This window comes from Planococcus lenghuensis (assembly GCF_001999905.1).
GTDB lineage: Bacteria > Bacillota > Bacilli > Bacillales_A > Planococcaceae > Indiicoccus > Indiicoccus lenghuensis.
Map to the genome: position 1 here is coordinate 918,005 of NZ_CP019640.1, position 57,521 is coordinate 975,525.

At 47.8% G+C, this 57,521-nt stretch carries 59 protein-coding genes and 1 riboswitch (2 of these 60 running past the window's edge); of the genes, 44 read left to right on the forward strand and 15 right to left on the reverse strand.

Translation table 11 applies throughout. From position 1 onward, the window contains the following. From B0X71_RS04590 to B0X71_RS04615, 6 genes are all read left to right on the forward strand, one after another. Positions 1-268, forward strand: the 3' end of a protein-coding gene (locus tag B0X71_RS04590) for a LuxR C-terminal-related transcriptional regulator (RefSeq protein WP_332309463.1). It extends 1,787 nt beyond the left edge of the window; 268 of the gene's 2,055 nt are visible here — the last part of the coding sequence; its start codon lies off the left edge, out of view; its stop codon occupies positions 266-268. 486 nt (positions 269-754) lie between these two features. Then, positions 755-2,236 (forward strand): processed acidic surface protein, encoded by a 1,482-nt coding sequence (locus B0X71_RS04595; protein ID WP_077588344.1) that lies wholly within the window; start codon positions 755-757, stop codon positions 2,234-2,236. Next, positions 2,236-2,913: a class D sortase gene (locus B0X71_RS04600; protein ID WP_077588345.1), complete on the forward strand. Its 678-nt coding sequence runs from the start codon at positions 2,236-2,238 to the stop codon at positions 2,911-2,913. The genes B0X71_RS04595 and B0X71_RS04600 overlap by 1 nt, the downstream gene beginning before the upstream one ends. A gap of 178 nt (positions 2,914-3,091) precedes the next feature. Then, a complete protein-coding gene (locus B0X71_RS04605) occupies positions 3,092-3,868 on the forward strand; it encodes an ion channel (RefSeq protein WP_077588346.1) in 777 nt (258 codons plus the stop codon). A gap of 248 nt (positions 3,869-4,116) precedes the next feature. After that, the gene (locus tag B0X71_RS04610) at positions 4,117-5,490 is read left to right on the forward strand and encodes a LysM peptidoglycan-binding domain-containing protein (protein WP_156889792.1); all 1,374 of its coding nucleotides are present in this window, start codon (positions 4,117-4,119) and stop codon (positions 5,488-5,490) included. Positions 5,491-5,590: 100 nt separating this feature from the next. Next, on the forward strand, positions 5,591-6,877 hold the full coding sequence (locus B0X71_RS04615) for an ATP-binding protein (RefSeq protein ID WP_232336785.1): 1,287 nt from the start codon (positions 5,591-5,593) through the stop codon (positions 6,875-6,877). Positions 6,878-6,903: 26 nt separating this feature from the next. On the opposite strand, the gene uvsE is transcribed toward B0X71_RS04615, so the two are convergent. Then, the gene (uvsE, locus tag B0X71_RS04620) at positions 6,904-7,776 is read right to left on the reverse strand and encodes a UV DNA damage repair endonuclease UvsE (protein ID WP_077588347.1); all 873 of its coding nucleotides are present in this window, start codon (positions 7,774-7,776) and stop codon (positions 6,904-6,906) included. 102 nt (positions 7,777-7,878) lie between these two features. Here uvsE and fbpA point away from each other — a divergent pair, with 102 nt between their 5' ends. The 4 genes from fbpA to cuyB are packed head-to-tail and all read left to right on the forward strand — an operon-like array spanning position 7,879 to position 11,566. Then, entirely contained in the window at positions 7,879-8,061 is a 183-nt protein-coding gene (fbpA, locus tag B0X71_RS04625) for a Fur-regulated basic protein FbpA (protein WP_077588348.1), read from the forward strand. A gap of 43 nt (positions 8,062-8,104) precedes the next feature. Then, on the forward strand, positions 8,105-9,574 hold the full coding sequence (locus B0X71_RS04630) for an amidase family protein (protein WP_077588349.1): 1,470 nt from the start codon (positions 8,105-8,107) through the stop codon (positions 9,572-9,574). 58 nt (positions 9,575-9,632) lie between these two features. Continuing rightward, the gene (locus tag B0X71_RS04635) at positions 9,633-10,850 is read left to right on the forward strand and encodes a carboxylate--amine ligase (RefSeq protein WP_156889793.1); all 1,218 of its coding nucleotides are present in this window, start codon (positions 9,633-9,635) and stop codon (positions 10,848-10,850) included. Beyond that, the gene (gene cuyB, locus B0X71_RS04640) at positions 10,847-11,566 is read left to right on the forward strand and encodes a cysteate racemase (RefSeq protein WP_077588351.1); all 720 of its coding nucleotides are present in this window, start codon (positions 10,847-10,849) and stop codon (positions 11,564-11,566) included. The genes B0X71_RS04635 and cuyB overlap by 4 nt, the downstream gene beginning before the upstream one ends. Before the next feature lie 24 nt (positions 11,567-11,590). On the opposite strand, the gene B0X71_RS04645 is transcribed toward cuyB, so the two are convergent. Further along, on the reverse strand, positions 11,591-12,427 hold the full coding sequence (locus B0X71_RS04645) for a TetR/AcrR family transcriptional regulator (RefSeq protein WP_198038686.1): 837 nt from the start codon (positions 12,425-12,427) through the stop codon (positions 11,591-11,593). Between the two features lie 183 nt (positions 12,428-12,610). Here B0X71_RS04645 and B0X71_RS04650 point away from each other — a divergent pair, with 183 nt between their 5' ends. The 4 genes from B0X71_RS04650 to B0X71_RS04665 all read left to right on the forward strand — a co-directional run bounded on the left by B0X71_RS04650 (position 12,611) and on the right by B0X71_RS04665 (position 17,475). After that, a complete protein-coding gene (locus B0X71_RS04650) occupies positions 12,611-14,089 on the forward strand; it encodes a DHA2 family efflux MFS transporter permease subunit (protein WP_077588353.1) in 1,479 nt (492 codons plus the stop codon). 90 nt (positions 14,090-14,179) lie between these two features. Next, positions 14,180-15,340: a DEAD/DEAH box helicase gene (locus tag B0X71_RS04655; RefSeq protein ID WP_077588354.1), complete on the forward strand. Its 1,161-nt coding sequence runs from the start codon at positions 14,180-14,182 to the stop codon at positions 15,338-15,340. Beyond that, positions 15,337-16,566, forward strand: a complete 1,230-nt coding sequence (locus B0X71_RS04660; protein WP_077588355.1) for an aminopeptidase — start codon at positions 15,337-15,339, stop codon at positions 16,564-16,566. Before B0X71_RS04655 ends, B0X71_RS04660 begins: the two co-directional genes overlap by 4 nt. Positions 16,567-16,578: 12 nt before the next feature. Further along, the gene (locus tag B0X71_RS04665; RefSeq protein ID WP_077588356.1) at positions 16,579-17,475 is read left to right on the forward strand and encodes an SGNH/GDSL hydrolase family protein; all 897 of its coding nucleotides are present in this window, start codon (positions 16,579-16,581) and stop codon (positions 17,473-17,475) included. Positions 17,476-17,832: 357 nt separating this feature from the next. On the opposite strand, the gene B0X71_RS04670 is transcribed toward B0X71_RS04665, so the two are convergent. After that, positions 17,833-18,909 (reverse strand): M20 family metallopeptidase, encoded by a 1,077-nt coding sequence (locus tag B0X71_RS04670; RefSeq protein WP_077588357.1) that lies wholly within the window; start codon positions 18,907-18,909, stop codon positions 17,833-17,835. Positions 18,910-19,027: 118 nt separating this feature from the next. Further along, positions 19,028-19,127, forward strand: a riboswitch (TPP riboswitch). Positions 19,128-19,215: 88 nt separating this feature from the next. Between B0X71_RS04670 and thiT the strand changes: the two genes are divergently transcribed. The 4 genes from thiT to B0X71_RS04690 all read left to right on the forward strand — a co-directional run bounded on the left by thiT (position 19,216) and on the right by B0X71_RS04690 (position 22,393). After that, positions 19,216-19,788 (forward strand): energy-coupled thiamine transporter ThiT, encoded by a 573-nt coding sequence (gene thiT, locus B0X71_RS04675; protein WP_077588358.1) that lies wholly within the window; start codon positions 19,216-19,218, stop codon positions 19,786-19,788. 58 nt (positions 19,789-19,846) lie between these two features. Then, complete coding sequence (gene map / locus B0X71_RS04680) at positions 19,847-20,599, forward strand: type I methionyl aminopeptidase (RefSeq protein WP_077588359.1); 753 nt, start codon at positions 19,847-19,849, stop codon at positions 20,597-20,599. Positions 20,600-20,737: 138 nt separating this feature from the next. Next, positions 20,738-21,391 (forward strand): GntR family transcriptional regulator, encoded by a 654-nt coding sequence (locus tag B0X71_RS04685; protein ID WP_077590897.1) that lies wholly within the window; start codon positions 20,738-20,740, stop codon positions 21,389-21,391. Between the two features lie 18 nt (positions 21,392-21,409). Then, the gene (locus B0X71_RS04690) at positions 21,410-22,393 is read left to right on the forward strand and encodes a DMT family transporter (RefSeq protein ID WP_077588360.1); all 984 of its coding nucleotides are present in this window, start codon (positions 21,410-21,412) and stop codon (positions 22,391-22,393) included. 181 nt (positions 22,394-22,574) lie between these two features. Here the strand turns inward: B0X71_RS04690 and B0X71_RS04695 are convergent, their stop codons facing one another. After that, complete coding sequence (locus B0X71_RS04695) at positions 22,575-23,291, reverse strand: TspO/MBR family protein (RefSeq protein WP_332309474.1); 717 nt, start codon at positions 23,289-23,291, stop codon at positions 22,575-22,577. A gap of 116 nt (positions 23,292-23,407) precedes the next feature. Between B0X71_RS04695 and B0X71_RS04700 the strand changes: the two genes are divergently transcribed. From B0X71_RS04700 to B0X71_RS04710, 3 genes are read left to right on the forward strand one after another with little or no spacing between them, the layout of a single operon-like run. Then, a complete protein-coding gene (locus B0X71_RS04700) occupies positions 23,408-24,187 on the forward strand; it encodes a polyphosphate kinase 2 family protein (protein WP_077588362.1) in 780 nt (259 codons plus the stop codon). A gap of 57 nt (positions 24,188-24,244) precedes the next feature. Further along, on the forward strand, positions 24,245-26,041 hold the full coding sequence (locus tag B0X71_RS04705) for a M3 family oligoendopeptidase (protein ID WP_198038687.1): 1,797 nt from the start codon (positions 24,245-24,247) through the stop codon (positions 26,039-26,041). Positions 26,042-26,043: 2 nt separating this feature from the next. Continuing rightward, on the forward strand, positions 26,044-26,592 hold the full coding sequence (locus B0X71_RS04710) for a GNAT family N-acetyltransferase (RefSeq protein ID WP_077588364.1): 549 nt from the start codon (positions 26,044-26,046) through the stop codon (positions 26,590-26,592). A gap of 92 nt (positions 26,593-26,684) precedes the next feature. Here the strand turns inward: B0X71_RS04710 and B0X71_RS04715 are convergent, their stop codons facing one another. From B0X71_RS04715 to B0X71_RS04720, 3 genes are all read right to left on the reverse strand, one after another. Beyond that, positions 26,685-27,251, reverse strand: coding sequence for a beta-class carbonic anhydrase (locus B0X71_RS04715; RefSeq protein WP_077588365.1), 567 nt, complete (start codon positions 27,249-27,251; stop codon positions 26,685-26,687). A gap of 74 nt (positions 27,252-27,325) precedes the next feature. Beyond that, positions 27,326-27,466: a hypothetical protein gene (locus tag B0X71_RS20820; RefSeq protein ID WP_156889794.1), complete on the reverse strand. Its 141-nt coding sequence runs from the start codon at positions 27,464-27,466 to the stop codon at positions 27,326-27,328. Between the two features lie 85 nt (positions 27,467-27,551). Then, positions 27,552-28,784, reverse strand: coding sequence for an aminopeptidase (locus B0X71_RS04720; protein ID WP_077588366.1), 1,233 nt, complete (start codon positions 28,782-28,784; stop codon positions 27,552-27,554). Between the two features lie 146 nt (positions 28,785-28,930). Between B0X71_RS04720 and B0X71_RS04725 the strand changes: the two genes are divergently transcribed. From B0X71_RS04725 to B0X71_RS04740, 5 genes are all read left to right on the forward strand, one after another. After that, the gene (locus B0X71_RS04725) at positions 28,931-30,025 is read left to right on the forward strand and encodes a carbohydrate kinase (protein WP_077588367.1); all 1,095 of its coding nucleotides are present in this window, start codon (positions 28,931-28,933) and stop codon (positions 30,023-30,025) included. Continuing rightward, a complete protein-coding gene (locus B0X71_RS21350; protein WP_232336786.1) occupies positions 30,022-30,141 on the forward strand; it encodes a pseudouridine-5'-phosphate glycosidase in 120 nt (39 codons plus the stop codon). The genes B0X71_RS04725 and B0X71_RS21350 overlap by 4 nt, the downstream gene beginning before the upstream one ends. 13 nt (positions 30,142-30,154) lie before the next feature. After that, complete coding sequence (locus B0X71_RS04730; protein WP_232336787.1) at positions 30,155-30,505, forward strand: pseudouridine-5'-phosphate glycosidase; 351 nt, start codon at positions 30,155-30,157, stop codon at positions 30,503-30,505. Positions 30,506-30,638: 133 nt separating this feature from the next. Continuing rightward, a complete protein-coding gene (locus B0X71_RS04735) occupies positions 30,639-31,946 on the forward strand; it encodes an FAD-dependent oxidoreductase (RefSeq protein ID WP_077588368.1) in 1,308 nt (435 codons plus the stop codon). Continuing rightward, complete coding sequence (locus B0X71_RS04740) at positions 31,943-32,938, forward strand: class I SAM-dependent methyltransferase (RefSeq protein ID WP_077588369.1); 996 nt, start codon at positions 31,943-31,945, stop codon at positions 32,936-32,938. The genes B0X71_RS04735 and B0X71_RS04740 overlap by 4 nt, the downstream gene beginning before the upstream one ends. Positions 32,939-32,969: 31 nt before the next feature. On the opposite strand, the gene B0X71_RS04745 is transcribed toward B0X71_RS04740, so the two are convergent. Further along, positions 32,970-33,191: a DUF1128 domain-containing protein gene (locus B0X71_RS04745; protein ID WP_077588370.1), complete on the reverse strand. Its 222-nt coding sequence runs from the start codon at positions 33,189-33,191 to the stop codon at positions 32,970-32,972. 207 nt (positions 33,192-33,398) lie between these two features. Then, entirely contained in the window at positions 33,399-34,775 is a 1,377-nt protein-coding gene (locus tag B0X71_RS04750) for an alanine/glycine:cation symporter family protein (RefSeq protein WP_077588371.1), read from the reverse strand. 171 nt (positions 34,776-34,946) lie between these two features. Between B0X71_RS04750 and B0X71_RS04755 the strand changes: the two genes are divergently transcribed. Further along, entirely contained in the window at positions 34,947-35,420 is a 474-nt protein-coding gene (locus B0X71_RS04755; RefSeq protein ID WP_077588372.1) for a YtxH domain-containing protein, read from the forward strand. A 54-nt stretch (positions 35,421-35,474) separates the two neighbouring features. Here the strand turns inward: B0X71_RS04755 and B0X71_RS04760 are convergent, their stop codons facing one another. Beyond that, positions 35,475-35,675, reverse strand: coding sequence for an SE1561 family protein (locus B0X71_RS04760; protein ID WP_077588373.1), 201 nt, complete (start codon positions 35,673-35,675; stop codon positions 35,475-35,477). Positions 35,676-36,152: 477 nt separating this feature from the next. On the opposite strand from B0X71_RS04760, the gene B0X71_RS04765 reads away from it, so the two are divergent. After that, complete coding sequence (locus tag B0X71_RS04765; protein ID WP_077588374.1) at positions 36,153-37,337, forward strand: MFS transporter; 1,185 nt, start codon at positions 36,153-36,155, stop codon at positions 37,335-37,337. 152 nt (positions 37,338-37,489) lie between these two features. Here B0X71_RS04765 and rlmD read toward each other — a convergent pair whose 3' ends face one another. Further along, on the reverse strand, positions 37,490-38,860 hold the full coding sequence (gene rlmD / locus B0X71_RS04770) for a 23S rRNA (uracil(1939)-C(5))-methyltransferase RlmD (RefSeq protein WP_077588375.1): 1,371 nt from the start codon (positions 38,858-38,860) through the stop codon (positions 37,490-37,492). A 52-nt stretch (positions 38,861-38,912) separates the two neighbouring features. Beyond that, on the reverse strand, positions 38,913-39,800 hold the full coding sequence (locus tag B0X71_RS04775; RefSeq protein WP_077588376.1) for a TIGR01777 family oxidoreductase: 888 nt from the start codon (positions 39,798-39,800) through the stop codon (positions 38,913-38,915). Between the two features lie 92 nt (positions 39,801-39,892). On the opposite strand from B0X71_RS04775, the gene recX reads away from it, so the two are divergent. From recX to B0X71_RS04790, 3 genes are read left to right on the forward strand one after another with little or no spacing between them, the layout of a single operon-like run. Next, positions 39,893-40,699, forward strand: a complete 807-nt coding sequence (gene recX / locus B0X71_RS04780) for a recombination regulator RecX (RefSeq protein WP_077588377.1) — start codon at positions 39,893-39,895, stop codon at positions 40,697-40,699. Next, positions 40,692-41,027 (forward strand): YfhH family protein, encoded by a 336-nt coding sequence (locus B0X71_RS04785; RefSeq protein WP_077588378.1) that lies wholly within the window; start codon positions 40,692-40,694, stop codon positions 41,025-41,027. Before recX ends, B0X71_RS04785 begins: the two co-directional genes overlap by 8 nt. Positions 41,028-41,032: 5 nt before the next feature. Further along, complete coding sequence (locus B0X71_RS04790) at positions 41,033-41,293, forward strand: YfhJ family protein (RefSeq protein WP_077590898.1); 261 nt, start codon at positions 41,033-41,035, stop codon at positions 41,291-41,293. A gap of 30 nt (positions 41,294-41,323) precedes the next feature. Here the strand turns inward: B0X71_RS04790 and B0X71_RS04795 are convergent, their stop codons facing one another. After that, positions 41,324-42,304: a metal-dependent hydrolase gene (locus B0X71_RS04795; RefSeq protein ID WP_077588379.1), complete on the reverse strand. Its 981-nt coding sequence runs from the start codon at positions 42,302-42,304 to the stop codon at positions 41,324-41,326. 95 nt (positions 42,305-42,399) lie between these two features. Between B0X71_RS04795 and mutY the strand changes: the two genes are divergently transcribed. The 9 genes from mutY to nikC all read left to right on the forward strand — a co-directional run bounded on the left by mutY (position 42,400) and on the right by nikC (position 52,475). Continuing rightward, a complete protein-coding gene (mutY, locus tag B0X71_RS04800) occupies positions 42,400-43,461 on the forward strand; it encodes an A/G-specific adenine glycosylase (RefSeq protein ID WP_077588380.1) in 1,062 nt (353 codons plus the stop codon). Continuing rightward, positions 43,458-44,204: an enoyl-[acyl-carrier-protein] reductase FabL gene (gene fabL, locus B0X71_RS04805; RefSeq protein WP_077588381.1), complete on the forward strand. Its 747-nt coding sequence runs from the start codon at positions 43,458-43,460 to the stop codon at positions 44,202-44,204. The genes mutY and fabL overlap by 4 nt, the downstream gene beginning before the upstream one ends. A 129-nt stretch (positions 44,205-44,333) precedes the next feature. Beyond that, positions 44,334-44,879, forward strand: coding sequence for a nucleoside tri-diphosphate phosphatase (gene ntdP, locus B0X71_RS04810; protein WP_077590899.1), 546 nt, complete (start codon positions 44,334-44,336; stop codon positions 44,877-44,879). Positions 44,880-44,939: 60 nt separating this feature from the next. Beyond that, entirely contained in the window at positions 44,940-46,691 is a 1,752-nt protein-coding gene (locus B0X71_RS04815; protein ID WP_077588382.1) for an ABC transporter ATP-binding protein, read from the forward strand. Between the two features lie 151 nt (positions 46,692-46,842). Then, positions 46,843-47,862, forward strand: a complete 1,020-nt coding sequence (locus tag B0X71_RS04820) for an ABC transporter ATP-binding protein (RefSeq protein ID WP_077588383.1) — start codon at positions 46,843-46,845, stop codon at positions 47,860-47,862. Continuing rightward, entirely contained in the window at positions 47,837-48,820 is a 984-nt protein-coding gene (locus B0X71_RS04825) for an ABC transporter ATP-binding protein (RefSeq protein WP_077588384.1), read from the forward strand. The genes B0X71_RS04820 and B0X71_RS04825 overlap by 26 nt, the downstream gene beginning before the upstream one ends. Before the next feature lie 65 nt (positions 48,821-48,885). Continuing rightward, complete coding sequence (locus B0X71_RS04830; protein WP_408634135.1) at positions 48,886-50,481, forward strand: ABC transporter substrate-binding protein; 1,596 nt, start codon at positions 48,886-48,888, stop codon at positions 50,479-50,481. Between the two features lie 88 nt (positions 50,482-50,569). After that, the gene (locus B0X71_RS04835) at positions 50,570-51,574 is read left to right on the forward strand and encodes an ABC transporter permease (protein WP_077588386.1); all 1,005 of its coding nucleotides are present in this window, start codon (positions 50,570-50,572) and stop codon (positions 51,572-51,574) included. A 16-nt stretch (positions 51,575-51,590) separates the two neighbouring features. Further along, positions 51,591-52,475: a nickel transporter permease gene (nikC, locus tag B0X71_RS04840; protein ID WP_077588387.1), complete on the forward strand. Its 885-nt coding sequence runs from the start codon at positions 51,591-51,593 to the stop codon at positions 52,473-52,475. A 263-nt stretch (positions 52,476-52,738) separates the two neighbouring features. Here the strand turns inward: nikC and B0X71_RS04845 are convergent, their stop codons facing one another. Both B0X71_RS04845 and B0X71_RS04850 read right to left on the reverse strand, forming a co-directional pair. Further along, positions 52,739-53,821, reverse strand: coding sequence for an FUSC family protein (locus B0X71_RS04845; protein ID WP_077588388.1), 1,083 nt, complete (start codon positions 53,819-53,821; stop codon positions 52,739-52,741). A 25-nt stretch (positions 53,822-53,846) separates the two neighbouring features. After that, positions 53,847-55,139 (reverse strand): glutamate-1-semialdehyde 2,1-aminomutase, encoded by a 1,293-nt coding sequence (locus B0X71_RS04850; protein ID WP_077588389.1) that lies wholly within the window; start codon positions 55,137-55,139, stop codon positions 53,847-53,849. A gap of 150 nt (positions 55,140-55,289) precedes the next feature. Here B0X71_RS04850 and bcp point away from each other — a divergent pair, with 150 nt between their 5' ends. The 4 genes from bcp to perR all read left to right on the forward strand — a co-directional run. Further along, entirely contained in the window at positions 55,290-55,766 is a 477-nt protein-coding gene (gene bcp / locus B0X71_RS04855) for a thioredoxin-dependent thiol peroxidase (protein ID WP_077588390.1), read from the forward strand. Continuing rightward, positions 55,763-56,722, forward strand: coding sequence for a D-2-hydroxyacid dehydrogenase (locus tag B0X71_RS04860; protein ID WP_077588391.1), 960 nt, complete (start codon positions 55,763-55,765; stop codon positions 56,720-56,722). Before bcp ends, B0X71_RS04860 begins: the two co-directional genes overlap by 4 nt. Position 56,723: 1 nt before the next feature. Further along, positions 56,724-57,272, forward strand: coding sequence for a cob(I)yrinic acid a,c-diamide adenosyltransferase (locus B0X71_RS04865; RefSeq protein ID WP_077588392.1), 549 nt, complete (start codon positions 56,724-56,726; stop codon positions 57,270-57,272). Between the two features lie 84 nt (positions 57,273-57,356). Further along, positions 57,357-57,521: the 5' end (the start) of a peroxide-responsive transcriptional repressor PerR gene (perR, locus tag B0X71_RS04870; RefSeq protein ID WP_077588393.1), read on the forward strand. The gene runs 300 nt beyond the window's last position; only the first 165 of its 465 coding nucleotides appear in the window; the start codon lies at positions 57,357-57,359; the stop codon falls past the right edge of the window.

Genomic DNA, 57,521 nt, shown 5'->3' on the forward strand with positions numbered 1-57,521 from the left:
CGCAGATTATTTAAGAAGGCTACTTGAGCCGGTGACAAAAAAACCTGAGCTATCTGCAGCGACGTTATTCAAGTTCACAGAACGGGAACAGGCAATCGTCGAGTTGGTTCTTCAAGGCTATCAAAATGGTGAAATTGCGAAAAATTTGTATGTAACTGAAGTGACAGTGAAAAAGCATATGACCCGTATTTTGAAAAAGGTGCAAGTTCGGAACCGGACGCAGCTCGTTAGAAAAATGATGGAGATGAATGCATTGCCATTTCAGTGAACTTTAAACGTATAATAATCAAGTTCCGGAACCGGATGGTTTCGGTTTTTTATTTTAATGCTCTTCTATAAAAAAAGTGTTTGTTTTTTTACTTTCCAGATGATGGAGCTTTTTTGCGAAAGTCCGACAGAATTATTTAACGCAGCCTTTACTCTCCCACTTTCCTTCAGGGATCCGGCCAGAGCCGACCGGATGCGGAAATGCTTGTTTCAAAAAACAAGCAATCTATAAGGGAAGGGAGGGCGGTGTTCTTCTACTGAATACAGACTTACTGAAATTCTAGAATAAATCAGTTCATAGTAATATTGACTTTAACTTGTTTAAGCATAAGGGGAGGAGCTCAAAAAAGGTTTTTGCTAAATAATTAAATAAATTTAAAAAAATCCTTGCAAAAATTACATGTTTACGTTAGGGGGATAACGTCTATACAAGTAATATGACAGACATGATATAAAAATAACAATTAATTAAGGAGCTGAATACAAAATGAGTAAGCGAACAAACAAAATTCTACCGACAGCTTTAGCGACGACGCTGGCATTTGGAGCAGCTCCATTTGCTGTAAATGCTGAAGTAGACCTTGAAACGATTGGGGAAACATACCCGGCAACGGTGGACTGGACCGAAGATGACTGGAACACTTACCTGGGAGAGAATTTCGGAACGGACCTCAGTGAATATGAATCGAACGACGAATTGCTCGGTGAGTTGGGTGCACCGGTTGATATCAACGCATGGATTTCCGACCAGTCCGACGCCAATGTTCTGGAAGCGATGGAACGCTATGGCGTAACCGGCGATGAACTGGCTGCGATCCTTGAGGAAAACGACAGCCTGGAAGATATCCATTTCGTCGGTGACCTGGAAAATGTCCTGGAAGATGAAGGCTACACCGATGCAACAGCGGATGAAGAAGTTGTGGAAGAGGAAGCCGTAGTAGATGAAGAAACGGCTATCGACGATGAAGTCGCCGACGCGGAAGTGTACGATGACGATGTGGTCGAAAGCGAAGGCGAAGATGAAATCGTCGACGATGAAGAAGCCGCCGCTGCTGGCGAAGAAACCGGATTCGATTACGGGGAAGTCGACCAGGCGCAGCTTGAAGAGGTTTACCTGACGCCGCTCGGCATGACCGCTGAGGAGTTCGACGGCTACCTGATGGACAATTACGGCATGGGCATTGCGGACTTTGAAAGCTTTGACGTGCTCGAGACGACCGTCGGCCCGTTCATCGATGTCAATGAACTGATCACCGATGTGGAAGACGGCACGGTTGACGATGCAGGCGTAGTCGGCCTGATGGACGAATACGGACTGGATGCCGCGGAGACGGAAGAATTCCTGACCGGCATTGAAGATCCGGACGCCATCAACTTCTATGCGGACCTGGAAGCTGAGCTCATTGCCGCCGGTTACAGTGACAGCACAGGCGAAGACGATGAAACCGGTACGGATGAAGACGTCGTGGATGAAGAAGAAACCGCCACAGACGAAGAAGAAACAACCAAAGATGGTGAAGTGATCGAAACAGGTCTCGACATGACACTCGTGGAAGAGACGTACCTGACACCGTACGGCTGGGCCGAAGATGACTTCAATACGTACCTGATGGACAATTACGACATGGAACTGACGGACTTCAATGACTTTGCGGAACTGGAAGCCACCGTTGGCCCATTGCTCGATGATGAGACCCTGTCAGCGACACTGTATGAATATGACCTGACAGAAGACGATTACAACACCTTCCTCGAAGACAACGGATTCACAGAAGATGACTTCGTATTCGTTGCCGACCTGGAATGGGCACTTGAAGATGCAGGCTATACTGTTGTGAATGAAGTGGACGGCGAAGAAATGCCGGACACTGCGACAAATGCCGTTCAGAACGCCCTGATCGGTACCGGGATTGCCCTTCTGGGTGCTGCCGCGTTCTTCATGTCCAGAAGACGTGAAGGCGAACAATAATGAGTAGGCGTAGAAGACCCGGAAGAACTGTGCGGCAACGCATGGTTCTTCCGTCTTTATCTATTATTCTGATGGTATTCGGATTGTGTTTTGCCGGCTATAGTTTATTCAGCTTTGGTCAAGGCTATTTTGCTGTAGGCGATGCAGATCTTGAAAATGATCAATTTGCAAGTGCCGCAGTTACAGGTGCAGGCGGTTCAACTGCTCAGCCTGCTGGAGATCGGGATTTTACTCCTCTCTATGCGGACTTTCCTGAAGAAGGAGAGGAGTTTGGTGAACTGATCATTCCGAAGCTGGATGCAGCAATGCCGATTTTTCATGGCGCCGATCCGGATGAATTAGCCAAGGGCGTTGGTCACTTTGCAGCAAGTGTGCTTCCGGGAATGGGAAATAATTCTGTTCTTTCCGGACACCGCGGCACAGTTTTCCGTGAACTTGGGGAAGTAGGCGAAGATGACTTGCTGATTGTCCGGACAGATGCCGGCAAATTCACCTATAAAGTTCATACTGTACGGATTGTGGATGAACTGGATAAAACGGTTATTGTACAAAAAGATGAAGCGACATTAACACTCACCACTTGTTACCCATTCGGATTTGTCGGGGATGCCCCGCAGCGTTATGTGCTCGTGGCAGAATTGGTGAATTCAGAAACAGCTGAAACCGAAGAAGCGTGAAGTTCCTTTCAGGAGCTTCACTTTTTTAGTGTCCAATACTCTCCGCAGGCAATGGGATGTGTATACTTATTAATGAGGTGCTTCTGTAATAATTCAGCAGATGTGAAAAACAAGGAGCCTGCTCCTGAAGAAAACAGATTTTTCTTTAAAAAAATTGATTAGAACAGGAGGTTCAGCGTTGATACTGCTCAGGAAGTTATATTTACAGGCAACCAGTCTTTCCTGGCTGATGCTGACTGTCAGTACCATTATTTTGATCGCTCTCAGCACATTAATGATGCCCGTCATCGAACCTGAGACCTTTACAGATTACGCCGACTCATTATGGTTTACCATGACGACTGTCTTGACAGTCGGATACGGTGATCTGTATCCGATAACATTGGAGGGGCGGTTATTCACTGTCATTTTTCTCTACATAATCGGCATCGGGTTATTCGCTTCTTTTGTCGGAAAAGGGATTGAAAGTCTGACAGTACATAAAAGACGGGAAGAAAGGGGCGAAATCATGTTTAAAGGGCAAGGCCATATTGTGATTATCGACTGGTCATACAAAGCGGAAAATGCCATCGAAGAAATTTTAAAGAAAGACAAACGCATAGAAATTGTAGTGATTGACCGATTGGAAAAAGCAAAAGAAATTAACGCGCGTATCCATTATGTGAGAGGAAATGCTACGCACGGAGATATTCTCCGAAAAGCCAACATCCAGCAGGCGAAGGCTGTACTGATTTTCTCAGATGACCGAATTGAAGATCAGATGCTGACCGATGGCAAGTCTTTGCTGATCGCTACAGCAGTTGAGAGAATATCACCGAATGTCTATACAACGGTGGAAGTGGAACGTGAAGAACACATTCCGAATTTCTCGCACATTAATGTTGATAAGTTCATCATGTCAAATGGCACGATAGCGAAGATGGCCGTTAATTCGATTTTTCAGGAATCAGAATAACAGGTGCGAGCAACCGGAAAGCTGAACCCAGCTTTCCGGTTTTTTGCACCTTGTTCTGAGGAACAATTACTTATAGAAATCTCTTCTTAGTTGTATCCAATCACTTTGAAAAGGCGTATAATGTAATCAAAACGTAATATAACTGAAATTTACATAATTAAAGAAAGGAGATGGCGGTGTCTTTTATAGGTATAAGGTTTTGGTCTGGTGGCGTGTGATGAAAAAAATAAGAAGGGGCGATGAGTAGGATGTACGCTAAGTTTCTTAAAGTGATTGCTGTCTTTACCTTGGTTCTCTTTTCTTTACTCTCATTTTCGTCTGCAACTGACGCAGCCAGTTCCACATACGTGACAAAAGGCTACACGACAAGCAAAGTCGTAGCCCTTACGTTTGATGATGGCTCGGATGGTACAAACATCAATAAGATCCTTAAAATTCTTTCGGATAATAATGTCAATGCTACTTTCTTCCTAACGGGTTCGGGCGCAAATGCACATCCGCAGGCCATTCGGAATATCGCTGCCAACGGGCACCAGCTCGGCAACCACTCATATTCACATCCCGATTTCACGACAATTTCTGCTGCGAAGATTAAAAGTGAGTTGGATCGGACAGAGGCCACCATTAAAAGCATAACAGGAAAGTCGACAAAACCGATCTTCCGTGCACCGTTCGGAGCAAGCAATGCTGCTGCATTACAGGCGATTGGTGATGCAGGCTATACACATACGATTCAATGGGATATCGACACAATCGATTGGAGAGGCATTTCCTCCAGTCAAATTTTGTCCAAAGTAATGAATAACGTTCAGCCGGGCTCTATTATTTTGATGCATACCGGTGCAGGCGCATCCGGTACACCTGGCGCACTTCCATCCATGATTTCGCAATTGAAAGCGAAAGGATACAAATTCGTTACGGTTTCTGAGATGTTGAACCTGCCGTCAAGCACGCCGCCATCAGGTGCGACATATACGGTGAAATCCGGGGATACTCTTTATAGTATTGCAAACCGGTATAATGTGACGGTCGCTCAATTAGCTGCAGCGAATAACATCTCAAACACGAGTTTAATCCGGGTAGGGCAAGTGCTCGTCATTCCGGGCAAAACGACAACTCCGCCACCAGTTACTTCAGTCAAATATACAGTAAAGTCCGGTGATACTTTGTACCGGATTGCCTTGAAATACAATGTATCTGTTTCGCAATTGGCCGCAGCGAATAATATCGCAAATCCGAGTCTGATCCGGGTAGGGCAAGTGCTGGTCATTCCGGGTAAAACGACGACTCCACCGCCATCAACAGCGGTCAAGTACACGGTGAAATCCGGGGATACATTATACCGGATTGCGCTAAAATATGGCGTATCGGTTTCCCAGCTTGCAACAGCAAATAACATTTCCAATCCGAGCTTGATCCAGGTGGGGCAAGTGCTGGTTATTCCAGGCAAGACGACGACTCCGCCACCTGCAACGACTGTCCGTTACACAGTGAAATCAGGGGACACGTTATATTCAATCGCACAGCGCTATAATGTGTCGGTGATGAAGATTGCCAGTGCCAACAATATTTCCAATCCAAGCCTGATCCGGGTTGGACAAGTGCTGGTCATTCCACAATAATAATTGCCCGCTGCTTTTTGCTGAACGCCTTCTGGAGATTATTGCGCGATGACTCTATCATCGTTACAATGAAAAAAGCCGCCGCAAGCGGCTTTTTTCATTGGGGAAGGGAGATGACGAGGGATTGCGGGAATTAGCGACAGGCATGATCAATAATTTTTTCTTCATCATTTTCCCCATTGTTCTATACCAATTGTTTGCAATAGCTGGCCGTCAGCAACTCTTCTCTAAACACAAAATCATCCTCACTGCGCTATTCTCCATTTCCAGCGTGCTTTGCGTGTTGTTTCCGTATCAGTTTCTATCAGAAGACTATATCTTTGATCTGAGGCAAGTGCCGCTTATTGTCGGCGGGCTTTACGGGGGACCGGCAGTAAGTGCGGTGATCTTCGTGGTGACTTCTGCAGTGCGCATCGGTATCGGAGGAGACGGCATGTACATTGCCGTCTTGAATCTGCTGTTGGTTGCTGTTGTTGTGCCGTTGCTTCGCAATTTCTATCTGCGGATGGGATGGCTGGCGAAAATTCTCTTCGTGTTTCTCGTTTCAATAACATCCTTGCTGTTCAACCTGGTGGCTGGTCACTTGCTGTTTGGTGATCCGATTCATCACATTGTGGATGTTTGGTTGATGCTGATGCTGAACCAGGGAATGATCGCAGCCATTGCCGCCCTGTTAATTGAACGCATCCAGCGACAGGAATACATGCTGAATGCGCTCATCAAGCATGAGAAACTGGAGACGGTCAGTCATTTTGCGGCTTCCGTTTCTCACGAGCTCAGGAATCCGATTCAAAGTATCAAAGGGTTTGTACAGCTATTAAACAACCACGAGTATGATCGGGATAGACAGACGGAATTCCATAACACCATTCTGCAGGAAATCAATGCGGCCGAAAAGCTGATCGAGGATTATTTGATCTTTGCTAAACCGGCGTACGGCCGGATCGAAACAATTCATACGAAATCGGAAATTGAAAAAATCATGAATATTCTCGGTCCCTATGCAGCAGAAAGGGAAATTAAAATTGTGCTGACTGCTCCTGAAGATGGCTTGCGGATTGCTGTAGACCCGCAGAAATTCCAGCAAGCGGTTATTAATATCATTCGAAACGGCATAGATGCCATGCCGGCGGGTGGTCTTTTTTCCATTGTCATCCAACGGGAGAAATCAGCTGTTCTGATAAAACTGACAGACAGCGGCAGCGGCATGACGAAAGAGGAGATACAGCGGCTGGGCGAGCCGTACTTCTCGACGAAGACAACGGGAACGGGACTCGGAATGATGGTGACATACAGTGTCATCAGCCAAATGCATGGAGAGATTGACGTCATTTCAGAAAAGGGCCAGGGCACAACTTTCACTCTGACTTTTGCGGCAGCAGAATGAATCGCGCTGTGTCGGATGGGAGTCATTCATGTGCGGTTCAATTGTGCAAGAAATGGTAAAATAGCCTGTTCTTTCAGTTTGGCTTCGAACATGATATCTGCATCTGTTCCTTTCAGCAGCACCAGCAATTCCTCGAAATCCTCGGCAGATACAACACCGTGGTGACGCCGGTCTGTCCGGCTTTCTTTACCGGTACTGATATGGATTTTCGGTATCCCGAATCCTTTCCAGGTAGCCATTATTGCAGCGATATCGACAGGGGTACCGTCATTATTGCAATTATGATGATGGATATCGAAACAGATGGGGATGCCACAGTCCCGGCTAATATCGAGTACATCCTGGACAGTAAATGTCTTATCGTCATTTTCCAATCGCAGTTTTTGTCTGATGCTGGCTGATAATCGGCGGTAGTTTTGTGAAAACCGGAGTTTTGCCTGTTCTTTGTCGCCATATGCGCCTCCCGTATGCACGATCAGATCGGTTCCGCCTAAAAGGGTGATAAGTTTGTCATGATATTCCAAATCAGCGACCGATTTATCAACCACTTCTTCTTTCGGTGAATTTAAAACTGTGTACTGTCCGGGGTGCATGGACAGCCGCATATGGTGCGTGCGGACCAAGTCGCGAATCTGTCCTGTCAAAAAGAGGACATCTTCGTCTGTCCACCAATTCCAGTCATTCACCGGATGAGTGGAGAGAGGGACAATCGAACTTGACGCCCGGTAAAAATAAATATCATGCAACAGGTTCCATTCAAGTATTTTTAAGGTGGTCTCCAAATTTTTTACGGTCAATTCTTTAATGACAGCTGAGCCTTGTGTTTCAGCTGTCGCTGTGCGGCATGTTCTGAATACGCTTTGCAATTCAGTATTCATGCAGGCATATCCAAGTCTCATGGTATCAGCTCCTTATTCCGGCTATACCCGCAAAATGGCAGATGGCAAACGGCAAATGTTTCAGCGCAGTCGTCTGCCGGGTATAGAAGGGACGGAACAATAATGACGAGGAGAGAATACAACGTGTTTGAACAGCCACCGGAATCACCGTTTGAATTCAAGCGGGAACAAATTATCGAAGACCTGGTAGAAAACAATATATTCAAAGTGGGCGGCCGGCAATTATACGAGCTATCACTTTATGAACTGCTGAAAACCCATACAGAAGACCAGACAGCCGAATAGACTTCGGCTTTTTTCAATATACCGATTAAAGGGAGGCGGCGGCATGCACAGCAAAGAACTGGAGAAGTTCCGGAAAGAACGGCTTGATGAAGTTACAATTGATGAGCTCCAGGCATTGATGGAAGCGGGGGAACTGACTGCAGAGCAACTCGTTCTGATGTACAGGGAAAACATTTCACTATACGGTCAGCAAATCAATGCTGTACTGGAATTGAATCCGGATGCTTTGCAGACGGCTCAGGCATTGGACTTTGAGCGGCAGATGAAAGGCCCGCGTTCAAAGATTCACGGGATTCCCGTATTGGTGAAAGATAATTTTGACACGAATGACAAAATGCATACAAGTGCCGGTTCACTTGCCCTGAAAGACCATTATGCACTTGAAGATGCTGCAGTCGTTAAACGGCTGCGCGGGGCAGGAGTAATTATTCTCGGCAAGACGAATATGACCGAGTGGGCGAATTTCATGTCGCAGGATATGCCGAACGGTTACAGTTCAAGAGGCGGACAGGTAAAGAACCCTTACGGTGAATTTGATGTCGGCGGATCCAGTTCCGGCTCGGCAGCGGCTGTCGCGGCTAATCTTACAGTTGCTGCACTTGGAACAGAGACATCGGGTTCCATCATTAACCCGGCTGCACAGAATAGCCTGGTCGGCATTAAACCGACGGTCGGCCTGGTGAGCCGGAGAGGGATTATCCCGCTGTCCCATACACAGGATACACCAGGACCGCTGGGCCGGACGCTGCGTGATGCCGTTGCGTTGCTTGAAGGAATGATCGGCAAAGATGGGGGCGACCCCATTACGGTGATGGCAGAGCCGTTCGAACAATATGACTGGACCCGTCATTTTAATGAAAATGGACTCAGCGGTGTACGGATCGGCATCGCCCGCCATTTATTTGAAGATGACATTTCCGAAGAGATGGCGGAACAGTTTAAAACAGCACTTCAGCAGCTGGAAAAATGCGGCGCCGTTATTAAAGATCAGGTAAAATTAGGCGTGAATCAGGAAGATCTCGGCTTCGCCGTGCTGCTGCATGAATTTAAAGCAGACCTCGATGATTATCTCGGAAAATCGAATCCCCATAACCCAATCCGTTCCATGCGGGACGTTATGAGCTTTAATGGAGAACACGCTGATAAAATGCTGAAGTACGGGCAAAATCTGTTGGAGCAGGCGAGCAGATTAAGCGGTGAATTGACCGAGCGCGCATACGAGGAAGCGCTCGAGCGCAACCGGTTTCTTGCAGCAGAACAAGGACTGCGTAAAAACCTCAAGGAAGCCGGAGTAGATGTGCTCGTGCTGCCGCAGGATTTCGGCTGTAATATCGCCGCTGCTGCCGGCTTCCCGTCCATTACAGTTCCGTGCTCATTCACGTCTGAAGGGGAGCCGTTCGGCATCACCTTCACCGGTCACGCATTCTCCGAACCGAAACTGATTGAATATGCCTATGCATTTGAACAGGCGGCAAAAGGCCGACACAAGCCCGGATTTTCAAGCGGGTCCTAGTGTGGTAGACTGGATATTATGAATTTAATCAAAGTGAGATGATGTTAGGATGTCAACAATGAATGCAGAATTTCTGCCCGTTTTACTGGGCTCTGATATGAATGCCTATGGGATGGCCCGTTCGTTTCATGAAGCATACGGCATTAAGCCGCTCGTCGTGGGCCGGGCGGCTATGACCGTGACGCAAAACAGTAAAATTCTTTCATTCCGCTCGGTTGAAGGGTTAAATGAAGATGGCGTATTTCTGGAAGAGATGATGAAGCTGGCCAATGAATTTCCGGAAGTGCCTAAATTGCTTCTGGCCTGCGGAGATGATTATGCCAAATTGATTATCCGGCATAAGCCGGAACTCGAAAAGCATTTCGCCGTTCCGTATATCGGTGAAGAACTCATGAACCGGATTGTACTGAAAGAGAATTTTTATAAAATCTGTGATCAGTACGGATTCAGTTATCCAAAGACAGCAATGGCTACTCCTGAGGACCGCGGGAACCTGAAGCTCGATTTCGATTATCCGATTATTATTAAAGCGTCGAATTCTGTCGCTTACTGGAATTGCAGCTTCCCCGGTAAAAAGAAAGTATTCGTCGCGCATGATGAAATGGAACGGAACGCCATCTTTGAGGCAATCTATTCCTCAAGTTATCAGGATAACCTGATCATCCAGGAATTTATCCCGGGTGATGATTCTTATATGCGCGTGTTGAATGCATATGTCGGCAAGGACGGCAAACTGAAACTCATGTCACTTGGCAATCCGATTCTTGAAGAACACACACCGGAAGGAATCGGAAGTTATGCAGCTATCATCACCACATACGACGAAGCATTGATGGACCGGGTGCGGTTTTTCCTTGAAGACATCGGGTACACCGGTTTCGCGAATTTCGATATGAAATATGACGTGCGGGATGGAGAGTATAAATTATTCGAGATCAATCTGCGTAACGGCCGCAGCAGTTATTATGTGACAGCGAGCGGTTATAATTTGATGAAGTATGCTGCGGATGACCATATCTTCAATATCCCGCAGCAAGTGACTTATGCAGATAACGAACATCTATGGACGATCATTCCGAACGGTGTGCTGTACAAATATGCACAGAACAAGGAATTGAAGAAAAAAGCGCACCGGCTGATCAATGAAGGAAAAGTGACGAATTCACTTTTTTACAATCAGGACATCAACCCGAAGCGCTGGTTCAATCTGACGCTGAACAGCATGAACTATTACCGCAAGTATAAAAAGTATTTCAATAATAAGGGATTGTCATGAAAAAGACACTTGGCATTATCGGCGGTGTAGGACCGCTTGCAACCATGTATCTCGGTGAAAGCGTCGTCCGGCGCACCCTCGCTTCAAAAGACCAGGAACACATCCCGATGCTGATCTCCAATAATCCGCACATTCCCGATCGGACGGCCTATATTCTTGGGGAATCAGCGGAAAATCCGGTTCCGGTAATGATTCGGGATGCACTGAAACTGGTTGGCATGGGAGCTGAAGTACTGGCGATGCCATGCAACACAGCTCATAGCTTTTATGAGCAGTTACAGGAAGCATTGCCGGTCCCGCTTTTGCATATGGTGAACGAGACAGCGAACGAAGCGAAGCGGGAAGGGGCAACCCGAACCGGTATATTAGCAACAGATGGCACATTGAAGACCCGGGTTTATCAGAAAGCGTGTGCAGAGGCAGGGCTTATGCCCATTGTTCCGCGCGCAGATATTCAAGAACTTGTTATGTCTGTCATTTATAAAAATGTAAAAGCAGGAGAACCGGTGAATGCCGAAAACTGGCAGAAGATTGATGCATATATGCGAGGAGCAGGTTGTGAAAAAGTGCTGCTTGGCTGTACTGAACTTTCAATCGTCTATAAGGAGCTTGCGCTCTCTGACCGGTATATCGATTCTTCTGTCGTACTGGCAGAACGGGCGATTGAAGCATGCGGCTATGAAGTGAAAAATAAAAGGCTGAGCTTGGATTACTAAGCTCAGCCTTTTTGTGATGAATTTTCATGATTCGGTGAGTGCCTGTCGGATATCATGACTAAACTCGGGAGTCAAAATTCCGTCGTTTTCAAGAGTCGTCACAACGCTGCCAATCAGATGCGTACGGGGATTTGGCTCTTTCAGTTCATCAGCGATGAATGACAGGAGCTGTCCGGTCTGCTGATCTTCTGACTTGTCTGCAAGCGTTCTGGCTCTTGCATGAATTTCCAGCAATGCATTTGGTTGCTCTGTCTGAAATTCCCGTAATGTAAAAGGAAGGAATGTATCATTTGTTTGAAGCTGATCCACGAGAGAAGCTTCCATTCGCCGCAACACAAAATCTGTAAGGCGCTCAGCGGACATTTCACTGGTTGCGTTAGCTGCATGCAGATGAATAAGGTGCTGAATGGTTCCGAGAACGAGAGCGGAATTTTCGAGAGCAAACGGTGCAGCCTGCTCGCCATACACATCTGTGATCCGGCCGGCAAGCCAGTAAATTTCACTGAAATGCAGCTGTTTAGCGAATGCTTTCAGCTCAGCATCTTCAGAATGAAAGATACTTTCAAAGAGCGGAAACAGTTTCCGCTCTTTGTTTATTCTGAGCCGAATTGCAATCTGTTCAGACAAGACAGCTGCATCATTTATCTGTTCTCCTGTTGCCGCCTGCCGTCGTTTTATTTCTGTTTCTTCTGCAATGGCTTCGAGAATGCCGCGGAGGCACTCGCCTTTTGACGTGAAGTAATTATAGAAAGTGCCTTTTGAAATTTTTGCCCGGTCCAATATATCCTGAATGGAAGTGGCCGCGTAACCTTTTTCGATGAACAAGGTATACGCTGCATCAACGATCTGTTTTTTCTTCATGTTCATAAATGCCACCTTTTATACTCATAGTATACTCTTATCATACAGTTGAAAACGCTTTACATCAACGTTTTAAGATTTTGTGATTCAAGTGATTGCTTTTATTGAACAATCGGTATAGAATAGCAAAGTGTACTGTTGGTATATAAATTAAACGATAGGTATAAATGGAGGAATAACCAGATGACAGAACAAAAAAAACCGCCGTATGGTATGATCGCAATCCTGTTCACCGGTGCGTTTGTGGCTATTTTCACGCAGACACTGCTGAATGTTGCACTGCCTTCTATCATGGTGGAATTTGAAGTGGACGCTTCCACGGTTCAGTGGCTTGTTACAGGTTTCATGCTTGTAAACGGGATTCTGATACCGGCAAGTGCGTTTTTTATCCAGCGTTTTACAAACCGGTCGATTTTTATAGCTGCGATGTCGCTGTTTGTGCTTGGTACACTAATCGCCGCCGTTGCGCCGGTATTCGCTGTCCTTCTCGCTGCGCGGATGATACAGGCAGCCGGAGCTGCGTTAATGATGCCACTTCTGATGAATGTCATGCTGGCGGCATTTCCGGTGGAACGCCGGGGATCAGCCATGGGTATTTTCGGCTTAGTGATGATTGTGGCACCGGCGATCGGCCCGACACTGTCAGGTTATATCATTGAACATTACTCATGGCGGACGCTATTCATGATCGTATTGCCGATGGCACTTGTGCCGCTATTGCTCGGTATCTTCAAGATGAAGAATATCATGATCCAAAACCGGGAACTCAAGATTGACAGCCTGTCACTGGTGCTTTCAAGTATCGGTTTCGGCGGGCTGTTATATGGATTCAGTTCAGCCGCTGATTACGGATGGTCTAATCCGCTCGTTTACGGAACAATCGCTGCCGGCGTAGCAGGGCTTGTGCTATTTATCACCCGCCAGCTGAAACTGGCCGTGCCCATGCTCGATTTCCAGGTATATAAATACCCTATGTTTGCTTTATCATCAGCCATTTCCATTGTGCTCTCCATTTCAATGTTTTCTGCAATGATTCTCATGCCGATCTATGTCCAGACCATTAAAGGGATCTCGCCGATGGATTCCGGCCTGCTCATGCTGCCGGGGGCATTGATGATGGGAATCATGTCACCGATTACAGGCCGTCTGTTTGATAAATTCGGCGCTCGTATACTCGCGATGACCGGGCTTGCTATTGTTGTGCTATCCACATATTTTTTCAGCCAGCTGAGTCTTGAAACAACATACCTGCAGATCATGGGCATGTATACGATTCGGATGTTTGGTATCTCGATGGTCATGATGCCGATTATGACAAATGGCTTGAACCAGCTGTCACCAATGCTGAACCCGCATGGAGCTGCGATGAATAACACCCTCCAGCAAGTATCAGGGGCAATTGGTTCAGCCCTGCTTATTACAGTGATGAATACGCGGGCAGAATCGGCTGGGGCTGATCTGCTTGCATCCGGCGCTGCACCTGAAACGATCATGAACCAGGCATTGCTGGAAGGTATCAATTACACATTCTTCGTCTCCACCTTCATCGCGATCGTTGCATTGGTTCTGACGTCATTCGTCAAACGGGCAAAACCGGCTGTGGATGAAGATAACCGGGTCTTTACAGCAGAACCGGTCAATGAACCTGTTACCGAAGCGTAATTACTGAAACGTCCCTTTCTGGGGGCGTTTTTTTCTTCTTTCAGCTGCAATATGATAAACTGAAGCTAGTGAAGAGAAGGTGGAATCGAAATGAACGTAATTGATAAATTAGCTATACAATGGCAGGAAAAATGGAAAAAGGCCGGTTTTGAACAGCCGCTTCCCGTACAAACTGAAATGATCCCGGAAATGCTGGCGGGCAATGATATCGTCGCCCAGTCACCGACAGGCTCAGGAAAAACATTGGCGTATGTGCTGCCTGTCTTGGAGCGGATCAATCCAGAGCGCCAGAACGTACAGGCAATGATTGTCGCGCCGTCCCAGGAATTGGCGATGCAGATTGTCAACGTCGTCCGGGAGTGGACAGCAGAAACGGGAATAGACGTTGCCCAGCTGATCGGCGGCGCCAACGTGCAGCGCCAGATTGAAAAACTGAAGAAAAAACCGGCAATCGTCGTCGGTACACCCGGCCGGCTGAATGAACTGGTGAAAAGCAAGAAATTGAAATTGCATGAAATCCGAATGATTGTGCTTGATGAAGGAGATCAGCTGCTGAGCCGGGAACACCGGGAAGCGATGCGGAACCTTATTGAAAAAACGCAGCACGATCGCCAGCTCGTGCTTGTGTCTGCAACTGTTACGGAAGAGATCGAACTGGTTGCTGACCGGCTGATGAACCATCCGACAAGAATCCATATCACGCAGGAAGATCTGCCGGAGTTCGGAAAAGTTACACATTCTTTCGTCAAAATTGAAGAGCGGGATAAAACGGATATGCTGCGCCGTCTTGCTTATCTTAAAGGCATGAAAGGCTTGGCGTTTATCAATAATCTCGATCAGTTGCTGATGAAAGAAAATAAGCTTAATTACCGGGATGCAGGTGTTGTGGCACTTCATTCGGAAATGAAGAAGGAAGAGCGGAAGCAAGCGCTTGAAGCCTTCCATAGCGGTAAAGTGCCCATTCTGTTAGCAACGGACGTGGCGGCCCGGGGTCTCGATGTAGAAGGTGTGACCCATGTTATCCATGTGGATGTGCCGCAAACTCCTGAACAGTATTTGCACCGATCCGGCCGGACGGCAAGAGCGGGGGCGGACGGGGAAGCGTTGACGCTTCTGTCTTACGCTGATGAACGGCAATATAAGCGCATTTCAAAAGAGCTGCCGGCCCGACCGGTTCAGAAAGTCTGGGACCGAGGCAATCTGATTGAAGGTTCATCTAAAACCATTGCTAAAAAGGGGAGCCGGAAATGACATTTCAGGAAAAACTGGAACAATACGCAGAACTGACAGTCAAAGTAGGGATCAATGTACAGGAAGGGCAAATCCTGCTGGTCAGTGCAACGACTGATACACTGGATTTTACTCGTCTCGTTGTCAAAAAAGCATACGAAGCGGGAGCGAAACGCGTACAAGTTAATTACACAGATCCGGTGCAGACCCGAATGCATTTTGAGCTGGCGCCCGATGAAGCATTCCGGGAATACCCGGAATGGTCCGTAGCCCAGCGCGATGAAGTGATTGAGACGGGCGGCGCATTTCTGTGGATCGATGCCGAAGACCCGGATTTGCTGACAGGTATTTCGCCGAAGCGGCTCTCGGACGCACAGAAAGCGGCAGGGAACGCGCTTGAGCGCTATCGTTCTGCAATTGTTTCCGATAAAGTGGCGTGGTCGATTGTGGCTGTTCCATCGCCGGAATGGGCAAGTAAAGTGTTCACGGGCTCGTCGGATGAGAAAGCTGTTGAAAAGCTGTGGGAAGCGATCTTCAAAATAGTCCGGATCGGTGAAGGCGACGCAGTTGCGAAATGGAAGGACCATATTGCAACATTGGAGACAAAAGCGGCCGCACTGAACGATAAACGGTACAAGAAGCTGCATTACCGGGCACCAGGCACCGATTTGACAGTTGAGCTTCCAGATAAACATATTTGGACGACCGGTGCTGCAAAGACACCTGCAGGCATACCTTTCATTGCGAATATGCCGACAGAAGAAGTCTATACAGTACCGCTGAAGCATGGCGTGAACGGGCATGTCACCAATACTAAACCGCTCGTATATCAAGGAAATGAAATCGATGGATTCACGCTGACATTCGATGGCGGGAAAATCATCAAGGCAGAAGCCCGTAAAGGCCAGGAATTATTGGATGAGATGATCGTTTCGGATGAAGGCGCTGCCTATCTTGGAGAAGTGGCATTGGTGCCGCACCGATCACCGATTTCAGATTCCGGCATTATTTTCTACAATACATTATTTGATGAAAATGCATCGAATCACCTGGCAATCGGTGATTCCTATCCGACCTGTGTGGAAGGTGCACGCGGACTTGAACGCAGTGAGTTGCAGGGAATCGGGTTGAATACGTCGATTGTGCACGAAGATTTCATGATCGGCAGTGCAGAAATGGATATAGACGGGATTCTGGCAGACGGCACAGCAGAGCCGATATTCAGAAGTGGCAGCTGGGCGTTTTAAGGAGTGAGGAGTTTGAAAAAAGTTTTACCTGCAGCACTGGCGGCATTCATGCTCACATCAACCGGAGTGCCGGCTGGCGCAGAGACGACAGAACCTGCAGCATATGTGGCGATCGGTGATTCACTCGCAGCCGGTCAGACACCGGATCAGGCGATCGATGCCGGATATGCAGACCTGATCGCACAGGAGCTGATGCGTAATCAGCCAGTCGCATTTTATACGAAAGACTTAGCTTTTCCCGGCTTAGCGGCAGGTGATGTGCTGGAGCGGATAGAGTCGGATGAAGCGCAAGATGTATTAAGTAAAGCCAACCTGATTACAGTTTCAGCCGGTGCCAACGATTTATTGCGGCTCGTGCAGGCTGACCCGGCCACCGGTGCCATCACATTCGACCAACTGACGGCCAATTTCGTCTTAAATAACGCCCGTGAACAGATTGAACTGCTGCTGGCAGAACTCGCAGAACAGGCACCGCAGGCAGACATCTATGTCATGGGTTATTACTTCCCGTATCCACACGCCAATGACCTTCAAAAGCCGGGACTGGTAAAACAGCTTGAACTGTTGAATGTTATTCTTGAACAAGAAGCGATCGATGCCGGGGCAGTGTTCGTCCCGGTCGCCGAGGCGTTCGGCACAGAAGCGGTGACGGAAATTCCCAACCCGGCTGACGTGCATCCAACGGTTACCGGCTATCAGAAAATGGCGAATGCTTTCTTTGATCAGTATAAATCCGCCTGGCAAGTGGAAGCGGAAGAATTGCCACAGCCGGCACCGGTAACGTTTGAAGAGCTCCGGGAGCAGCGGGATCAACAGGAACAGCAGAAGTCTGCAGCGCAACCCACCGACCCTGTCAGAGAAGCAGAATTAGATACACTGGCTCTGTCAAAACCCCGGATATTTTTATGAAGATAAAGGCTGGCAAAATGGATTTTTCATTATCAGCATCCTGCCCAGCTGTTTTGACCAAAATTTGCTAAACACGATTATGGCCTATCCACACAGAAAAGCCGCACCGGTAAACTATAACCGGTGCGGCTTTTTGACGATTCAGTGACTTCTTGGATTTGCAGGACGAGGACGTGCCGCTGGGTCGGTTTTCCCTGACCGTTTTCGTTTGTTCAACGCCTTTTTCACAATTGGATATGCAATCGGACCGTATTTCATAGCTGTTTTCATTAATCGTTTTAGTTTCATAGAAGAATCTCTCCATTCATTTATGATCTTATTGGTATGTTTCCCGCGGAGAGATGTTGGCAAACATGCTTAGGACTCCAGTGCGTGAGCGACAAGAATATCCCTGTAATCTTCCACACTTGAAATTGAGACATACTCGGCGTTCCCATGCCAATCATCACCGGCTGGTCCGAATTCGATTGCTCCTTCACCGCCTTCGATGGCAGCTGCATAGTAACGGGTATCGGCAGCGCCATGCTGGCCGAAGAGAACGGGTTCGGTATCTGTCTCCTGACGAATAATCTCCTGAAGCCGTGCAATATATGGATGGGTGTTAGAAGTCACAAGAGCTGGTGTAGAGCCGCTCGCTGAGTATTCCATATCGAGGTTCAGCTGATCGCCCAAATCCCGCATCTGCCGCTCGATCTCTTGGGGATCCTGGGTTGGCAGAAACCGGATATCGTACGACATGTAACATAGTTCAGGAACTACGTTATACCGGTCTCCTGCGTTGATTTTTGCCAGATTCACTGATGGCTTATCGTAGTACTCAGAAGATTCCTTAGTGAAAGGCAAGTCCTGTAAGGCGGTATGGTACTTCATAGCCGCTTCGATGGCATTTATGCCTTCCCATGGCCGGCTTCCGTGTGCCGGTTTTCCTTTAAAAGTCATGTCCATGTGGATGATCCCTTTTGATTGCAGGCCGATCTTCAAACGGGTCGGTTCACCTGCGATGATAAAATCACCGGTGTAGCCCTGAGAAACGAGCCATTCAGATGTATGGTGTCCGCCGATCTCTTCGTCGGTCACAATGTGCAGCTGGACGATGCGTTCAAGTTTCGTCTCATCGAGATCGATAAACGCCTGCATCATTGCTGCAACACCAGCTTTCATATCGGCAGCTCCGCGTCCATACATCCGGTCCCCCTCCACCAACGGTGCAAACTGCTCTTTGTGCCCTGGCACGACATCAACATGGCCATTCCAGATAATGGTCTCACTTCCTTTGCCTTTCGAGGCTGTCAGCATGAGATATCCCAGATTATCATGGAGTTGAACATCCGCACCGCGTTCCTCGAGCCAACTGGCGCAATAACGCAATGCATCGTTAGCGCCTTCTTTCGTATCACTTTTGAACTTAATCAATTCCTTCAACAATTCAATCATTTCAATAGTCTCCTTTCTGATCGCTTCTATTCTATTCCTTTACCCATGATGCACGACAGGAAACTGCGTTGCAACCGATGGGGGAGTCGTGTACAATATATAATGTAATTGAATAATAGTGCACCACAAGGGGAGCATTTTGCTGAGAGTGAACATTTTGTTCTGACCCTTTGAACCTGTAAGTTAATGCTTGCGCAGGGATGTGGACGGAAATGAGACCTTTACCGGTGTCAGGCTCTGTCCTGACGCCGTTTTTGTATTTCCAGTTCTGGCGGCCTTTTGTTGGTGCAAAAGGAGGAGTTTGTTGTGAGGAATAAAAAGACATTAGTGTTGATGGAAATCGCCATTTTTGGGGCGCTTGCCTTTGTGCTCGATTTCATTGCATTCAAGATGCCGCAGGGCGGATCGGTGAGTCTGGTGATGATTCCGCTTGTGCTAATGACATTCAGACGGGGGATCGGCGCTGGAATTGCGACCGGTTTGCTGGTCGGGCTGCTGCAAATACTGGCAGGACCGTCTGTAGCGCCATTGACATTCGGATTCGTCGTCATGCAGGTCATCCTGGATTATCTGCTTGCTTATGCAGTGGTCGGATTCGCCGGTGTCATGCGCGGGATGTATCTGAAGGGCCTGAAAGCGGAGAAAAAAGGGAAGATGGTGGCGGCTGTTGTTATCGGCACGCTGATCGCATCGATTCTTCGCTACCTGGTGCATGTCACCACGGGTTATCTGTTTTTCGGCATGTACGCGGAAGGCAATCCGCTCGTTTACTCAATTGTCTATAATGCAACCTACATGATCCCGCTCTTTTTGCTCACGGCTGCTGTCTGTTCTGTTCTGTTCATCACGGCTCCGCGCCTGACAAACCCGGAACTCTGACCCGCGGATTCTCTTATGGTATAGTAAATAGAGAATTTTGCTGAAAGAAGGGTATTAGATGATTGCAAAAACAGAACAGGAAATTGAAAGTCTGAAAAAAGCAGGACAATTGGTGGCGAAAATCAGGGAAGAAATGAAGGCAGCCACCAAACCAGGTATCACAACGAAAGAATTGGATGAGCTCGGCGGCCGGCTGTTTGAAGAACTTGGCGGTGTATCGGGCCCGAAAGATCAGTATGATTTTCCCGGTTACACATGCATCAGTGTCAATGAAGAAGTGGCACACGGCATTCCAGGGAAACGGGTGATTCAGGAAGGGGATATCGTCAATATCGATGTTTCCGGTTCTCTTGATGGTTATTTTTCTGACACGGGCATTTCATTTGTTGTTGGAGAAGGTCACGAGGATAAGCAAAAGCTGATTGACGCAGCCGCGCGGGCGTTCGAGCGGGCGATGTCGAAGGTGAAACCGGGTTCCAAGTTGAACCAGATCGGTAAAGCCGTAGAACGGGAGGCGAAGGACCAGGGATTGTTTGTCATCAAGAACCTGACCGGGCACGGCATCGGCAAATCGCTTCATGAAGAACCGCAGCACATTTTAAATTATTACGATGCCTGGGAAAAAACCTTGCTCAAAGAGGGCATGGTGCTGGCGGTTGAACCGTTTATTTCCCAGAAAGCGGAACACATTATCGAGTCAGGCGATGGATGGACATTCATCACCCCGGATCAGTCGCTCGTTGCACAGATTGAACATACCGTGCTGGTTACAAAGGAAGGACCGGTACTGCTGACAGAGCTGGAGGAATAATAGTCTTCCGGTCAGTATCGACTATCGGTTAATTGCACATTTCGACGGACACCCGCTCAAGTGAAGCGGGTGTTTTTTTAATGCTGAAAAGTCGTTTTGAATGTTGCCTTATTAAGTGATATGCGATATATTGCTTTCATGAATAAAAAACTAATTAAACCGATAAAAAGACTGTCGCTTAGAGATGAAGTTTACCAAACCTTGAAGAAATCCATCATCAATATGGAATTGGAGCCGAATGAGCGCTTAAATGACAAGGAGCTGGCGCAGCAATTCGGAATCAGCCGCACTCCTGTCAGGGAAGCGCTAAAGCGACTGGAAGACGAAGGGCTCATTGAATCGCTCCCGGGATCTTCAACTCGAGTAGCGCCATTGAAACCGGAAGAGGCAAAGCATGCATTTGTTGTCATTGCAGCGTTGCATGCCTTGGCGACGCAGCTTGCCGGTTCCTTGATAACGGAAAGGCATATTGACGAGCTGGAACGGAGCAATCATGAGTTAAAGCTGGCTATTGATGAAGGGGACATTGCGGGAGCGATCGCAGCGGATGAAGCTTTTCACAAGGTTTTTTTGAATCTGGCAGGCAATCCGGAAATTTCTCTTGCATTGGAACGGATCTCACCTAAAATTCAGCGACTGGAAATGGCTCAATTTACTGCAGTGAGAGGGAGGGGTTCTACAGAGCGGCACCAGGAAATAATTTGTGCCTTCAAAGAAGGGAATCACGAACGTGCAGCCCGGCTTGTTGAAGAAAATTGGCTCAGTCTTGGTGAACTGCTGACGGAGGAGTAAGGGGAAGGAGGATGAAATTTGAAACCGATTTTGATTGGTATTTGTGCCGCCTTCTTTTTTGCTGTTACCTTTGTTTTAAATGCATCTATGGAGTTAGCCGGGGGCAGTTGGATCTGGAGTGCCTCCCTCCGGTATATATTCATGGTTCCGTTTCTTGTCCTTATTGTTGCACTGCGCAAAAATCTGAAGCCGCTTCTGCGTGAAATGAGAAAACAGCCGGGGCAGTGGATGCTTTGGGGGTTCGTCGGTTTCGGGCTCTTTTATGCGCCACTTTGTTTCGCGGCTGCCTATTCACCTGGCTGGCTGATTGCAGGGTCTTGGCAAATCACAATTGTATCCGGAGCGTTACTGGCACCGCTATTCCTTGAGACGCGACTTACAGCAGCGGGACCACTCCGAGCGAGAGGGGAAATCCCGGTTAAAGGGCTTGTTATGTCACTGATCATTTTAGCTGGAATCATACTCATGCAGGCTGAATATGCCACGCATTTATCTTTTGATCATATGCTGTTAGGTGTGGTTCCGGTCTTGCTCGCATCGTTTGCTTACCCGTTGGGAAACCGTAAAATGATGGATGTATGCAAGGGGCGGTTGGATGCTTACCAGCGGGTGCTTGGGATGACGATCGCAAGTCTGCCGTTCTGGTTCCTGCTTGCTGCTTACGGCTTTATGACAATTGGAATGCCGAGCGGCGGCCAAATGTTTCAGACGTTTCTGGTTGCGCTTTTTTCAGGGGTCGTTGCGACTGTCCTCTTTTTTATGGCGACCGATATGGTAAGAGGGAATATGCAAAAATTGGCTGCTGTTGAGGCAACTCAGTCAATGGAGGTCCTGTTTGCGCTGGCAGGAGAGTTGCTTCTGCTCTCAATCCCGTATCCTTCTCCATTGGCATGGACAGGTATTCTTGTCGTGATTCTGGGTATGGTTCTCCACAGTCTGGTATCAAACAGCAAATCAGAAATTCCTGCGATAAATGGGGCAGTGGATATGGCCGGAAAATAAACCGATAACAACAGTATGCGCCAACCCTGTTAATTTTCTTAATATAAGGCTCTGTTAAAGAACAGTATTGGTTTTTTCACTGCAAAAAATGTGGAGCTGTTTTGCGGAATATCAACAGAGATGTTTAACATAACTTAATATAAAAATACGGCACAGGATAAATGCTGTGCCGCTTCTGCTGTTAATCGGATTCAATTATGCGGCGCTTACGGATGAATAAAATTCCCGCCAGGATGACACCGCTTAAGAACAAGGAGGCCGTAGAAACAAGAAGTTCTGTAAGCGCATTCTCGACAGCAATGCCGATGAACGCCCAGATGAAGACAGACGGGTACCAGATATCATCGTAATGATAGCGGATGTGGAGTGCCAGTGCTGTGGCAGCTGTCAGCATGACCACGGTCCATAGTCCATCGCTGATTCCCCAGCCGCCCCAGTTGAAGAATGCCAGTACATAAGCGATATTAGCGATCAATGCAACAGTAACCCAACCCATATTCACAGAAATCGGAATCCGAAGCCTATTACGGGGTTCGTATTGAAAATAGAGACCCAGCAATGCAAAAAGGTATCCTGTCATGATAACGACCGATAGTAGAAAGAACTCGTAATGCCAGGAGAGCAGCCAGCTGATGTTCAGCACAGCGCTCAGCATAAAAAAGGTTGTCACTTTATAAGAAGGTGGAAAACCGCCCTTAAACTGTTTCCAATAAGCTGCTGCCCACACAGCCAGTAACAGATAAATGACTGGCCAAATTGAAAAAACATAACCTGCGGGTGTAAACAGGACAGATAGCCGATCCGATATTTCACCGGTAGTCTGGCCATTCAGCGGCAGTACATTCGCTGTGATGTTCAAAGCAATGACAGCTGCCAGCGAAAGTGTAATGAGCAGCATTCGAACCAAATCAATCCCTCCTTTACCTTTATCCAGTATACATCAGGAAATCGGCCAACAAATGACAGGAAATCGAATTTTTTGGGTAAACAGACAGTGAGAAAGGGGCGATTCCGATGAAACCGCTGAATGAACTGACCATGAAGGAACACGAAGCCGGTAAAGAGGCGTATAAAAAAGAGCTGAAGCAGCTGCAAAAGAAAATGCTGAACCTGCAGCAGAATCTGCTCAGGCGGAAAGTCGGTCTTATACTGGCGTTTGAAGGAATGGATGCGGCCGGAAAAGGAGGCGCCATTAAACGGCTGACGGCGGAAATGGATCCCCGTGGCTATGTTGTTCATCCGATTACTGCTCCGCAGCCGCATGAGCTCCGTTATCATTACCTGCACAGGTTCTGGCGCAAATTGCCTCAGCACGGCCAAACCGCAATATTTGACCGTTCCTGGTACGGCCGAGTGCTCGTTGAGCGGGTGGAAGGGTATGCCGAGCAGCAAGAATGGCAGCGTGCCTACGGGGAAATCGCTGAATTTGAACGAACGCTTGTTGACGAGCAATACATCATGATAAAGTTTTGGCTGCATATCACACCGGATGAACAGCTGGAGCGATTTGAGGACCGGATGAAGGATCCGTATAAACGCTGGAAAATCACAGAAGAAGACTGGCGGAACCGCGATAAATGGGAGCAGTATGAACAGGCGGCAGAAGATATGCTGCAAAAAACAGACTCAGAGCTGGCACCATGGGAAATCATTGGTGCAAATGACAAAAAACATGCGAGGTTGGAAGTGATGCGAAGAACGACCAGCCATATTGAAGAAGAGCTGAAACGGCGCGGATTTGAAATCCTGAAGCCGGACGAGCTGTATCCGCTTTCTGTTTCACGGGATGAATAACCATGCTATACTAGAAGTGTTTTTTGGAAAATTAGAACGACCGGGAGGAAATGACTGATGACAGTGGGGTACAAAGAAGTATGGAATCTGGAAGAGATTTTCCCTGGGGGGAGCGATTCCAAAGAATTTCGCGTTTATCTGAACAATGCTAAAAATCACCTTGAGACAATTGAAGAGACAGCGAAATTGTTTAACGTTCCTGATTCAGCTGAAGCAGCAGAACAGATTACAGCACTTCTGGAACAAGTAAAGGAAACAGCGCTCCCGCTGAACCAAGGAATTTCTTTCATCGGCTGTCTTCAGGCACAGGACACAGAAGACAGAAAAGCGGGGCTTCTTCAGAGCGAATTAGTGGCTCTTGATGCCCGTTTTATATCCGCTATGCAAATCGTACAGAAGAAACTGGCTGCCACTGGATTTGCTGTCTGGACAGCACTTATGGAAAATGAAGCACTGGTGCCGTTCCGCTTTATATTGAACGAATGGCGGGAAGAGGCGAAATTGCAGCTTTCCGAGCAGGAAGAACGGCTGATAAATGCCCTCTCAACAGACGGCTATCATGGCTGGAGTCAATTATATGACAAACTGGTCGGCGATATCCGTGTCAATGTGGACGTGGATAACCAGGAAAAGGTTTTATCTGTCGGACAGGCGGAAAATCTGAGTTCCCATGACAGTGAACATGTCCGGAAAACCGCTCAGGAAAAACTGGAGGAAGCGTGGGCGGAAAAAGAGGAATACTTCGCCCAAACCCTCAATCACATTGCCGGTTTCCGTCTGGCGGTTTATGAACAGCGAGGCTGGGAGGTACTGCAGGAACCTCTTCAAATGAACCGGATGAGCCGCGGGACACTTGACGCCATGTGGAACGCCATCAGCCGCCATAAAGAGCCATTCAAGCAATACTTAACCAAGAAAAGCGAATTGCTGGGAAAAGATAAACTCGATTGGTATGACCTGGATGCCCCGGTTACTGAGACCACGGGCAAATTATCGTATTCAGAAGGTGCTGCGTTTATCCTGAAGCATTTCGGTAAGTTCGGTCCGGAGCTGGAGAAATTCAGCAGAATGGCGTTCGAAAAACAGTGGATTGAAGCGGAAGACCGACCGAATAAAATGCCGGGCGGTTTCTGCACAAGCCTTCCGGAATCTGATCAGTCCCGCATTTTTATGACCTATAGCGGCTCGATGTCCAATGTATCAACACTGGCTCATGAGCTTGGACATGCATTCCATACACATGCCCTCCAGCCGGTTCACTGGCTGAATCAGCAATACGCAATGAATGTGGCTGAAACGGCGTCCACATTTGCTGAAATGATTGTCGCGGATGCAGCGGTGCAGGAAGCGGGGTCAGATGAAGAAAAATTGGCGCTGCTCGAGGATAAGGTGCAGCGGAGTGTGGCTTTTTTCATGAATATCCACGCCCGCTTTCTGTTCGAGACCCGGTTCTATGAAGAGCGGAAAGAAGGGGTGGTGCCTGCATCCCGGCTGAATGAATTGATGGAGCAAGCGCAGAGAGAGGCATTTGCAGACAGCTTGAATACACTTCATCCGCATTTCTGGGCGTCTAAGCTGCATTTTTATATTACAGATGTGCCGTTTTATAATTTTCCATACACGTTCGGTTATTTGTTCTCCTTAAGCGTATATGCTAAAGCGCTTGAGGAAGGGGCAGGATTTGAAGAGAAATATGTGGCGATGCTGCAGGATACAGCCGTCATGACAGCCGAGGATTTAGCGATGAAGCACCTGGGTGAAGATATTACACAAGAAGCGTTTTGGGAAAAAGGAATAAGTTTATGCATCAACGATGTTGAAGCGTTTCTTGAATTGGCGTCTGCGAGGGGATAATCATGAAATTGCTGTTTAATGGCCGAAAATGCTACATCCGGGCCATGACGCCGGACGATGCAGAAGAAATGGTCCAGCTCCTTGTCAGGAACCGGGATTACTGGTCGGTTTATGAACCGCGTCATCAAGACAGCTACTTTACTGTTGCCGTTCAGCGGCAGAAAATTCGAGAGTCTCAATACCAGATGAGAGAGAACCGGGAGTATAGCTTCGGCATTTATGACCTTGGGACAGACCGACTCATCGGGCATATCTCGCTTTACAGTATTAAGCGGCTGCCATTTCTGAATGCCTTGGCCGGCTATTCAGTCGATGAGGCCTATGCCGGAAAAGGCATTGCAACAGAAGCGCTACAGCTGGTGCTGGATTTCGGATTCGATCATCTGAGCCTGCATCGGATAGAAGCATATGTTTCACCGGAAAATACAGGCTCCATCCGCGTCCTGGAAAAAGCCGGGCTCCAGCGGGAAGGATTGCTCCGCGAATTTTTGTTTATCAATGGCAAATGGCGGGACCATTACCATTATGCTATGCTGGAAGGCGACTTTTGAAAGGGTAAGGCCGCCTGGCGTATTTGGCGGAAAGAAATCAGGCGCTTTTTCACCGAATAACAGACAGAAAAAACCGCTGAGCATTTTTATGCTCAGCGGTTTTTGTATCCTTCATCCACCAGATCCAGTTTGCCGGTCTTCGGATCGATGACCAGTCCATGAACGGGAACGGTTTTGTCCATGAACGGGTGCTGTCTGACCATCTGCACACTGTGCCGGACACTGTCTTCCACATTTTCAAAGCCTTCGAGCCAGCGATCAACGTCGATTCCGGAAGCCCGGACGGTGTTAAGCGTCTCTTCTGTAAGACCGCGCTCCTTCATCTTCGTCAGAATCGGCGCCGGCTGCAGGGCGGACATGCCGCAGTCGTGGTGGCCGATAATCAGTACTTCCTGAGCGTTCAGCTCATAGACTGCGACGAGCAGGCTGCGCATGATACTGCCGAAAGGGTGATTCACAATCGCACCGGCACTTTTCAGCATCTTTACGTCCCCGTTTCGCAGGTTTAATGCCTTTGGCAGGAGCTCCACGAGTCGGGTATCCATGCAAGTCAGGATGACAACTTTCTTATTCGGGAACTTGTCCGTTACAAACTCTTCGTACTTCTTATCCGATACAAACTGTTCATTGAATTGCAGCATTTCATTTAACAGAACCATGCCTCTCACCTCATATGATTATTGGATTGTGTATCGAAAAACCGGGCCTGAGAAACAGGTCCGGTCTTCAGCAGTCAGTATTTTACCGTCGGTTTCGAGTCCACTCTTTCCGCTGAATGCATGTCCATGTTCTTCGCAATAAAGAACATATTTGCACCAATTACGGTAAAGATGAAAATCGTAAAACCGATCACTGTAGTCAGAAATAAAAGCATCGGAGCCAGCTCCTTTCATAAGGAAGTTTGTTTACTGATAGTATACCTTATTTTACCCGAAAACTTAAGTGGTGAAAACAGAAACTCAGAATGCCCAGTTGCCGCCGCGGAATACTGCTTCACGTGAACCATCTTCAAGGATACCGTCGATGTCCATATCAGCAGAACCGATCATGAAATCCACATGGGTAATGCTCTGATTCAGGCCATGTTCTTTCAATTCATCCGGGGACATTGTCTTCCCGCCTTCAATACAGAACGCATAAGCTGAACCGATTGCAAAATGATTCGATGCATTCTCATCAAAGAGCGTGTTGAAAAACAGAATGCCAGTGTCGGAAATGGGGGATTGATGCGGCACAAGTGCCACTTCACCCAAATAATGTGAACCTTCATCCGTTTCAATAAGTTCTTTCAGTACTTCTTCGCCTGCTTTTGCTGCTGCGTCTGTGATGCGTCCATCTTTGAACGTCAATTTGAATTCCTCGATTACGTTTCCGCTGTAGCTGAGCGGCTTAGTGCTTGATACATAACCATTAACACGAGTTTTTTCCGGTACGGAAAACACTTCTTCCGTCGGCATATTCGCCATGAAGGCATCGCCTTTTTCATTCACAGATCCGGCTCCGACCCACACATGTCCCTTCGGAAGACCAACTGTTAAATCTGTGCCGGGAGCTTTGTAATGCAGTGCGGTGTATCTCTTGCCATTTAAGTACTCCACTTTCTCGTGCAATTTAGCGTCATGCTGCTTCCAGGCTTCCACCGGCGACTCGGCATCTGCACGGACAGCCTTGAAGATCGCTTCCCATAATGCATTTGCCTGTTCCTCCTCTGGAAGGTCCGGAAATACTTTCGCGGCCCAGTCCTCAGAAGCTGCCGCGATGACTGTCCAGCTGATTTTATCTGACTGAACATACTGCCGGTATTTATCCAGCGCTTGGCCGGCAGCTTTCTGATAAGTGGCAATCCGTTTGGAATCAATCCCTTTCAGCAGATCCGGGCTTTGAGACACAATGCTCATAAACGCTGCACCTTTGTCGGCAAGCTGTTCCCGCTGCTGTACGAGCCAATCCGGAAATTCCGAAAAGGAATCTTCCGATGCCAGCTCATAGCGGATCCGGGTAAGTTCATCATCTTTCCAATCCACATGCACAACTTCTGCACCTGCTTCATATGCTTTGCGTGTAATAAGGCGAACGAACGGTGCCGCCTCAAGTGATGCTGCTATGTACAATGGCTGGCCAGGCTGAATGTTTACGCCGACTTTCACAGCCAATTCAGCATAGCGGTCCAATTTCTGTTTAAATGATGTCAAATGAATCTCCCCCTTTTTCCTTTTAATAGTAGCAATATTTCACAAAGTCCTGCAACTGTGGAACCAAAATTCACCCTGATTGTCTATTGAATGATTAATGAAAAAAGTTTAACATTAAAACAAAAGTTTAAGCGGAGGTGTACTGTGTGGGAAGGAAAGAAGATGAAGTATTGGAACTGATCCGGCGGAATCCCTATATGTCCCAACAGGAAATGGCGGAACGGCTTAAGATATCCCGGCCTTCTCTGGCAAATATGATTTCTTCTTTAATTCGGGAAGGAAAAGTACTTGGCCGGGCGTACATGCTGCCGGAGAAAGGAACCGTTATCTGTATCGGCGGTGCAAACGTTGACCGGAAGTTTTTGCTGTCTGAACCGCTGCAGATGGGAACATCCAATCCGGTAAGCGCCACAAAAAGTGCCGGCGGTGTAGCGCGGAATATAGCTGAAAATCTGGGCCGGCTCGGTCACGAAGTAAAGCTGCTGTCTGTAGTGGGACGCGATAACGACTGGCAGACGATTGAAGAAGGATCTGCTGCTTTTATGAGCCTGGAACTTACAGAAACGCTGCGTGAACTGCCAACCGGATCCTATACGGCTGTACTGGATACAGACGGGGAAATGATGTTTGCGATGGCCGACATGGAGATCTGTGATTTACTGACACCTGAACACTTGAGCCGGTACGAAAGCGTATTGCTGTCGGCAGCACTCATCGTCATTGACTTGAACTGTCCGGCTGAGACGGTCAGTTTCGTTCAGCAGCTTGCAGAATCCCGGGAAATCCCGCTTGCGGTGATTGCGGTTTCCGCGCCGAAAATGGATAGACTCGGTGCAACGTTAAGAGGCATTACATGGTTCGTCTGCAATATGGATGAGGCAGAATCCTATATTGGCGAGCCGATTAAAACTGACGAGCAGTGGCGGCATGCAGTATGGGAATTCGTAGACCTTGGCGCCCGCAATGTGGCAATCACTGCGGGCGAGCGGGGAGTGATGGCAGGAAACATTCAGAGCGTCCAGCATTTCCCTGCCTTGCCGATCGAGGAAATGACGGATGTGACCGGGGCGGGAGATGCCTTTTCATCCGCCTTGCTACATGGCTACCTCAATACCTTTGCTTTTCCCGATGTAGTAAAAGCCGGTCTCACGAATGCGATTAAGACGCTCGAATCCCCGCTTACAGTCCGGACAGAACTGACTGCTGCCGGACTTAAAAATGAGATGGAGGAATTGCAATGAAAGAAGCATTATCCTGTTCACTGGAAGTATCCGGTGCAATGGCGAACGGTCAGGCAGTTGTCGCCTTGGAATCAACAATCATTTCACATAGAATACCTTATCCGCAGAATGGATAGGCAGCTCGTGAACTTGAACAGATCGTTTGGGATGAAGGAGCGATTCCGGAAACATCGCATTGATGGATGGCAAGACCAAAATCGGCTTATCCATCTAAAGTGGACGCTCGGTTTGAAGGCGGTGCTGTCATCGCAAATCCGGTCCCTGAAAAAAGATGCACTGAGTAAAGAATACATCGATGCCGTCATTGCACAGGCACTTCAGGAAGCAGCGCAACAGATTAAAGGTAAAGGCATTACGCCGTTTCTGTTCGGGAAAATTAAAGATCTGACCGACGGGAAAAGTCTGGAGATAAATAGTGCATCGGTTAAACATAATGCGCACATCAGTGCACAGCTTGCCGTTTTATACGCTCAACAGTAGGAAGTCCGATTTCGGGCTTCTTTTTTATTTGCCGGTTTACTAAGAAATTCAAGATAGCGGGAGACATGCATTTCACGAACGCAGGTTTCCATAACCGGGGCGGAAGGGTACAGAACAGGAAGGAGTGGATGGCATGAAAACGGAAGTCTTTATCAGCGGCGGAGGTATCGGTGGACTCACACTCGCACTGAAGTTGGCGAAACGGGGCATCGACGTCGTAGTGGCCGAAAAACTCCCAGGCGAAACCCCGGTCTATAAGGGAGAACTTTTACAGCCGAAGAGTATGCAAGTGTTTGAAGGACTCGGACTTGATAGTGAAATCCGTTCATTCGCAAATGAAATCCGCGTGCTGGATTTACTGGAACTGTCTTCTTCACTGCAAGTGAAGGACCGGTCCTTCATGGACTACAGTGTCCTGCCCGGAAAGTTCAACCGGGCATTTATGATCCGACATGAACAACTGAAATCCATCATCCGGAATGCCGCTCTTCAATATCCGCATTTCCATTATTTTAGCGGTACAGCCTGTAAGGAATTGACAGAATCCAAAGCGGTCCTGCAGTTGGGGAAAGATAAAACAGAAGTGGAAGCCCGTTACTTTTTCGGTGCAGAAGGCAGAGCTTCAGTCACGCGGAAAGCGATGGGAATAAGCGTAAAAGCTGCAGAGTACAATCATCATTTTTTGACCGTCACATTTCCCCGTCGGCCGGATTTCACCGATGGCCGAATCATTTCAACATACAATCGTTTTCTCGGGCTTTTTCCGCTTCCGGATAATGAAGTCAGAAGTGTATACCTGATTTCTCCCGGAGAATACAAGCAGCTGAAGGAAAAACCGGTAGAGTATTTTCATAAGATGTATACAGATTTGGCTCCGTCAGTTAATGGCTATGTTCAACAAATTACCAGTTGGAAAAAAATCCAGCTCATGATTCCGATCCAGTACCATGCCTCCAGCTATGTTAAAGGAAACAAAGCCATCATTGGCGATGCTGCCCACGCGGTTCATCCAATGGCTGGAGAAGGAATGAACATGGCTATCCAGGATGCGGATATATTGGGGGAATTGGCTGCTGATATGATCACTTCCGGGCATACAGATCCTGAAAATTTGCACTGGTACGAAAAGGTGCGCTACAGCCGGGCTGCTTATGTCCTTGGGTTAAGCCACTTATCAGCACTGGCATATTCATTCCCGTACAAGCCCGTCAGCTATCTGAGGCGGCGGACTTTTGAGCGGATGGAAGAAGATCAGTTTTTGCATTATAAACAGATGCTGAATATTTCGGGCATGGGCATATGGAAGGAAAATGCAAGAGACCGCCTGATTCAAAGCGGTGTCCTGCCAAGAAGAAAAAGGGGACCGACCCTCGATATGAAAGAACGAAATCTATTTGCGAAAGAAGATGATTACCCGTGGAAAGAAGAGGGACTTACATGATGGATATCATGAAAATGTTGCGGGCCAGAAAATACATGAAACGAAATGAGCCCTTTCTGGCCAGCTGGCATGCGTATATCGGTTATGAAATGGGTTTATTCACCGCATTCGAACGCCCTTTTACAGTCGAGGACGTGGCTGACGCCTATGGAATCGATGAAGTACTGCTGGAGCAGTGGGTGAAAGTCGGATTGTCTATCGGCCATTTAAAAGAAGCAGGGCGCAATCGTTACCGGCTTAAAAACAGATGGAAATTGCCGAAACCGAAAGGCCAGAATTCATCAGGTATAATTTTAAAAGAAATGATGGAATTACATATTCCGGCACTGCTGAGCTATCCTGATATCATGCGCGGAGGCGAACGGAATCATTTTGATGAACGCCGGCATGCAGACATGGTGGCTGAAACAAGCAGATTACTGGAAGTTGCAGCAATCGGAAAAGTTGCCAGACAGCTGCGGGATTTGAAGACCGGTACAGTGCTTGATCTTGGCTGTGGAGAAGGCGGCTATATCAAAATGCTGGCAAAGCGGTTTCCACAAATCCAGTTCATTGGGGTGGAAGTGAGTGATTCTGTCGCTGCAACAGCCCGGGAAGTAAACGCAGAACAGCCGAATGTTGAAATTGTCTGCAGTGACTTATGGGACTTTGAACCGGATGGTGATGCGGATGTGATTCTCATGAACAATGTCCTGCATTACATTCCGTTGGATCAGCGGGCAAAACTGTTTGGCCGTCTGTCTGACTGGCTGAATGATAACGGCGTCCTGGCAATCGTGACACCGATCGCCGGCCATGCGGACAGCCCGCCTTTCGCACATGCATTTAACAGCTTCTTCCTGTCATTTGATAATCTATACCGCCTGCCGGCAGAAGATGAACTTAAACGATGGGGAGTGGAAGCGGGGTTCGACTTCTTGGGGTTCCAGACAGTCGTCAAAGAAGGCAGCTGGTATATCGCCCAATACCGCAAGGAATTCAAGTCTGCATAGGAAAAGGAGATCCGCATCGGCGGATCTCCTTTTATTTGCGCAATGAACCAAGTTCAGCAGCAATGGCCTGCATTTCATTAGGGCTGAATGAATTACGGCTTTCTACCATATCATAAAGGTAGCGCAAGTCCTCGTAGCGTGCCATGTCAAAATGTTCAGGTTTAACTGCATCTGCATTGACCATACGAAGTTTTTCTTTAATCGCGCTGATCATGTATGTAATATTTTCATCTGTCGGTTTAGACAAATCCATGATAAATTCCTGCCTTTCATTGTATGGTGTTATTACTCACCAGTCTTAGTTTCCAGTATACCCTCTTCTTGATAGAGTGAAAAGGGCAGATGAATGGCGGTAAGTGTTTTTTTGTTTCATATGCCCTACGGCTCGCAAGTATGCGGTAAACAAAAACCCCGCTTTACATTCTTTATATCGAATGCGAAGCGGGGAAAGTCCATTATGTTATCGTTCCGGAACAGTATCAACTTTTCCGGTAGCAGCTTTTTCTTCACGAAGTTTGTCCGTAATAACTTTTGCTTCGACCGCAATGACGCCGGAAAGACCGAGAAGACCGATCAAGTTCGGAATGGCCATCATTGCATTCATCACATCCGCGAAAAGCCATACAATACCGAGTGGAACAGTAGCGCCGATAAAGACGACAGCGACATAGACGATGCGGTAAACAGTCAGTGCTGCTGCGCTGTGGAACAAATACTGAAAACATTTTTCCCCGTAATAAGCCCAGCCGATAATCGTAGAGGCTGCAAAAAACAGAAGGCCGATGGTGACAAGAATCGGACCGAAGTCACCCAGGAAAAATTCAAATGCCTGATTCGTGAGAATTCCGCCTTCAAAAGAGGCGTTTTCGCCGTACAACCCAGCCATTACAATGGTGAGGCCGGTGATGGAGCAGATGATGAGTGTGTCGAATAGCACCTGGGTCATGGAAACAAGTGCCTGACGGCCGGGAAGGTCCGTTTTTGCAGCGGCAGCTGCAATTGGAGCAGATCCGAGACCAGCTTCGTTTGAGAACACCCCGCGTGCAACACCGGCGCGGATAGCGGCACCGATTGCACCGCCGACCGCAGCTTCGCCGGTAAATGCGCTGGAAAATACGACAGCAATTGCTTCAGGCACCAATCCAAAGTTTGTAATCATGATAAAAAGTCCGGCAAGAATATAAAAGAGTGCCATGAATGGTACAAAATAAGAAGTCACTTTTCCGATTGTTTTAATCCCGCCAAGAATGACAAGGCCTGCAAAAATTGCCAGCACAATACCGGTGAGCCATTGTGAAATCCCGAATGTATTATTCATTGTCGTAGCGATCGCATTCGACTGAACACCATTCCCGATCCCGAATGCTGCAATGGAACCGAAGATGGCAAACAATACGCCGAGCCATTTCTGTTTCAGTCCACGTTCCAGGTAATACATCGGACCGCCGGACATTTCACCTTTTTCATCCTGTACACGGTATCTGACAGCCAGTGCAGCTTCTCCGAATTTTGTCGCCATCCCGAGGAAACCGGACAGCCACATCCAGAATAAGGCACCTGGTCCCCCGATGAGAATCGCCCCAGCGACCCCAACAATATTACCAGTACCGACGGTAGCAGCCATCGCTGTCGATAATGCTGCAAAGTGGGAGATATCTCCTTCTGATTCTTTGTCTTGCTTCGAAAAGACCAGTTTCAGGGCGGCCGGCAACAGGCGAACTTGAAGTAAACCAAGCTTGAATGTAAGGTAAAGCCCTGTCCCGACAATCCCGATCAGCAGCGGAAGCCCCCACAGGAATGCCGATATTTCTCCTAATACTCCTTCGAACCATGCCATTTCTTGTCCCCCTCTTAAAGCTGTTATGTATCGTGCTTCAGTTAAATATTTCAAAAATTCAGTGCCTAGTCAAGGTTTTTCGAAAAATAAACACATTGTAGTTTACATTAATGCAAAACAGGGAAAAATTCACTAAGTACAGAATAGTGATTAGACTAGGAGGAATTTGGAATGGCTAAAAACAAATTGATGACAGGTATAATGCTGGGTGCTCTCGCAGGAGCTGTGGTTTCACTGCTCGATAAAGGCACACGGCAGGATGTAATGAACAAATCAAAGAAAGTTGGTAATAACGCATCTTATTATGCGACGAACCCAAACGAACTGAAATCATCTGTTCAAGGGCAAGTGAGCCGTGCCCAGGCACTGTATCAGCACGTGCAGGATGATGTGCAGAATGTCACTGAAAAGGTGAATGAACTGAAAGAACTGACGCCTCAGGTCAAAGACATGGCCCAGGAAACGAAAGAAGCGTTTACTGACACAAAAGACGCTGTTGTAGATGCTAAAGAAGACGTTGTGGAAGTTCTCCATGAAGACCCGGAGAAATTGAAGCAGGAAATTTCTTCTAATTCATCGAACGGCGGTTCGTCCAGTAATAATTCATCGAACTCTAACAGCTCATCCCAAAACAAAACACAATGAACATTCATACATAAAAAGCAGGAAGGCAAAAACCTTCCTGCTTTTTATAATGGCTTATTTTCCATCAGGAAGAGAAGACCGGCCCTTGAACTCCTGAAGCTTCGTATCCATGTCGTCCACCATTGAGATCAGGCGGTCGATATCTTCTAAGTCTGTATGTTCCGGTTCAATGGAATCCAGCACTTCCAAAAACATGTTCAGACGCTGTCTCATATACTGAACTTGCTGCTGCTGGTTTGTTACTGATTTACCCAATTTGCTGCACCTCGCTTTATACTCGCCCCCTATCGTAGCGTATTTATCAGGCACAATCAATCATCAGCTGTCCCGTTTTTCAAGCGGACAGGAGAGAGGCGGACGAATACATTTCAGCTTTTTTCGTACAGAACCTTTTGATGTTCCAGGCTTTAGATATCTACTCTGAATTTATTGTTTTCATTGTATTCTAAATGTTTACACGATTGATGGGTTGTGCTAAAGTGAAGTTAATAAAAAGTAAGGGAGGGCTGATGAGGTTGATTAAATCTTTCATCATTATTAAATGAAGGAGGGGATCCGACCGCTTCGGCCGTTCAAGAGCCGAAAAGGAATTATGACTATAAAATTAGAAAAGCAACCATGAAGGTTCAGCCACGATCTGTAAAACAGACGCGGACTGAACCTTTTTATGGTAAACTGAATGCCGGATGCATCCGGGCATAAAAGGATATATGCTCATGCAAGGAGGTCATCATGGCAGATTTTTCACCAAAAGAACGCCGGCGATTTTGGATACTGGTCATTATTGTTGGAATCTCAGGATTTTCACAAGGAATGCTGTTACCGTTGATCGCAATAATTTTTGAGCAGGATGGCGTATCGTCATCGCTCAATGGCCTGACAGCTACAGGCCTCTACATAGGAATTTTGGCAATATCACCGTTCATGGAGCCGCAGCTTCGGCGATTCGGCTATAAACCGATTATTCTGGCAGGTGGCGGACTCGTCATCTTGTCGCTTTTTTTATTTCCGTTATGGAAAAGTGTGCTGTTCTGGTTCTTGCTTCGGATATTGATCGGTATTGGTGATAATATGCTCCATTTCTCGACGCAGACATGGATTACCAGCTTTTCACCACAGCAGAGCCTTGGGCGGAATATTGCGGTTTACGGCTTAGCGTTTGGTGTCGGTTTTGGTGTAGGACCGCTGTTCGTACCGCTTGTCGAAATATTTGAGGGCTTGCCATTTATCATCTCAGGCCTCTTGTGCCTGGCTGCCTGGTCGTTCGTGTTCATGCTGGGCAATGATTTTCCGGAAAGCTCTTCGGAAGAAATCACAGTGCTTGGCATCTTTAAGCGTTCAAAAGCTGCCTTGGCTGTCGCCTGGGTCGCTTTTTTGCCGCCGCTCGGTTATGGATTTCTGGAGGCATCCTTGAATGCCAGTTATCCGGTTTATGCCCTCCGGCAGTCACTTGATGTGTCGTTCGTCTCAATTCTGCTGTTTACATTTTCGGCGGGTGCCATTATCACCCAATTGCCGCTCGGCACATTGAGTGACCGAATCGGACGAAAACGGGTGCTATTGCTTGCGCTTGGCGGAGGGACCCTGTTCTTCAGTGCGGCAGGGTTTGCGGAACAGCAACCTTGGCTGCTGCTCGTCTTGTTTGCAATTGCCGGTATGTTTGTCGGTTCGACATTCTCACTCGGTATTTCGTATATGAGCGATTTGACACCCAAGAAGCTGTTGCCGACCGGCAATTTACTGTGCGGTGTGGCTTTCAGTGTCGGGAGCTTGCTTGGTCCGTTCATTGGCGGCCTGTTTATCCAGTATGCAGAAGGAGTCAGCTTCCTATTAATGATTGCCGGCATGCTTGCCGTGATTTTTCTGCTTGTCTTATCTACAGACACCCAGCGTGCGGAATTGCCGGCATCGGAGTAAGGACATGTGGAGATATCCGGATGCAACGCTCGGTAGAAGTCCGTTTCTTGCTCGTGCTGATTTTATGCAGAAAAAGAAATACCCGAACCTTTCCAGCAATCAATTTGCGGAAACGTACGGGTTTTTCTTTGTGAATCGATCAATTTTCCAGGTTACTTTAAAACCAGCTTCACAACTGCTTCCACTTGCGCAGTCTGCGGAAACATATCGACGGGCTGGATATACTCGACTTTATACAGTTTCGTCAGCTGCTGCAGATCTTTAGCTAAAGTCGACGGATTGCAGGAAGTATAAACAAAGCGCTTAGGTTTTACTTTAAGAATAGTTTTCAGCAGCGAGTCGGCAAGGCCGGTACGCGGAGGATCAACTGTAAGTACATCCGGCACATACCCTTCCTTGCTCCATTTTTCTAGCCATTCTTCTGCGGTCCCTGTCACGTAAGTCGTTTTGTTTTTATAGCCATGGGTCCAAGCGTTCCGTTTCGCATCTTTAATGCTCTCCGGCACAATATCCATTCCCCGGATTTCTTTTGCTCCATCAGCGAGCCACAATCCGATTGTCCCGACGCCGCAATAGGCGTCCACGATGGATTCCTTGCCTGTAAGGGCAGCGGCGAGTCTGACTTCACGATAAAGTTTGACGGTCTGTACTGGATTCAATTGAAAGAACGCCCGTGCAGATAAATCGAATGCCAGATCGCCGAGTTCTTCATGAATCGTCTCTTTTCCATACAAGGTGACAGACTGGTCACCGAAAATCAGGGAGGTCTGCTCTTTATTGATGTTCTGAACAATTGAGACGATAGCCGGATCAATCGTTTTCAACCGCTCCAGCAATTCCTTTTTTTGGGGCAGTTCGGATCGGGTCGTGACCAGTACTAATTGAATTTCACCGGTCTCAAGACCAGTCCGGACAACGATTGTCCGCACGAGTCCTTTCATTGACTTACCGTTGTAGATCGGGATATGCAAATCTTCCAGAATTTGTTTCGCTGCGTTTGTAACCCGGGTCGTGGCCGGGTGCTGGACAATGCATTGCTCAATATCCAGCAATTGATGAGATCCTTCCGCAAAAAGGCCGGCCATCACGTTGCCGTCTTTCTCCCGGACCTGAAACTGACTTTTGTTTCGGTAATACCAAGGGTCATCCATGCCAATCGTTTCTTTTACATCTATGTCTGCACCTTTTAAATACCGTTCAAGTGCCTGCACGACAAGATCCCGTTTTTCCACGAGCTGCTGGGGATATGCAAGATGCTGCAGCTGGCATCCGCCGCAGGCTGTATAAATCGGGCAGGGCGGCTCTTGCCGGTGCGGGGAAGATTTACGGATTTTCAGTATGCGCGCTTCCACAAAATTCCGCTTTACCTTTATGACTTGTGCCGTCACTTCTTCACCAGGCAGTGCACCGGAGACAAAAACGACGTTGCGTTTGAAAAAACCAACGCCTTCCCCGTTAATGCCGAGTCGGCGGATGGTCAGCGGGAATTTCTGTCCTTCTTCTATTACCGGTTTCGAGTTCATGTAAATTGTCACACCTTCCAGATTGCATCCCTCTATTATACAGCCAGTGTCTTTACGAGTAAATGTCGCGGAGTGCGACAGGCAGATCCGGGAACCGGAATTCAAATCCGTTCCGCAAAAGCACATCGGGGATGACTCGCTGTCCTTCCAGCACAAGCCGGCTTTTGTCTCCAAGTGCCAGCTTTAAGGCGATAGCCGGAACCGGGAACCAATGCGGACGACCGAGCGCTCTGCCCAGTTCCCGGCCAAATTCAGTCATCCGTCTCGGGCTGGGGGCTGTCACATTGAACGGGCCGCGCACTTGCCCGTTATCAATTGCAAAAATAACGGCGCGGGCAGCGTCGTGCAAGTGAATCCAGGACAGCCATTGTCGGCCGGATCCGACCTTGCCGCCGGTGAACAGTCGGTAAGGAAGGGCCATCAGCGGTAAGGCTCCGCCATCTTTGCCGAGCATGACCCCAAAGCGTGCCATCGCGGCCCGGGTTCCGGACTGTTTCGCTTTAGCGGCGAGTTGTTCCCAGTCACGGACAGTCTCGGCAAGGAAGTCACTCGCTGTCGCTGTGGATGCTTCTGTGTATGTAGCCGTCTCAGATGCAGGATAGATTCCGACAGCACTGGCATTCACAAGAACGCGGGGAGCTTCAGGGAGCGAACGAATAATCCGCAATACTTCCTGTGTTGCATCCATCCGGCTTTTGTAAATTTCACGCTGCTGCTTTTTGCTCCAGCGTCCGTCGTTGATCGAAGCGCCTGCCAGGTTGATAAAAGCATCCGTTCCGATGAGCTGCCCCTCCGGAACCGATCCGGTTTGCAGCCATTCTACATCATTCGGTCCTTTCGGATGCCGGGTCAGAATTCGCACTTCGTCGCCGCGCTCACGGAGCAGCAATGCCAATTCTTGTCCAAGGAAACCTGTTCCGCCTGTTATCGCTACTTTCATGTTTCATCCCCTCCATTATGGCTATCATACCCCAATCCGAGCGCAACCATGCGGATGCGTTGTATAATAATAAAGGAAGAGAGGTGCCGTTTATGCCGATCATCACGAAAATTACCCAACAAAAGAACAACCAGGAACGTTATAATGTTTTTCTTGATGAAAAATTCGCATTTGGTGTTGAGGAAGGAATCCTCGTCCGCTACCAGCTGACCAAAGGCAAGGAACTCGACCAATGGACAATCGAAGAAATGGTGTTTGATGACCAAGTCTCGAAAGCCTTCAATAAAGCCTTGACATACCTGAGTTTCCGTATGCGTTCAGAGGGGGAAGTCCGAAAAAAATTGAGGGACGCCGAGTATGGGGAAGCGGTCATTGATGAAGCAGTAAAAAAACTGTACAAGCTGAATTTTCTGGATGACCGGGCCTTCTCTGAAGCGCTCTTGAATACACAAGTAAAGACATCCAAAAAAGGCCCCCGTGCCATCCGGCAGGATCTTCAGCGCAAGGGAATCGATAAAGAAGTACAGCAGGAAGTGCTGGATGAGTATTCAGAAGAAGTGCAATTCGACACAGCTAAAGTTCTGGCAGACAAAATTGCCGATCGGGAATCCAGGAAGACACCGGTTCAGATCAAACAGAAAATAAATGACGCACTTCTCCGGAAAGGCTTTTCGTATACAGTCATTTCACAAGTGGTCGATACACTGGATCTGGAAAAAGACGAAGAGCAATGGGAAGATATGGTGGCGGTCCAAGGAGATAAATTATGGGATAAACATAGCCGGAAGCTGTCTGGCGGGGAGCTGAAAATGAAAGTGAAGCAAGGGTTGTATCAGAAAGGGTTTCCGGCTGATGTGATCAGCCAGTACGTGGAACAGAAGGAGCGCAATGATGAGTGAACAAAATAAAAATTACAGAGACATGAATGAAAATGAACTTCGCACGGAAATTGCACGGTTAAAAGAAAAAGCACGGAAAGCAGAACAGCTGGGAATTATCAATGAATTTGCCGTTTATGAACGGAAAGCCATTTTAGCGTCATCGTTTTTGGTTGACCCGGCTGACATTAAGCGGGGAGAGATTTACCGGATAGAGGGAGACCCTGATGTGTATTTCCAGGTCGATTATCTGAAAGGGCGGTTTGCCTGGGGCTACCGGCTCGGCGGAAAGCGCCATACAGAAGCACTTCCGATTTCCATGCTCCGCCCGCTGAAGGAAGGGAAGTGATCAAAATGCAGAGAAAAATCAATGAACTGACGCAGGAATTGCTCAGGGAAAATCCGGAACTAACAGAAGAAAAGGCCCGGACGTGGATTGAACTGCTTGTCTCCGATTTTGAATCATCCTATGCAAAAGCGGGTTACGACTACCGGGGATTCGGCGCAGCAGAGAAAATCGTGCGGCAGTGGATTGCAAGCTATGGGAGCCGCCTTCATGAATTTGCGACAAGCAATCCAAAGTATGCCCATCTGCTGAATGACCGGCTCCATTAAGAAAACGCACACCGTTGCGGTGTGCGTTTTTTAATCTGGGAGGAAATCCAGCTTTTTCTGCAGTTTATCTTCACTGAAAATCCAGCCGGTGTAAGAACTGATGACTTCATATTCATCATTGAGCGTCGCAACTGCAACGAACGGATAATAATCATTGCTTCGGTAGCGGAGGTCGATCAGTCTCATTTCGTAAAGATCATCAACTTTTCTGATTTCCCATCGGTAAATGGGGGAGAAAGACAAGAACGCAGCCATATTATGATCCTCCAGTGCTGCTTCAACAAGCGGCGACTGCGGAATCGGCTTTTTATGGAATTTATCATAAAGCGTAATGGAGCGGCCGTATGCCCGGCCTACGTAATAATGGTTTTTTGATACAGCGGCAATCCGCCATTGCAGAAAGCGGAGTGTCGGTGCGACGATGATTTCCTCTGCATCGGGGATCGTGCTTTTCACCGCTCGCTTTACCGCATACTGTACGGCGAATCGCAGCACGTAATAGAAAACCGCTATGATATACAGAATGCTTATCGTCCAAACAGGGTCAGCTCCGAAAAACCAGATCAGAAGGGCGATTACATGCATCCCGAATAAAATCGGATCAAATGTATTAATTACGCCGAGCGCGACCCATTTCTCGGAAAATGGCCTGAGCGCCTGCGTGCCATATGAATTGAATATATCAACAAACACATGAACAAAGACAGCCAGAAACGTCCAGAGCCATAAATGCAGTAAATCCGCTTCCGGTTCAAAAAGGAAAATCACGCCCGCTATTAAGAGAGGCCAGAGCAGGACTGCCGGAATTGAATGGGTAGCCCCTCGGTGATGGCGAATATAAATTGCATTATTTCTCAGTTTCAGAACCGTATCGATGTCGGGCGCCTGAGAGCCGATAATTGTTCCGGCCATCACGGCTGTCGCTGTGGCGGGATGGGACGCAACGGCAGGATCAACCAGAGCAAGCCCGCCAAGTGCAATGCCCATCACGATATGTGTTCCTGTATCCATAGCTTCAGCCCCTTCAATTGGTGTAGTCATCATTATAGTATATACCCTCAGTCGGGGCCAAATAATCGGCAAGTCAGGAGGAAACAAGTATCAAATTGAACATCCAGCAATTTCAACATGATCTTATTACTTGGTTCAAGGAAGAAAAACGGGATTTACCATGGCGGCAGACAGCTGATCCGTACCGGATTTGGGTATCGGAAATCATGCTCCAGCAAACACGTGTGGATACGGTCATCCCGTTTTATAACCGGTTTTTAGAAAAATTCCCGACACTCGAAGCGCTGGCGGGAGCAGAAGAACAGGAGATTCTGAAAGCGTGGGAAGGGCTCGGCTATTATTCCCGTGTCCGTAACCTCCAGGCGGGTGTGCGGGAAGTGTCAGAACAGTATGGGGGGACTGTTCCCGATACACGAAAAGACATTTCTGCGCTTAAAGGAGTCGGACCTTACACAGCCGGCGCGGTTCTCAGTATTGCCTATGGTGTGCCGGAGCATGCGGTTGACGGTAATGTCATGCGTGTTTTGTCGCGAATTTTGCTGATTGAAGAAGATATTGCGAAACCGAAGACGCGCAAGCGGTTTGAAGAAGCAGTCATGCAATTGATCAGCCATGAAGATCCTTCTTCTTTCAATCAGGGGCTGATGGAACTGGGCGCGCTGATTTGCACGCCAACGACCCCGAAATGTCTGCTGTGCCCGGTACGGGAACATTGTGCGGCATTCCATGAAGGGCGGCAGAATGAATTGCCGGTAAAAACGAAAGCGAAAAAGAATAAATCCGTTTCATTCCTGATGGCTGCCATCCGGCAAGAAGATAAATTCCTTGTTGAACAGCGGCCGGCACAAGGGCTGCTGGCCGGCATGTGGCAGTTCCCGCTGCTGGAGGCGAAAGCGGATCTACTGCCGGCTGAAGCGGAAGAGATCCTTACTGCTGTTTTAAAAGGAGACGTGGATCAGGCTGAAAAAGTTATTTCTTTCAAACACATATTTTCTCATATAACATGGGAAGTGGAAGGGTTCATTGCCGGTGGAAAAAACATGGAGGCACCGAACGGGATGCGATGGGTCACCGTCCGGGAAATGCATGAACTTCCAATGGCAAACCCGATGAAGAAAATGATTGAGGCGTTAAAAGTGAGAGGGGTATTGGAATGACAGAACAAAAGACAGCACTTGTCACCGGCAGCAGCCGGGGACTCGGGAAGGCACTCGCCATCGCACTGGCGCGGGAAGGTTACGATGTAGCGGTCAATTACGCGCGCAGCAAAACAGCTGCGCTTGAAACGGTAAAAGAAATTGAAGCGCTCGGCCGTAAAGCGGTGCTTGTCCGGGCGAACGTCGGCGATGTGGAAAAACTGCGGTCGATGTTTGAAACGGTACGGGAAGAATTCGGCCGGCTGGACGTCTTCGTCTCCAATGCAGCCTCAGGGGTATTGCGTCCTGTCATGGAACTTGAGGAATCGCACTGGGACTGGACGATGAACATTAATGCAAAAGCGATGCTGTTCGGCGCACAGGAAGCGGCCAAACTGATGGACCAAGGCGGGAAGATCATCGGCATTTCTTCGCTCGGTTCCATCCGTTATCTTGAAAACTATACGACAATCGGGGTGTCAAAAGCTGCAGTGGAGTCACTTACCCGCTATCTGGCAGTTGAACTGGCTCCGAAGGGCATTGCCGTCAATACGGTATCAGGTGGTGCGCTCGATACGGACGCGCTGAAACATTTCCCAAACCGTGAAGACTTGCTGGAAGATGCCCGAAAACATACGCCGGCCGGCCGGATGGTGGAAATCGAAGACATGGTCAACGCAGCATTATTTCTACTGTCTGATAAGGCGGATATGATTCGGGGACAGACAATTATTGTGGATGGCGGCCGTTCTGTCCTGATGTAAGGTCGTTGCAGGGACAGGTTGAACTGTGATAAGTTGGGGTATGAGTATACTGAGTAAATTAACCGAATCCCCATACGAAAAACAGGGAAATCAACAGTGTGCGTGGACGAAAAGGTGGGTTGTCGTATGATAGAAGTTCCTGCAGAAGGAGAATCGATACAAATCCACAGCTACAAGCACAATGGCCGGATCCACCGCGTTTGGCAAGAGACGACTGTGTTGAAAGGAACCCGTAATATCGTGATCGGCGGAAATGAACGGACACTTGTCACTGAATCAGATGGCAGGACATGGCTGACCCGTGAACCTTCGATCGTCTATTTTCACGCAGAGCATTGGTTCAATATTATCTGCATGCTCCGGGAAGATGGAGTGTATTACTATTGCAATATCAGTTCCCCTTTCGTATACAGTAATGAGGTATTGAAGTACATTGATTATGATCTGGATGTGAAAGTATTCCCGGATATGTCTTACACGCTGCTCGATGAAGACGAGTTTGAAGAACATAAGCGGCAAATGGGCTATCCTGACGTGATCGATCAGATTCTATACCGCAATGTCGACAAGCTGATCGGCTGGATTCAGCAAAGAAAAGGGCCATTTGCGCCGGATTTTATCGAAGTTTGGACGAATCGCTACCAATTCCATAAAAGGTACCGAATTCGTGAATGACGAAAAGCCTGTTGCCAGTCAACAGGTTTTTCGTTTTGTACGGAAAGGAGCGGTAGACAGATGAATGTGATGAAACGCTATATGCGTTTTGTCAGACCGTATTATGGGCAGATCGGCCTGACGCTGGCTGTCGGAATCCTGAAATTCGCGATTCCGCTGTTTATTCCGCTGCTGATTAAAATCGTTATCGACGATATCATTGGAGCAGAGACGCTGACAGACCAGGAAAAATTGAAACAGCTGTATTGGTGGCTGGGCGGCACAGCTGTTGTGTTTTTTATATTCCGGCCTCCAATTGAATATTTTCGGCAGTACTATGCCCAGTATGTAAGTAATAAAATTCTCTACGATATCCGGCAGGAGACATACGGCCATCTTCAGCAGCTCAGTCTCAAGTATTATTCAAATACACGTGCCGGTGAAGTGATTTCCCGTGTGATCAATGATGTGGAACAGACGAAGAATTTTGTCATGACCGGGCTCATGAATCTCTGGCTTGATCTGGCCACAATCTTAATTGCAATCGGTATTATGCTGACGCTGGATGTATCTCTGACCATTGTGACATTGCTTGTGTTTCCATTCTATGCATTCAGTGTAAAGTACTTTTTCGGCCGGCTTCGGAATCTTACCCGCCAGCGCTCTGAAGCATTGGCGGGAGTTCAAAGTTACCTGCATGAACGGGTCCAGGGAATGAGCATCATCAAAAGTTTCGCATTGGAAGACACAGAGCAGACGATTTTTGATAAGACCAACAATACATTCCTGGAAAAAGCGATCGATCATACAAAATGGAATGCCAAGGCATTCGCAGTGGTGAATACAATAACTGATGTAGCGCCGCTGCTGGTTATTGGCTATGCAGGTTATCAAGTGATCACCGGCGGCTTGTCAGTCGGTACCATGGTGGCATTCGTCGCCTATATTGAGCGGGTGTACAGTCCGCTGCGCCGCCTCGTCAATTCATCAACCACGCTCGTGCAGTCCATTGCATCGATGGATAGGGTGTTTGAACTGCTGGATGAACCATATGATGTAAAAGATCGGCCGGGCGCAAAAGACATCCGGACAACAAAAGGCAATTTGGAGTTCCGTGACGTGGCATTCAGCTACGAGGAAAAAGGCACTGAAGTGCTGCGTGATTTGAATTTTGCTGTGAAGCCGGGACAGACAGTGGCATTTGTCGGTATGAGCGGCGGCGGAAAGTCAACGATCATCAGTCTGATTCCAAGGTTTTATGATGTAACGGAAGGACAGATTCTCCTGGACGGCCAGGACATCCGGGGCATCACGACAACAACACTGAGGGATCAGATCGGCATTGTGCTGCAGGATTCCATTCTGTTCAGTGACTCGGTGAAGTCCAATATTTTAATGGGGAAACCGGAGGCGACAGATGAAGAAGTAATCGCTGCAGCGAAAGCGGCCAATGCACATGATTTTATCGAAGAACTTCCGGAAGGGTATGACACATTGGTCGGTGAACGCGGTGTTAAATTATCCGGCGGCCAAAAGCAGCGGGTGGCGATTGCCCGTGTGTTCCTGAAGAATCCGCCAATCCTGATTCTCGATGAAGCGACTTCCGCATTGGACCTTGAAAGCGAATCATTAATCCAAGATTCGCTTGACCGGCTGGCACGCGACCGAACAACATTGATTGTGGCACACCGGTTATCAACAATTACGCATGCAGATCAAATCTTGGTAGTGAACAGAGGACGTGTGGTAGAACAAGGGTCGCATGCAGAACTCATGAAAAAAGAGGGTGCATACTATAATTTATTTCAGGTGCAGCAATTAAGTCTGGACTGAAAAAGACCTTCCGGCAGCGGGGGTCTTTTTTTCTGTCTTTTTGAAAACAAATGGGTATTTCGGTAAAAGCTATTGAATCAATACTAATTCGCTGTATAATAAGAATCATATGAAAATTTCAGATAATAGAAAGTGAAAAGGGGGAAACGGCATGGCTGAACGCCAGAAAGTGCTGGATGTGAAAGGACTCAGAACTACCTTTTTCACAGATGACGGGGAAATCCCGGCTGTTAACGACATCGACTTCCACGTGCGCGAAGGCGAAGTGCTTGGAATTGTCGGAGAATCAGGCTGTGGAAAAAGCGTGACGTCCTTATCGGTGATGGGGCTCGTGCCAAGTCCGCCAGGAAAAATCACAGGCGGCGAAATTCTATTTCAAAATACGGATTTGACAAAAGCAAGCGAAAAAGAAATGCGGGGAATCCGCGGAAATGATATTGCAATGATTTTTCAGGAACCGATGACTTCGCTGAATCCGCTCTTTAAAATTGGGAATCAGCTGAAGGAAGCAATTCTGGTTCATCGGAAAGACTGGTCGAAAAGGCAGGCTCATGCAAGAGCAATTGAAATGATGCAGCTGGTCGGGCTTCCGCGGGCAGAAGAATTGATGGGTGAATATCCTCATCAATTGTCAGGCGGAATGCGGCAGCGGGTGATGATCGCAATGGCACTTCTTTGTGAGCCGAAACTGCTGATTGCGGATGAGCCGACAACAGCACTTGATGTAACGATTCAAGCCCAAATTCTTAAATTGATGAGCGAGTTGAATGAACGGCTCGGAACCGCTGTTATTCTGATTACACACGATTTGGGCGTAGTAGCAGAAACTTGTCAGCGGGTTGTTGTCATGTATTCCGGCCGGGTTGTTGAAGAAGGACCGGTCGACACGATATTTAAAGATCCGCAGCATCCATACACCCGCGGGCTGCTTGCTTCTGTACCGGATACCCGTTTCAAGAAAGACCGCTTGTATTCGATTCCCGGAAATGTGCCAAAGCCCGGATCCATCAAGACGGGCTGTCCGTTCGCTCCCCGCTGTGAACATGCTTGGGATCGCTGCGTAACTGAAACGCCGCCGCTGTATGATACTGCCTCGGATCATCGGTCACGCTGTTTCTTATATGATCCGAAGGAGGTAGACGCAAATGACAGAACCCCTGTTAAAAGTTGAGGGATTAAAGAAGTACTTCCCGATCCATTCGGGCGTCTTCGGCCGTGTCCATAATTATGTGAAAGCCGTTGACGATGTTTCATTTTATGTGAATGAAGGGGAGACCCTTGGCATTGTAGGTGAATCGGGCTGCGGTAAGTCCACGACAGGCCGTTTGCTCATGCGGCTGCTTGAGCCGACTGAAGGCAATGTATATTTTAATGGCCAGGAACTGACAGCCATATCCAAAGAAGAGATGCGAAAGATGCGACGGGATATCCAAATGGTCTTCCAGGACCCTTACGCTTCTCTGAATCCGCGGCATACTGTTGAAAAGATTCTGATGGAGCCGCTGAATGTCCATAATATCGGCAATCCGAAGGACCGGAAAGCAAAAGTATATGAACTGCTGGAAACCGTCGGACTCAGCAGTTATCATGCGAAACGCTACCCGCATCAATTCTCGGGCGGTCAGCGTCAGCGCATCGGCATCGCCCGGGCACTGATGACAAATCCAAAGCTCATCATTGCGGATGAACCGGTATCAGCACTCGACGTTTCCATTCAGGCGCAAGTGCTTAATTTAATGCAGGAACTGCAGCAGAAACTGAAACTGACCTATATATTCATCGCCCACGATCTTGGTGTGGTCCGCCATATCAGTGACCGAGTGGGCGTCATGTATCTTGGAAATATGGCGGAAATGGCGTCGAGTGAAAAATTGTATGAAAAGCCGCTGCATCCGTACACGCAGGCACTTTTATCTGCTGTTCCAGTTCCGGATCCTGATTTTGTGCGGGAGCAGATTGTGGTTGAAGGGGATATCCCAAGCCCGGCGAATCCGCCGTCCGGCTGCCGGTTCCATACACGCTGTCCATTTAAGATGGATATTTGTGAAAAAGTTATCCCGAAGTTCGCGGAAGTTGAAGAAGGTCATTATGCAGCCTGCCACCTTTATGAGGCATCAAGGCCGCAATGATAATAAAGCAAAAAGAAAATGGAGGGGTCAAATTGAGTGGGAAAAAGCTATGGTCTTTAGTACTGATGATGCTGTTCGCTCTAACAACAATTCTTGCAGCCTGTTCCTCAGGTGAAGAAGATGTTGCAGAAGGCGACGAAGGCGAAGCAGTGGAAGAAGAAGTCCAAGATACATTGATCTTCGGTCGTGGGGGCGATTCTGTAACGCTCGACCCGATTGGCGCGACAGACGGAGAATCGTTCAAAGTAACAAAGAACATTTTTGAAACACTCGTTAATTTTGGCGAGCAGGACACAGACGTAGTGCCAGAGAACAACGGACTTGCTGAGTCTTGGGAAATTTCTGAGGATGGCCTGACGTATACATTTGATCTTCGTGAAGGCGTCTTATTCCATGATGGAACAGAATTTGATGCGAATGCAGTTGTTGCGAACTTCGAGCGTTGGGCAGCAGGAGACGCAGACAGCGCTCCGTACTACTCATCAATGTTTGGAGGCTATGCAGGTGAACCGGGCCATATCATCGAATCGGTTACTGCGGTAGAAGACCATGTAGTCGAATTTAAACTCACACGACCTTCTGCACCATTCCTGAAAAATTTGGCGATGAGCCCATTCGGTATCGCTTCACCAACTGCATTTGAAGAATTGGGTGAAGAGTTCGGCAACAATCCTGTTGGGACAGGCCCATTCCAATTTGTTGAATGGCAGCGGAATGATACAGTGACTGTAGAACGTTTTGAAGATTATTGGCAGGAAGGTCTCCCGAATCTGGAACGCATTATTTTCCGGGCAATTCCGGATAACTCAGCTAGACTGAATTCCCTTCTCTCTGGAGAAATCGATTTGGCAGACGGCATTAACCCGGCTGACGCAGCAACAATTGCAGATGAACCAGAACTTCAGCTCTGGGAGCGTCCATCTATGAACATTGGCTACCTTGGGTTCACGACTACACGTGAACCGTTCGATGATCCGCTTGTTCGTCAGGCGTTGAGCTATGCGATTGATAAACAGGCGATTGTAGATGCATTCTTTGAAGGGTATGCTGAAACAGCAAAGAATCCACTGCCACCGGTCATCAGCGGATATAATGATGAAATTGAAGATTACACGTACAACCCTGAAAAAGCGAAAGAATTGTTGGCTGCGGCTGGATATCCGGACGGATTTGAAATGGAATTATGGGCAATGCCTGTACCACGTCCATATATGCCGGATGGTCAGAAGGTAGCAGAAGCAATTCAGGCTAACCTGGCTGACGTTGGTGTTACAGCTGAAATTGTTTCATTTGAATGGGCAACGTATTTGGAAAAAGCTAAAAATGGTGAAGCAGATGCATTCCTTCTCGGCTGGACTGGGGATAATGGAGATGCTGATAACTTCTTGTATGTGCTTTTGGATCAGGACAATATCGGTTCCAACAACTACACTCGCTATGAAAATCAGGAATTGCACGATATCCTGATTGAAGCGCAGACAGAGACGGATGAAGAAGCGCGGGCTGAGCTGTACAGACAGGCGCAGGAAATCATCCATGAAGATGCACCAATGGTACCACTTGCACATTCTACACCGCTCATTGCTGGAGATGCGGATATCACAGGATACACGCCGCATCCGACAGGTTCAGACAAACTGGACAATGTAGCATTTGAGTGATTTTCCCGGGGGAGAAGTCAGTGCGATTTCTCTCCCTTTTCTTTTGGTTTTTACATTACATAATGCATGAGATTGAGAGGTGAGAGCGATGCTGAATTATGCAGGAAGACGTCTTATGCAGCTGATTCCGGTTTTGCTCGGTATGACGTTTGTCGTATTTATGATTATTCGGGCGATTCCCGGAGATCCCGCCCAAGTTATTTTAGGACAGCAGGCGACAGAAGAAGCAGTCCGATCACTTCGGGCGCAATTGGGATTGGATGATCCATGGTATATTCAGTATTTCGAATACTTAGTAGGACTGGTAACCGGTGATTTGGGGAATTCCCTTCGAACTCAGGTACCGGTAGTAGAAGAAATTTGGCCGTACTTGGCAGCGACTATTGAATTGTCGATGTTCGCTATTATCATTGCTGTTATTCTAGGTGTGAATGCAGGGATCATCTCAGCATGGTTCCAGAATTCCTGGTTCGATTACACAGCGATGGTGTTGGCATTGGTCGGTGTTTCTATGCCGATTTTCTGGCTTGGCCTGATGAACCAGTGGATTTTCTCTATCGAACTCGGCGTACTGCCGACCACTGGCCGTGAGAATGTCAGGGATCCCGTTGAAGCGATTACGCATTTTTATATAATCGATACGATTATTACTGGCCGTTTTGATCAATTGACTGTTGTTTTCCGGCACTTAATCCTTCCGGGAACAGCGCTTGCAACAATTCCGATGGCCATCATTGCACGGATGACCCGATCAAGCATGCTTGAAGTCATGCGGGCGGACTATATCCGGACAGCACGTGCAAAGGGCATGAAGATGTTCTTGGTCGTTTATAAACATGCTTTGAAAAATGCGATCATTCCGGTTCTGACGATTATCGGCCTTCAGATGGGGCTGCTGCTCGGCGGAGCGATTTTGACTGAAACAATCTTTGGATGGCCAGGAATTGGCCGCTACATCTATGAAGCCATCGGATTCCGGGACTATCCGGTAATCCAGTCAGGTATCTTGGTCGTAGCGTTTATCTTCGTTATGATTAACCTGTTTGTCGACTTACTTTACAGTGCGGTGGATCCGCGCATTAAATACGATTAAGAAGGAGGGGAAGACGTTGACTGAAGCACCTGTTAATGAAAAAGTACAATCAGAGAAAGTGCCGGGTCCATGGGTGGAAGCATGGCGAGGGTTCCGCAAAAGTAAAATTGCGCTTGTCGGAATGGGAATCGTGCTGTTCTTCGTCGCCTTGGCGATCGTAGGTCCGCTCTTTGTGCCTGAGGGCATCAATGAACAAAAACTTGGAGAACGGCTCCTGCCTCCTTCTGCTGAACATTGGTTTGGAACAGATGATTTCGGCCGGGATATTCTATCCCGCATTGTCTATGGAGCACGAATTTCCCTGACTGTCGGGTTCCTGGCAGTTGTCGCTTCATCGATTATCGGCAGTATCCTTGGAATTCTCGCCGGTTATTACGGACGGTGGGTAGATACCATCATTTCCCGTATTTTTGATATTATGCTGGCTTTTCCGAGTATCCTGCTCGCAATTGCAGTTGTTGCAGTTCTTGGGCCTTCTTTGCGCAATGCTTTGATCGCCATTGCCATCATCAACGTGCCGAATTTTGGCCGTCTCATCCGTTCAAAAGTCCTTAGTATCAAGGAAGATGAATACATCACAGCAGCAAGAGCCATCGGTATGAAAGATGCCCGAATTCTGATTTCGCATATTCTGCCGAATTCGATGGCGCCGGTAATCGTGCAAGGCACATTGGCGGTCGCAACAGCAATCATTGAAGCTGCTGCTCTTGGATTCCTTGGTTTAGGTGCTCAAGCTCCGGCACCGGAATGGGGTAAGATGCTTGCGGATGCCCGGACATTTTTGACTACTGCTCCATGGACCATGATTTTCCCGGGACTTGCTATTATGCTGACAGTGCTCGGTTTTAACTTGATGGGAGATGGACTCCGGGATGCACTTGACCCGCGGATGAAATCATGATCTCAAGAAATGGGGCTGTTCCATTAACCTTGAAATCCAAACGGGCAGAGAAAAATCATTGATTTTTCTCTGCCCGTTTTTATTGCTGTGAGGAGTCACGTCACACCTGCTGCATCATTCATAAAAGACGGCGTTCTGTGTGATGCTCCTGCCTTTCAGGTGGATTTGAATGAATTCTTCGGGAAATGAAATACCATATATTATAAAAAGGCTGTTCCAAAGTCATTTTTCGTGACCTTCTGGAACAGCCTCTTTTCATTAATTTAAATAATACTCGCTAATCCGTTTTCAATTTCTTCACTGTGATAACTCTGGTATGCCAGGATGAGTAAATCAAGATGTTCCAGTTGCTCCTCATAGTCCAGGAGAGCCGATAAGACATGAAGCAGATGATAGGAGGAGAATTGTTCTTCTTCAGTTTGTGCAATGCTGATTTCTTTAACGAACACATCCATGACTTCCTGCCGTTTCAAATGTGCATCCTTATCGGATAAATCGCCAGTTTCTGGCCTAATTTTGCCGACGTATTTCATATGCAGGCGCTCTTCAAACGCCGCCAGCCGTTCCAGCCGATCTTCAATCATCATATGGAAATGCTCCGGCAGCTGCATCAATTCATTTTCATAATAATGCAGCCGTTTCAATACTTCATGGCTTTTCTTGGCCGTAGCAATCATCTGCCGGTACAGAACCAATTTCCGGGCCTTGATGTATTGCTGTTTTTTCGTATAGCTTCGTTCATCTTTGTAAAATGAATACCACTGATCCACTTTAATCAGCTGATCGGATAGCCTGTCGATGTCTTCTTTCAGCGCAGTATGGGTGGATGTATGCTGGATGGAAATGCGCACCCAGCGGATAATATCCTGACTCACTTCATTAATGGACTTAAACAGTTTCGTCTCATACTTCGGCGGCAAGAAAATGAGATTCACGATAAAGGCAGAAAGAACACCGACTAATACGGTCGCAAGGCGAAGTGCTGCAAACGTCAGGAAATCTTCCTGCTGCGCCTCCATGACCGCGATGATCGTGACCAGTACCAATGGAATCGTTTTATCAATCTTAAGCCGCAGCATGATCAGAATGGTCAGTACGATGGCAAATCCTACAGAAATATGATGAGCACCGAGTGTCAGCACAAACAGAACGGCAATCACAGCTCCTATTATATTTGAATACACTTGCTCAATCACCGTCTGAAATGAACGGTAGATGGATGGCTGCAGTGCAAAGATGGCTGTGATTCCTGCAAAGAATGAAGCGGGAAGACCGAGCAGTTCGGCTACATATAAAGCGAGTGAGACTGCTATGCCGGTCTTCAGAACACGTGCCCCCAATTTCATCGGTTGTGTGCCTCCTTTCCGTGACTCATTCGCCCAGCTGCCGGAAAGCCTGCCGCACAGCTTCAAGTGTGACAGATATATCTTTTTCCGTATGGGCGGTCGTCAGAAACCAAGCCTCGTACTTGGAAGGAGCCAAATTGATTCCCTGTTCAAGCATAAGACGGAAAAAGCGGGCGAACAATTCCCCATCAGTCGCTTCCGCCTGTTCGTAGTTTTCAACCTTGACATTCGTAAAGTAAACGGTCAGGGCGCCCTTCAGCCGGTTTATGGTAATAGGAATACCTGCTTGGGCTGCAGCTTTCAATATACCATCTTCGAGCAAACCGCCGAGTCGGTCAAGTTCCTCATAAACGCCTGGCTGCTTCAGTACTTCCAAACAAGCGATGCCGGCCCGGATCGAAGCCGGATTACCTGCCATGGTCCCCGCCTGGTAAGCGGGTCCAAGCGGTGCAACCGTATCCATGATTTCTTTTTTGCCGCCGTATGCGCCGATCGGCAATCCGCCACCAATAATTTTGCCCAGCGCTGTAAGGTCGGGCGTAAAGCCAAGGAGGTTCTGCGCTCCGCCGTAATGAAAACGGAAAGCGGTAATGACTTCATCATAGATAGTCAATGTTCCGTATTTTTCCGCTTCAGCATGCACAGTTTCCAGAAACCCTTCATTCGGTTCCACAATGCCGAAATTGCCGACGATCGGTTCAATGAGTATGCAAGCGAGATCTTCCCCCCATTTATCCATTGCTTCCTTATAAGCTGCCGGATCATTGAATGGGATTGTGATGACTTCCTGTGCGATGGACGGCGGAACGCCAGCAGAATCGGGTGTTCCGAGTGTAGCCGGTCCAGATCCCGCTGCAACGAGCACAAGATCAGAATGTCCATGATAACAGCCGGCAAACTTCATGATTTTCGACCGGCCGGTATAGGCGCGGGCTACACGGATCGTCGTCATAACCGCTTCTGTGCCGGAATTGACAAAACGGACTTTATCCATTCCTGGAATGGCTTCCTTCAGCATTTTGGCGAACGTTACTTCGTGGGTTGTCGGTGTGCCATACAATACACCATCAGCCGCTGCCTGTGAAATGGCCTTGGTGATATGCGGATGGGCATGCCCGGTAATGATCGGTCCATATGCGGCCAAATAGTCGATATACCGATTGCCGTCGACATCATAAAAGTAAGCGCCTTCCGCACGTTCCATCGCAACAGGCGTCCCGCCGCCCACAGCTTTATATGATCGGGACGGACTGTTAACCCCGCCGACGATATGTTCAAGTGCTTCCTGATGCAGTTGTTCTGATTTCGTGTGATTCACTGGATGTCCTCCTTCTGGATGCCTGTAACAGATCAATTCATTATTGGTTCTCCATTATCTATTCTAGACAAAATCAGTGCCATACGCCAAAGAAATTGAAAGAAAGCAAAGTGTCCGGTACGATAAGAAGCAAGAGAGGGAGTGAAGATTTTGACAAATTTAGAAAAGCAGCAAGCGCCGGATTTTAACCTGGCAAATGAAAAAGGGGAACAAATTTCACTGAAAGACTTTGCCGGAGAGAAGTATGTGGTCTTGTACTTTTATCCAAAAGATATGACGCCGGGGTGTACAACGGAAGCCTGCGATTTCCGGGATGCAGCAGAGGACTTCTCGCAATTGGATGCCGTCATACTCGGCGTTAGTCCGGATGAAGCGGAGGATCACACCCGATTCATTGAGAAGCATGGGCTGCCTTTTTCACTTTTGGTTGATTCCAATCACCGTGTATCTGAAGACTATGGCGTATGGGTGGAAAAGAACCGGGACGGGCAGAAGTACATGGGCATTGAGCGTTCGACCTTTCTGATTGATCTGCAAGGTACCATAATCCGGGAATGGCGGAAAGTAAACGTGGAGAATCACATCCGTGAAGTATTGGAAACACTGCGGACTGTTCAAGAGCAATGACAAAAGAACGATCAACAATCGTCCTGTTCACGTTTGTGCCCAAAGAACAGCAGCAGCGGCGGCTGCTGGATGAATTCCCGGATGTAACCTTTCTTTTTACATATCATGATAAAAGCCGCCTGGAAGAAGCGGAAATCATCGTTACCTATGGAGAAGATTTAGCAGAGAAAGACATTGATCGCGCCAAGAAACTGAAGTGGATCATGGTGGCGAGTGCAGGTATTGAAAAAATGCCGGCCAGTACTATTCAAAAGAAGGGTATCACCGTTTCAAATGTCCGTGGAATCCATAAAACACCGATGAGTGAATCTGTTCTTGCGCATCTCCTGGCATTGAAACGCTCTTTACCTTTCATTTATGAACAGCAACGGAAAGGAGAATGGAACCGGAAGAGCGGAGCTACAGAGCTGGCAGGCAGCACGGCGCTCATTCTTGGACCGGGCGCCATCGGCAGTGAAATCGGCCGCTTGCTGCAGGCATTCGGTGTGCGGACAATCGGCTGCAACCGCTCGGGTAATAATGCGAATTTCATGGAAAAAACGGTGCCCTATCCGGAATTAATGGCAGTTCTTCCGGAGGCTGACGTAGTTATCTCAGTGTTGCCAAGCACTCCGGAAACCCGTCATTTACTGACAGAAGCCCATTTTTATGCGATGAAAGATAATGCGGTTTTCATGAACTTCGGGCGGGGGGATCTCGTGTCTGACCAGGTACTGATCCATGCGCTTGAAGAAAAGCTGATCAGCTGGGCAGTATTGGATGTATTTGAAACAGAGCCGCTTCCGAAAGATCACCCGTTTTGGACAATGGATAACGTGATTGTGTCTCCCCATGTTTCAAGCCATTCCACTAAATATGTGGAGCGGTCACTCGATATTTTCATTCCGAACTTGAAAAAATGGCTGAAAGGCAAACGCGATTTCACCAATATCGTGAATCTGGAAAGGGGATATTGACATGAAAATCTATACAAAGACCGGCGATAAAGGCACGACTTCGCTTATATACGGGTCACGTGTTGCGAAAAACGATGTCCTGGTCGAAGCGTATGGTACATGTGATGAAGCAAACTCAGCAATCGGTTTGGCAATTTCTCATTTACACAATGAAACGTTCAATGAAAAAGAAGAGTTGGAGCGGATATTTCATGAAATACAAACCATGTTATTTCATGTCGGAGCTGAATTGGCAACTCCTCCTGGAAAAGAAGTTAAATGGAAATTAACGGAAAAAGACATCGATAATCTTGAAAAATGGATTGATCATTATGACAGCCAATTGGAACCGCTGAAAAACTTTGTGCTGCCAGGCGGCCATCCGGCAGGTGCCGGCCTTCATGTGGCTCGTACTATAGTGCGGAGAGCGGAGCGGGCGGCGATTTCAACAGGCGAACATATCCGGCCAAATGTACTGGCTTACTTGAACCGGTTGTCTGATTTTTTGTTTGTTGCAGCCAGATTTATAAATATGAGGCTACAGCAGACAGAACAAGGCCTGCATAGCTAATCCATCATCTGTTAATTTCTTGACACTATGCACTTTTCTCCGCTACACTTATTATAACAATTATAAAGTAGAGAACCTTTCGAAATGAGGTGCAGGGCGGTGTCTGAAGTGCAATTGAGAAATGCGCTGGATACGTTAAAATCGACAGGCGTAAGGATCACTCCCCAACGTCATGCGATTTTGGAATATATGATTCATACAATGACGCATCCAACAGCTGATGAAATTTATCGTGCGCTTGAAAAAACG

Excerpts from the sequence above, each read along its gene's own strand:
- B0X71_RS04650 (WP_077588353.1), top strand. The coding sequence starts at position 12,611 with ATGACAGAACAAAAAAAACCGCCGTATGGTATGATCGCAATCCTGTTC.
- uvsE (WP_077588347.1), bottom strand. The coding sequence starts at position 7,776 with ATGAGACTTGGATATGCCTGCATGAATACTGAATTGCAAAGCGTATTC.
- B0X71_RS04845 (WP_077588388.1), bottom strand. The coding sequence starts at position 53,821 with ATGAAATTGGGGGCACGTGTTCTGAAGACCGGCATAGCAGTCTCACTC.
- map (WP_077588359.1), top strand. The coding sequence starts at position 19,847 with ATGATTGCAAAAACAGAACAGGAAATTGAAAGTCTGAAAAAAGCAGGA.
- B0X71_RS04600 (WP_077588345.1), top strand. The coding sequence starts at position 2,236 with ATGAGTAGGCGTAGAAGACCCGGAAGAACTGTGCGGCAACGCATGGTT.
- B0X71_RS04705 (WP_198038687.1), top strand. The coding sequence starts at position 24,245 with ATGACAGTGGGGTACAAAGAAGTATGGAATCTGGAAGAGATTTTCCCT.
- B0X71_RS04825 (WP_077588384.1), top strand. The coding sequence starts at position 47,837 with ATGACAGAACCCCTGTTAAAAGTTGAGGGATTAAAGAAGTACTTCCCG.
- B0X71_RS04685 (WP_077590897.1), top strand. The coding sequence starts at position 20,738 with ATGAATAAAAAACTAATTAAACCGATAAAAAGACTGTCGCTTAGAGAT.
- B0X71_RS04785 (WP_077588378.1), top strand. The coding sequence starts at position 40,692 with ATGAGTGAACAAAATAAAAATTACAGAGACATGAATGAAAATGAACTT.
- B0X71_RS04740 (WP_077588369.1), top strand. The coding sequence starts at position 31,943 with ATGATGGATATCATGAAAATGTTGCGGGCCAGAAAATACATGAAACGA.
- B0X71_RS04610 (WP_156889792.1), top strand. The coding sequence starts at position 4,117 with ATGTACGCTAAGTTTCTTAAAGTGATTGCTGTCTTTACCTTGGTTCTC.
- B0X71_RS04695 (WP_332309474.1), bottom strand. The coding sequence starts at position 23,291 with ATGCTGCTCATTACACTTTCGCTGGCAGCTGTCATTGCTTTGAACATC.
- B0X71_RS04835 (WP_077588386.1), top strand. The coding sequence starts at position 50,570 with ATGCTGAATTATGCAGGAAGACGTCTTATGCAGCTGATTCCGGTTTTG.
- B0X71_RS04860 (WP_077588391.1), top strand. The coding sequence starts at position 55,763 with ATGACAAAAGAACGATCAACAATCGTCCTGTTCACGTTTGTGCCCAAA.
- fabL (WP_077588381.1), top strand. The coding sequence starts at position 43,458 with ATGACAGAACAAAAGACAGCACTTGTCACCGGCAGCAGCCGGGGACTC.
- B0X71_RS04865 (WP_077588392.1), top strand. The coding sequence starts at position 56,724 with ATGAAAATCTATACAAAGACCGGCGATAAAGGCACGACTTCGCTTATA.
- B0X71_RS04820 (WP_077588383.1), top strand. The coding sequence starts at position 46,843 with ATGGCTGAACGCCAGAAAGTGCTGGATGTGAAAGGACTCAGAACTACC.
- B0X71_RS21350 (WP_232336786.1), top strand. The coding sequence starts at position 30,022 with ATGAAAGAAGCATTATCCTGTTCACTGGAAGTATCCGGTGCAATGGCG.
- rlmD (WP_077588375.1), bottom strand. The coding sequence starts at position 38,860 with ATGAACTCGAAACCGGTAATAGAAGAAGGACAGAAATTCCCGCTGACC.
- B0X71_RS04775 (WP_077588376.1), bottom strand. The coding sequence starts at position 39,800 with ATGAAAGTAGCGATAACAGGCGGAACAGGTTTCCTTGGACAAGAATTG.
- B0X71_RS04670 (WP_077588357.1), bottom strand. The coding sequence starts at position 18,909 with ATGATTGAATTGTTGAAGGAATTGATTAAGTTCAAAAGTGATACGAAA.
- B0X71_RS04700 (WP_077588362.1), top strand. The coding sequence starts at position 23,408 with ATGAAACCGCTGAATGAACTGACCATGAAGGAACACGAAGCCGGTAAA.
- B0X71_RS04595 (WP_077588344.1), top strand. The coding sequence starts at position 755 with ATGAGTAAGCGAACAAACAAAATTCTACCGACAGCTTTAGCGACGACG.
- B0X71_RS04645 (WP_198038686.1), bottom strand. The coding sequence starts at position 12,427 with ATGAAGAAAAAACAGATCGTTGATGCAGCGTATACCTTGTTCATCGAA.
- B0X71_RS04750 (WP_077588371.1), bottom strand. The coding sequence starts at position 34,775 with ATGGCATGGTTCGAAGGAGTATTAGGAGAAATATCGGCATTCCTGTGG.
- B0X71_RS04745 (WP_077588370.1), bottom strand. The coding sequence starts at position 33,191 with ATGGATTTGTCTAAACCGACAGATGAAAATATTACATACATGATCAGC.
- cuyB (WP_077588351.1), top strand. The coding sequence starts at position 10,847 with ATGAAAAAGACACTTGGCATTATCGGCGGTGTAGGACCGCTTGCAACC.
- B0X71_RS04735 (WP_077588368.1), top strand. The coding sequence starts at position 30,639 with ATGAAAACGGAAGTCTTTATCAGCGGCGGAGGTATCGGTGGACTCACA.
- B0X71_RS04660 (WP_077588355.1), top strand. The coding sequence starts at position 15,337 with ATGACATTTCAGGAAAAACTGGAACAATACGCAGAACTGACAGTCAAA.
- recX (WP_077588377.1), top strand. The coding sequence starts at position 39,893 with ATGCCGATCATCACGAAAATTACCCAACAAAAGAACAACCAGGAACGT.
- B0X71_RS04655 (WP_077588354.1), top strand. The coding sequence starts at position 14,180 with ATGAACGTAATTGATAAATTAGCTATACAATGGCAGGAAAAATGGAAA.
- B0X71_RS04790 (WP_077590898.1), top strand. The coding sequence starts at position 41,033 with ATGCAGAGAAAAATCAATGAACTGACGCAGGAATTGCTCAGGGAAAAT.
- B0X71_RS04815 (WP_077588382.1), top strand. The coding sequence starts at position 44,940 with ATGAATGTGATGAAACGCTATATGCGTTTTGTCAGACCGTATTATGGG.
- B0X71_RS04765 (WP_077588374.1), top strand. The coding sequence starts at position 36,153 with ATGGCAGATTTTTCACCAAAAGAACGCCGGCGATTTTGGATACTGGTC.
- B0X71_RS04710 (WP_077588364.1), top strand. The coding sequence starts at position 26,044 with ATGAAATTGCTGTTTAATGGCCGAAAATGCTACATCCGGGCCATGACG.
- B0X71_RS04795 (WP_077588379.1), bottom strand. The coding sequence starts at position 42,304 with ATGGATACAGGAACACATATCGTGATGGGCATTGCACTTGGCGGGCTT.
- B0X71_RS04755 (WP_077588372.1), top strand. The coding sequence starts at position 34,947 with ATGGCTAAAAACAAATTGATGACAGGTATAATGCTGGGTGCTCTCGCA.
- B0X71_RS04630 (WP_077588349.1), top strand. The coding sequence starts at position 8,105 with ATGCACAGCAAAGAACTGGAGAAGTTCCGGAAAGAACGGCTTGATGAA.
- B0X71_RS20820 (WP_156889794.1), bottom strand. The coding sequence starts at position 27,466 with ATGCTTTTATTTCTGACTACAGTGATCGGTTTTACGATTTTCATCTTT.
- B0X71_RS04830 (WP_408634135.1), top strand. The coding sequence starts at position 48,886 with ATGATGCTGTTCGCTCTAACAACAATTCTTGCAGCCTGTTCCTCAGGT.
- fbpA (WP_077588348.1), top strand. The coding sequence starts at position 7,879 with ATGACGAGGAGAGAATACAACGTGTTTGAACAGCCACCGGAATCACCG.
- B0X71_RS04635 (WP_156889793.1), top strand. The coding sequence starts at position 9,633 with ATGAATGCAGAATTTCTGCCCGTTTTACTGGGCTCTGATATGAATGCC.
- B0X71_RS04715 (WP_077588365.1), bottom strand. The coding sequence starts at position 27,251 with ATGGTTCTGTTAAATGAAATGCTGCAATTCAATGAACAGTTTGTATCG.